Origin of the sequence: Pseudomonas sp. B21-019 (genome assembly GCF_024749225.1) — a bacterium.
In the GTDB taxonomy this organism is placed as follows: domain Bacteria; phylum Pseudomonadota; class Gammaproteobacteria; order Pseudomonadales; family Pseudomonadaceae; genus Aquipseudomonas.
In genome coordinates this window covers 5,599,436-5,656,100 of record NZ_CP087193.1, presented here as the reverse complement: position 1 = coordinate 5,656,100, position 56,665 = coordinate 5,599,436, and the positions used below count along the sequence as shown (strand labels likewise).

At 60.3% G+C, this 56,665-nt stretch carries 53 protein-coding genes and 1 pseudogene (2 of these 54 cut by a window edge); 28 read left to right on the top strand and 26 right to left on the bottom strand.

What is annotated here, in order from left to right:
• From LOY36_RS25400 to LOY36_RS25380, 5 genes are all read right to left on the bottom strand, one after another.
• Nucleotides 1–937, bottom strand: partial view of an ion channel gene (locus tag LOY36_RS25400; RefSeq protein WP_258671292.1) — the 5' portion only. Its footprint begins 98 nt before the window's first position; 937 of the gene's 1,035 nt are visible here — the first part of the coding sequence; the start codon lies at nt 935–937; its stop codon lies off the left edge, out of view.
• Between the two features lie 71 nt (nt 938–1,008).
• Nucleotides 1,009–1,572, bottom strand: coding sequence for a rhomboid family intramembrane serine protease (locus tag LOY36_RS25395; RefSeq protein ID WP_018925666.1), 564 nt, complete (start codon nt 1,570–1,572; stop codon nt 1,009–1,011).
• Between the two features lie 218 nt (nt 1,573–1,790).
• Nucleotides 1,791–2,489: a PspA/IM30 family protein gene (locus tag LOY36_RS25390; protein ID WP_019650839.1), complete on the bottom strand. Its 699-nt coding sequence runs from the start codon at nt 2,487–2,489 to the stop codon at nt 1,791–1,793.
• A gap of 24 nt (nt 2,490–2,513) precedes the next feature.
• Nucleotides 2,514–3,095: a YjfI family protein gene (locus LOY36_RS25385; protein WP_086945165.1), complete on the bottom strand. Its 582-nt coding sequence runs from the start codon at nt 3,093–3,095 to the stop codon at nt 2,514–2,516.
• 280 nt (nt 3,096–3,375) lie between these two features.
• A complete protein-coding gene (locus tag LOY36_RS25380; RefSeq protein WP_258671291.1) occupies nt 3,376–3,924 on the bottom strand; it encodes a cysteine hydrolase family protein in 549 nt (182 codons plus the stop codon).
• A 101-nt stretch (nt 3,925–4,025) separates the two neighbouring features.
• Between LOY36_RS25380 and LOY36_RS25375 the strand changes: the two genes are divergently transcribed.
• The 3 genes from LOY36_RS25375 (at nt 4,026) to LOY36_RS25365 (ending at nt 7,087) form a co-directional block, all read left to right on the top strand.
• Entirely contained in the window at nt 4,026–5,021 is a 996-nt protein-coding gene (locus LOY36_RS25375; protein WP_258671290.1) for a GlxA family transcriptional regulator, read from the top strand.
• A gap of 208 nt (nt 5,022–5,229) precedes the next feature.
• A complete protein-coding gene (locus tag LOY36_RS25370; protein ID WP_258671289.1) occupies nt 5,230–6,339 on the top strand; it encodes a DUF3182 family protein in 1,110 nt (369 codons plus the stop codon).
• Entirely contained in the window at nt 6,329–7,087 is a 759-nt protein-coding gene (locus LOY36_RS25365) for a S9 family peptidase (RefSeq protein ID WP_258671288.1), read from the top strand. The genes LOY36_RS25370 and LOY36_RS25365 overlap by 11 nt, the downstream gene beginning before the upstream one ends.
• A gap of 40 nt (nt 7,088–7,127) precedes the next feature.
• Here the strand turns inward: LOY36_RS25365 and LOY36_RS25360 are convergent, their stop codons facing one another.
• From LOY36_RS25360 to LOY36_RS25335, 6 genes and pseudogenes are all read right to left on the bottom strand, one after another.
• Complete coding sequence (locus LOY36_RS25360) at nt 7,128–8,114, bottom strand: lysylphosphatidylglycerol synthase domain-containing protein (RefSeq protein WP_258671287.1); 987 nt, start codon at nt 8,112–8,114, stop codon at nt 7,128–7,130.
• Nucleotides 8,111–9,397, bottom strand: a complete 1,287-nt coding sequence (gene clsB / locus LOY36_RS25355) for a cardiolipin synthase ClsB (protein WP_258671286.1) — start codon at nt 9,395–9,397, stop codon at nt 8,111–8,113. Before clsB ends, LOY36_RS25360 begins: the two co-directional genes overlap by 4 nt.
• Nucleotides 9,394–10,191 carry an endonuclease/exonuclease/phosphatase family protein gene (locus LOY36_RS25350; protein WP_258671285.1) on the bottom strand — a complete coding sequence of 266 codons (798 nt, stop codon included), beginning with the start codon at nt 10,189–10,191 and terminating at the stop codon, nt 9,394–9,396. The genes clsB and LOY36_RS25350 overlap by 4 nt, the downstream gene beginning before the upstream one ends.
• Before the next feature lie 8 nt (nt 10,192–10,199).
• A pseudogene (locus LOY36_RS25345) lies at nt 10,200–10,397 on the bottom strand (DUF72 domain-containing protein); the annotation flags it as partial.
• A 157-nt stretch (nt 10,398–10,554) separates the two neighbouring features.
• Nucleotides 10,555–11,766 carry an MFS transporter gene (locus tag LOY36_RS25340; RefSeq protein ID WP_258671284.1) on the bottom strand — a complete coding sequence of 404 codons (1,212 nt, stop codon included), beginning with the start codon at nt 11,764–11,766 and terminating at the stop codon, nt 10,555–10,557.
• Nucleotides 11,767–12,053: 287 nt separating this feature from the next.
• Entirely contained in the window at nt 12,054–16,394 is a 4,341-nt protein-coding gene (locus tag LOY36_RS25335) for a DEAD/DEAH box helicase (RefSeq protein WP_258671283.1), read from the bottom strand.
• Between the two features lie 225 nt (nt 16,395–16,619).
• Between LOY36_RS25335 and LOY36_RS25330 the strand changes: the two genes are divergently transcribed.
• Nucleotides 16,620–17,504 (top strand): NAD(P)-dependent oxidoreductase, encoded by an 885-nt coding sequence (locus LOY36_RS25330; protein WP_258671282.1) that lies wholly within the window; start codon nt 16,620–16,622, stop codon nt 17,502–17,504.
• On the top strand, nt 17,497–18,426 hold the full coding sequence (locus LOY36_RS25325; RefSeq protein WP_258671281.1) for an NAD-dependent epimerase/dehydratase family protein: 930 nt from the start codon (nt 17,497–17,499) through the stop codon (nt 18,424–18,426). The genes LOY36_RS25330 and LOY36_RS25325 overlap by 8 nt, the downstream gene beginning before the upstream one ends.
• Before the next feature lie 200 nt (nt 18,427–18,626).
• On the opposite strand, the gene LOY36_RS25320 is transcribed toward LOY36_RS25325, so the two are convergent.
• The 5 genes from LOY36_RS25320 to LOY36_RS25300 form a co-directional block, all read right to left on the bottom strand.
• Nucleotides 18,627–19,325 (bottom strand): OmpW family protein, encoded by a 699-nt coding sequence (locus tag LOY36_RS25320; protein ID WP_258671280.1) that lies wholly within the window; start codon nt 19,323–19,325, stop codon nt 18,627–18,629.
• A gap of 164 nt (nt 19,326–19,489) precedes the next feature.
• Complete coding sequence (locus LOY36_RS25315; protein WP_258671279.1) at nt 19,490–20,008, bottom strand: DUF3299 domain-containing protein; 519 nt, start codon at nt 20,006–20,008, stop codon at nt 19,490–19,492.
• A gap of 11 nt (nt 20,009–20,019) precedes the next feature.
• The gene (locus LOY36_RS25310; RefSeq protein WP_007933653.1) at nt 20,020–21,285 is read right to left on the bottom strand and encodes an ABC transporter permease; all 1,266 of its coding nucleotides are present in this window, start codon (nt 21,283–21,285) and stop codon (nt 20,020–20,022) included.
• A gap of 1 nt (nt 21,286) precedes the next feature.
• Nucleotides 21,287–21,997 (bottom strand): ABC transporter ATP-binding protein, encoded by a 711-nt coding sequence (locus LOY36_RS25305; RefSeq protein WP_086945959.1) that lies wholly within the window; start codon nt 21,995–21,997, stop codon nt 21,287–21,289.
• 30 nt (nt 21,998–22,027) lie between these two features.
• Complete coding sequence (locus LOY36_RS25300) at nt 22,028–22,618, bottom strand: DUF2796 domain-containing protein (protein ID WP_258671278.1); 591 nt, start codon at nt 22,616–22,618, stop codon at nt 22,028–22,030.
• Nucleotides 22,619–22,753: 135 nt separating this feature from the next.
• Between LOY36_RS25300 and LOY36_RS25295 the strand changes: the two genes are divergently transcribed.
• The gene (locus LOY36_RS25295) at nt 22,754–23,095 is read left to right on the top strand and encodes a hypothetical protein (RefSeq protein ID WP_019650855.1); all 342 of its coding nucleotides are present in this window, start codon (nt 22,754–22,756) and stop codon (nt 23,093–23,095) included.
• Between the two features lie 14 nt (nt 23,096–23,109).
• Here LOY36_RS25295 and trxA read toward each other — a convergent pair whose 3' ends face one another.
• The 3 genes from trxA to LOY36_RS25280 all read right to left on the bottom strand — a co-directional run bounded on the left by trxA (nt 23,110) and on the right by LOY36_RS25280 (nt 25,197).
• Complete coding sequence (trxA, locus tag LOY36_RS25290; RefSeq protein WP_258671277.1) at nt 23,110–23,982, bottom strand: thioredoxin; 873 nt, start codon at nt 23,980–23,982, stop codon at nt 23,110–23,112.
• Nucleotides 23,983–24,079: 97 nt separating this feature from the next.
• Nucleotides 24,080–24,736: a methyltransferase gene (locus tag LOY36_RS25285; protein ID WP_258671276.1), complete on the bottom strand. Its 657-nt coding sequence runs from the start codon at nt 24,734–24,736 to the stop codon at nt 24,080–24,082.
• Entirely contained in the window at nt 24,733–25,197 is a 465-nt protein-coding gene (locus tag LOY36_RS25280) for a hypothetical protein (RefSeq protein ID WP_258671275.1), read from the bottom strand. The genes LOY36_RS25285 and LOY36_RS25280 overlap by 4 nt, the downstream gene beginning before the upstream one ends.
• A 116-nt stretch (nt 25,198–25,313) precedes the next feature.
• Between LOY36_RS25280 and nrdR the strand changes: the two genes are divergently transcribed.
• The 12 genes from nrdR to LOY36_RS25220 all read left to right on the top strand — a co-directional run bounded on the left by nrdR (nt 25,314) and on the right by LOY36_RS25220 (nt 34,023).
• Entirely contained in the window at nt 25,314–25,778 is a 465-nt protein-coding gene (nrdR, locus tag LOY36_RS25275) for a transcriptional regulator NrdR (RefSeq protein WP_007906838.1), read from the top strand.
• The gene (gene ribD, locus LOY36_RS25270) at nt 25,775–26,908 is read left to right on the top strand and encodes a bifunctional diaminohydroxyphosphoribosylaminopyrimidine deaminase/5-amino-6-(5-phosphoribosylamino)uracil reductase RibD (RefSeq protein WP_258671274.1); all 1,134 of its coding nucleotides are present in this window, start codon (nt 25,775–25,777) and stop codon (nt 26,906–26,908) included. The genes nrdR and ribD overlap by 4 nt, the downstream gene beginning before the upstream one ends.
• A gap of 44 nt (nt 26,909–26,952) precedes the next feature.
• Nucleotides 26,953–27,630 (top strand): riboflavin synthase, encoded by a 678-nt coding sequence (locus LOY36_RS25265; protein ID WP_064620656.1) that lies wholly within the window; start codon nt 26,953–26,955, stop codon nt 27,628–27,630.
• Nucleotides 27,631–27,646: 16 nt separating this feature from the next.
• Nucleotides 27,647–28,738: a bifunctional 3,4-dihydroxy-2-butanone-4-phosphate synthase/GTP cyclohydrolase II gene (gene ribBA, locus LOY36_RS25260; RefSeq protein ID WP_019581380.1), complete on the top strand. Its 1,092-nt coding sequence runs from the start codon at nt 27,647–27,649 to the stop codon at nt 28,736–28,738.
• A 91-nt stretch (nt 28,739–28,829) separates the two neighbouring features.
• Complete coding sequence (gene ribE / locus LOY36_RS25255; RefSeq protein WP_003228649.1) at nt 28,830–29,306, top strand: 6,7-dimethyl-8-ribityllumazine synthase; 477 nt, start codon at nt 28,830–28,832, stop codon at nt 29,304–29,306.
• Complete coding sequence (nusB, locus tag LOY36_RS25250; protein WP_007933632.1) at nt 29,303–29,803, top strand: transcription antitermination factor NusB; 501 nt, start codon at nt 29,303–29,305, stop codon at nt 29,801–29,803. Before ribE ends, nusB begins: the two co-directional genes overlap by 4 nt.
• A gap of 23 nt (nt 29,804–29,826) precedes the next feature.
• Nucleotides 29,827–30,792 carry a thiamine-phosphate kinase gene (gene thiL, locus LOY36_RS25245; RefSeq protein ID WP_258671273.1) on the top strand — a complete coding sequence of 322 codons (966 nt, stop codon included), beginning with the start codon at nt 29,827–29,829 and terminating at the stop codon, nt 30,790–30,792.
• Entirely contained in the window at nt 30,789–31,292 is a 504-nt protein-coding gene (locus LOY36_RS25240) for a phosphatidylglycerophosphatase A (RefSeq protein WP_019650862.1), read from the top strand. The genes thiL and LOY36_RS25240 overlap by 4 nt, the downstream gene beginning before the upstream one ends.
• Before the next feature lie 22 nt (nt 31,293–31,314).
• Nucleotides 31,315–32,049, top strand: a complete 735-nt coding sequence (locus LOY36_RS25235) for an ABC transporter substrate-binding protein (RefSeq protein ID WP_258671272.1) — start codon at nt 31,315–31,317, stop codon at nt 32,047–32,049.
• 140 nt (nt 32,050–32,189) lie between these two features.
• Entirely contained in the window at nt 32,190–32,807 is a 618-nt protein-coding gene (ribA, locus tag LOY36_RS25230) for a GTP cyclohydrolase II (RefSeq protein WP_007933624.1), read from the top strand.
• Nucleotides 32,804–33,223, top strand: a complete 420-nt coding sequence (locus LOY36_RS25225; protein WP_019581376.1) for a hypothetical protein — start codon at nt 32,804–32,806, stop codon at nt 33,221–33,223. The genes ribA and LOY36_RS25225 overlap by 4 nt, the downstream gene beginning before the upstream one ends.
• Entirely contained in the window at nt 33,223–34,023 is an 801-nt protein-coding gene (locus tag LOY36_RS25220; protein WP_258671271.1) for a cobalamin-binding protein, read from the top strand. Before LOY36_RS25225 ends, LOY36_RS25220 begins: the two co-directional genes overlap by 1 nt.
• Nucleotides 34,024–34,211: 188 nt before the next feature.
• Here the strand turns inward: LOY36_RS25220 and dxs are convergent, their stop codons facing one another.
• The 4 genes from dxs to LOY36_RS25200 form a co-directional block, all read right to left on the bottom strand.
• Nucleotides 34,212–36,110 carry a 1-deoxy-D-xylulose-5-phosphate synthase gene (gene dxs / locus LOY36_RS25215; RefSeq protein ID WP_258671270.1) on the bottom strand — a complete coding sequence of 633 codons (1,899 nt, stop codon included), beginning with the start codon at nt 36,108–36,110 and terminating at the stop codon, nt 34,212–34,214.
• A 91-nt stretch (nt 36,111–36,201) separates the two neighbouring features.
• A complete protein-coding gene (gene ispA, locus LOY36_RS25210) occupies nt 36,202–37,089 on the bottom strand; it encodes a (2E,6E)-farnesyl diphosphate synthase (RefSeq protein ID WP_019650866.1) in 888 nt (295 codons plus the stop codon).
• Nucleotides 37,086–37,328, bottom strand: a complete 243-nt coding sequence (locus LOY36_RS25205) for an exodeoxyribonuclease VII small subunit (protein WP_007894317.1) — start codon at nt 37,326–37,328, stop codon at nt 37,086–37,088. The genes ispA and LOY36_RS25205 overlap by 4 nt, the downstream gene beginning before the upstream one ends.
• 109 nt (nt 37,329–37,437) lie before the next feature.
• Complete coding sequence (locus tag LOY36_RS25200) at nt 37,438–38,583, bottom strand: Fic family protein (RefSeq protein ID WP_258671269.1); 1,146 nt, start codon at nt 38,581–38,583, stop codon at nt 37,438–37,440.
• A gap of 277 nt (nt 38,584–38,860) precedes the next feature.
• On the opposite strand from LOY36_RS25200, the gene LOY36_RS25195 reads away from it, so the two are divergent.
• The 6 genes from LOY36_RS25195 to LOY36_RS25170 are packed head-to-tail and all read left to right on the top strand — an operon-like array spanning nt 38,861 to nt 49,039.
• Nucleotides 38,861–39,652: a YfaP family protein gene (locus LOY36_RS25195; RefSeq protein ID WP_258671268.1), complete on the top strand. Its 792-nt coding sequence runs from the start codon at nt 38,861–38,863 to the stop codon at nt 39,650–39,652.
• A gap of 37 nt (nt 39,653–39,689) precedes the next feature.
• Complete coding sequence (locus LOY36_RS25190) at nt 39,690–41,402, top strand: DUF2138 domain-containing protein (RefSeq protein WP_026345992.1); 1,713 nt, start codon at nt 39,690–39,692, stop codon at nt 41,400–41,402.
• Nucleotides 41,372–42,037, top strand: a complete 666-nt coding sequence (locus LOY36_RS25185; RefSeq protein WP_033063783.1) for a DUF1175 family protein — start codon at nt 41,372–41,374, stop codon at nt 42,035–42,037. The genes LOY36_RS25190 and LOY36_RS25185 overlap by 31 nt, the downstream gene beginning before the upstream one ends.
• A gap of 11 nt (nt 42,038–42,048) precedes the next feature.
• Entirely contained in the window at nt 42,049–46,608 is a 4,560-nt protein-coding gene (locus tag LOY36_RS25180) for an alpha-2-macroglobulin family protein (RefSeq protein WP_408981096.1), read from the top strand.
• 1 nt (nt 46,609) lies between these two features.
• On the top strand, nt 46,610–48,229 hold the full coding sequence (locus LOY36_RS25175) for a DUF2300 domain-containing protein (protein WP_258671267.1): 1,620 nt from the start codon (nt 46,610–46,612) through the stop codon (nt 48,227–48,229).
• Nucleotides 48,230–48,232: 3 nt separating this feature from the next.
• Nucleotides 48,233–49,039 carry a YfaP family protein gene (locus tag LOY36_RS25170; RefSeq protein WP_258671266.1) on the top strand — a complete coding sequence of 269 codons (807 nt, stop codon included), beginning with the start codon at nt 48,233–48,235 and terminating at the stop codon, nt 49,037–49,039.
• A gap of 109 nt (nt 49,040–49,148) precedes the next feature.
• Here the strand turns inward: LOY36_RS25170 and LOY36_RS29000 are convergent, their stop codons facing one another.
• Nucleotides 49,149–49,322 carry a restriction endonuclease gene (locus LOY36_RS29000; RefSeq protein WP_309475246.1) on the bottom strand — a complete coding sequence of 58 codons (174 nt, stop codon included), beginning with the start codon at nt 49,320–49,322 and terminating at the stop codon, nt 49,149–49,151.
• A complete protein-coding gene (locus LOY36_RS28995) occupies nt 49,279–49,491 on the bottom strand; it encodes a restriction endonuclease (protein ID WP_309475221.1) in 213 nt (70 codons plus the stop codon). The genes LOY36_RS29000 and LOY36_RS28995 overlap by 44 nt, the downstream gene beginning before the upstream one ends.
• Nucleotides 49,492–49,995: 504 nt before the next feature.
• Between LOY36_RS28995 and LOY36_RS25160 the strand changes: the two genes are divergently transcribed.
• The 3 genes from LOY36_RS25160 to LOY36_RS25150 all read left to right on the top strand — a co-directional run bounded on the left by LOY36_RS25160 (nt 49,996) and on the right by LOY36_RS25150 (nt 55,477).
• On the top strand, nt 49,996–51,435 hold the full coding sequence (locus LOY36_RS25160) for a hypothetical protein (protein ID WP_258671265.1): 1,440 nt from the start codon (nt 49,996–49,998) through the stop codon (nt 51,433–51,435).
• A complete protein-coding gene (locus LOY36_RS25155) occupies nt 51,428–54,256 on the top strand; it encodes a DEAD/DEAH box helicase (protein WP_258671264.1) in 2,829 nt (942 codons plus the stop codon). Before LOY36_RS25160 ends, LOY36_RS25155 begins: the two co-directional genes overlap by 8 nt.
• A gap of 210 nt (nt 54,257–54,466) precedes the next feature.
• Nucleotides 54,467–55,477, top strand: coding sequence for a YhcG family protein (locus LOY36_RS25150; RefSeq protein WP_258671263.1), 1,011 nt, complete (start codon nt 54,467–54,469; stop codon nt 55,475–55,477).
• Between the two features lie 25 nt (nt 55,478–55,502).
• On the opposite strand, the gene LOY36_RS25145 is transcribed toward LOY36_RS25150, so the two are convergent.
• Nucleotides 55,503–56,408 (bottom strand): LysR family transcriptional regulator, encoded by a 906-nt coding sequence (locus tag LOY36_RS25145; protein WP_258671262.1) that lies wholly within the window; start codon nt 56,406–56,408, stop codon nt 55,503–55,505.
• A gap of 127 nt (nt 56,409–56,535) precedes the next feature.
• On the opposite strand from LOY36_RS25145, the gene LOY36_RS25140 reads away from it, so the two are divergent.
• Nucleotides 56,536–56,665, top strand: the 5' portion of a protein-coding gene (locus LOY36_RS25140; RefSeq protein WP_258671261.1) for a serine hydrolase. The gene runs 1,073 nt beyond the window's last position; the window shows 130 of its 1,203 coding nt (coding positions 1–130); its start codon is at nt 56,536–56,538; its stop codon lies beyond the right edge, outside the window.

Here is a 56,665-nt window from a genome sequence, read left to right as displayed (position 1 = left end):
GCTGTCGGGCGCCTTTGGCGCGGTAGCCGATAAGGGTCGCGTTATGGCGTTCTTTCATCTGTGCGTACAGATCGCCGAACGTTGCTTCAAAGGTTTCGGGCAGTTTCATCAGGTATTGGGTGGCGCCTTGGCCCACGCACAGCAATTCATTGATGACCACTGACGAGCCCGGATCCTGAGAGGCGCGCACCAACATCTCGATGGCCATGCTTGAGGTGCATTCCAGGCTGGGTGCGTAGGCACTGGCGAGCGCGGCGATTTCACTTTCATTGAAGTGGGCGACCACATGCCCGACCGGGCTCAGTTGATTGACCGCCAGAACGGTGGCCAGGGTCAGATCATCTGAATGGGTACGCACCAGTACGCGTTCGGCGCCAGGCACGCCGGCACGCAGCAAAAGCGCGGCAGATGACAGGCTTTCACCTTTGATAAAGGCCGCCTTGCCCGGCATGGGGTTTTCTTCGAGGTCGCAATCGCAAATGACGATCAGGTTGTCATTGGACGTTTCGTCCTGCAGCAGCAACTCAATGACCCGCTCGCTGGATGCGCCTTCCCAGCCGATGAGAACGGTATGGCCGACCTTGCCGGTGAAATCGCCTTTGCCCTTCATGCCTTTTCTCCATACATCGATGACACTGCTGGTGGTTTTACCAATGGCTGCCGTCAGCAGCGCAATGCCCCCGAGCATGACCCAGGTGGCCACGAAAATCCGTCCCGCGGCTGTCTGTGGCGCAAGATCGCCGTAGCCGACGGTGAGCGTGGTGGTGAGATAGAAGTAGGTGAACGTGGCGGGAGCGATGAGGTGTTGTTCGCCCAGAAACGCCAGGCCGAGCCAGGCCGTGCTCAGGTGTACGCCCAGCGCAATGGCCAGGCCGGCCCAGCCGAAGCGATGGAAGAAGGACGCCGCGTACGCGCGCAATAAAAGGAAAATCGACATTACATCCCTGACTCCTTGGGGGCTCATTCCTGGCGACGTAATCGCTCGGGCATCTAAGTGCTCGAGTGCGGTTACCGGGCGGCATTAAACCTGCTGCGCGGCGTAGATAACAGTACCTTGGCTGCAATATACCCGGCGATTGCAGCAAAAATATGCCCTTCGAAGGAAATGCCCCGGCGCGGAAGGAAGCCAACAACCAGCCCGCCATAGAGCAGGGCCACGACACTGGCGGTTATCAGGTTGCTCCAGCTCCTCTGGAACCAGGCGCGCGACAGGAGATACGCCCACAGCCCGAACACCCAGCCGCTGGCACCGATGTGCACGCCGGCAAAACCGAACAGCCAGATCAGCGAACCGCCCAGCAAAATGATGATAGCGCTGACGGCCATGAACCGGTTGAGCCCTTCGACGATGACCAGGGTACCGAGGATCAAAAAGGCAATCAGGTTGGCACTCAGGTGCGCAAAGGATGTGTGCAAGAAAGGCGAGGTGATGATGCCGACCAGTCCGTGCAGGGTTCTCGGAACCAGGCCGAAGGCGTTAAGGCTGTAGCCGGTCGCAACATTGAGCAGTTGCAGCGCAACCATGAAGATGGCCAGGCCGGCAATTGTCTTGAAACCCTTCAGGGCATCCATCCTTGACCTCGATTCGGCAGTAAAGAAGGGCGATCAATTAATGCCTGTCAGTTAAGAGATAGAACAAGCACTGAGTAAAATTGTGGCGAGGGAGCTTGCTCCCGCTGGGCCGCGAAGCGGCCCCTCTTATCCCCAAAAAGAAGGGACTGCTGCGCAGTCCAGCGGGAGCAAGCTCCCTCGCCACAGGGTCAGTGCACTTGACTGACTGGCTGACCGGGTTACTCGGCCGATTTTTTCTTCAGGCGTTCCAGAATCGCATTGGCGCTGCCTTCGTCCGGTGTGATGCCGGCATCGCGCAGTTTGCGTTCCAGGTCGGTGCCGGTCGACGCATCGGCCAGTTCGTCCTGGGCTTGCAGTTCAGCGGCGCGTTGCTGCTGCTTGGCCTGCAGGCGGTTCAGTGTGCCGACGGCGGTTTCCAGCTTGCCGTTGGCGCCGCCACTGGCGATCGAAGCGCTGACCTGGGCTTTCTGTACGCTTTCACGAGCCTTGGCCATGTCCACTTGCTGACGCAGGCTTTTGATGCGGTTTTCGGCCTTGGTGATGTCTTTGCGCATGTTGTCGGCGTAACCGCCGAATTCGGTGGCCTGCTTTTGCTCGACATCCAGTTCATTGGTCAGGGTCGAAATGGCTTCGGCCACTTCCAGTGCCAGGTCTTCGCGGTTGGCCTGGATGGCGGCCAGGGCCTTGGATTCCAGGTCCTTGATCTTGGCGTTGTACTCGCTGACGCGGTCAGCCGACAGCTTGTGCTTGGCCATGATGGTGACCAGTTCACGCTTGGCGTTGGCCAGCGCGCTGTCAGCATCGCGAATTTCCTGGTCGAGAATGCGCAGGGCCTGTTGGTCGACGATCGATTCGCCGACTTCGTTGGCACCGCCACGCAGCGCGGTGAACAATTTGCTCCAGATGGACTGAGTCATTGGATATATCCTGTTCCCGAATAATTAATTGAAGAAGCGTTCAAAGGCTTCGCTGGCGCGCTGGACGTTGTCGACGAGGGTTTTGATCTCAGTCACGACGTTGGTCAGGCTGGAGTCGGAGCTCAGCGCGCCGAACATGTTGTAAACGACCTGCCCGTTGGGCATGGACTCGATACCGATCGAGGACAGCGGGAACATTTCCCGGCTGCGCAAAACGGCATCATTGAATGCCGGGACGTTGTTGATCGATTCGACATCGACCAGGACCGTATCGACGATTATCTGATCGCCAACCACCGCGATGTAAATCGGCAAGCCACCGAAATCGTTCATTTCCAGCTTGATGCTGGATTCGGAGCCTTGAACGAGGGAGAGGGTGATTTCGTTCGCAACCACTTCGTCGAGGGCCTGGAGGGCGCTGTAGAGGCGATCGATGTTCCAGTTATTACCTGCGCTCATGTAATTCTCCGACATGAATGAGCCAGCCAGAATCGGTTGGCGTAGCTGTTTCTCCATCTGCTTGAGCAGGCTTCGATTTTCGGGAAGCACCCAAGTCTCGTGTTTCACATAGCCGGCGGCACCCAGGCCCGCGCGCATCTGCTTCATGTAAAAGCTCGATGGTTTTTTCGCGGAGGGTTTCGAGCGCTCTCCCTTGCGGCTCGCTGAATCGGTAACAGACCCGGTAGGCGGATCTGATGGAGAGCTGCTTTTCATGGTGCTGATCCCGTTGTGAAAAACTCACGCGTGATAACACTACAGGCTATTTTTGCAGCCCTCAATAGCTCACGCGTGAGATTTTTTCGACGGTTGCGCAGGTGTATGAAAAAGAAGGGAAGCAGCATGATTCCGGTCAGTTAAGCGTAATCCTGTGGAACGAGCCTCTCATCTAACCAGCCAGAAACTCATCGGTGGACACCACGCTCGCATAAGCAAACCCCAAGGCCGACATGAACGCGGCATGCACATGGGCGGCTGGGACGGTGACGCCGTTGAACTCCAGGTCGAGGGTGGCACAGGCGTCGTGGATCACCGTGACCGTATAGCCGAAGTCTGCTGCGGCACGGGTGACGCCGTCGATGCACATGTGGCTCATGCTGCCGACCACCACCAGGTGTTCGATACCTTGCTGGTCGAGGATGGCCTTGAGTTCGGTTTCGCGGAACGCGTTGACGAAGTGCTTGAGCACCACCGGTTCATCGGCGCGGTTCAGGACTTTGGGGTGCAACTTCGCGCCGTCGGAGCCTGGGGTGAAGAACGGTGCGGCGTCGGAGGTGAATTCGTGGCGGATGTGTACCACCGCGTCACCGGCCTCGCGAAAGGCCTGGATCAGCCGTGCAGCGTTGTCTGCGGCGGCATCGGCGCCCGCCAAAGGCCACTTGCCCTGGGGGAAGTAGTCGTTCTGGATATCGACTACGATGAGTGCTTGCTTGGTCATGAGTGTTTCCTCGAAGTGCTTGTTGGGTGTGATTCAAGTATCAGGTTCTGCAGGCCGTCCGAGGATTGGCCGCACCGACAATAGAAGGGGGAAAACTGACAATGGGCGTAGAAAGGGCAGTCGTCGAATTGGGCGTGCTGATCTATCCCGGCGCGCAGATGGCGGCGGTGCATGGGTTGACGGATCTGTTCGGGGTGGCCAACCGGATTGCCGCCGAGCATCAGGCGACGCAGTTGCCGTTGCTGAGGGTCAGTCATTGGCAGGTCGAGGGCGATCAGGCGCCAGAACGGGTCTACGACAGTCAACCCGGCCCGGCCGAAGCGTTGGTCGCGGTGTTGATTCCGCCGTCGATTGGCGGCTTTTCCGAGGGCCAGGCACCGCAAGGGCTGATCCGCTGGATTCGTCAGCAACACGCCAGCGGCGCGACGTTGGGCGGGGTTTGCGTGGGGTCGATCCTGTTGGCTGAAAGCGGCCTGCTCGACGGCCGTAGCGCCACCACTCATTGGACCTCGGCCAAAGCCTTCGCCGAGCGTTACCCGGCGATCAAGCTCAAGGCTGACACGCCCATCGTCGATGACGGTGACCTGATTACCACCGCCGGGTTGATGGCTTGGTCAGAGCTGGGGTTACGGCTGGTGAACCGCCTGCTGGGGCCGAGCATTGCCACTAGCACGGCACGGTTTCTGGTGGTGGAGCACAGCGACAGCGCGAGTGAGTGCGGCAGTAATTTTTCACCGATTCTCAGCCATGGCGATGCCTCGATTCTCAAGGTCCAGCATTGGCTGCAAAGCACCGGGGCGGTCGATGTATCGCTGGCGGCAATGGCCGAACGGGCGGGGCTGGAAGAGCGCACCTTCCTGCGGCGATTCCGCGCGGCGACCGGGTTGAAACCCACCGAGTACTGCCAGCACCTGCGCGTCGGCAAGGCGCGCGAGATGCTCGAATTCACCAACGGCACCATTGATCACATTGCCTGGACCGTGGGTTATCAGGACCCGAGTGCGTTTCGCGCGACGTTCAAAAAGATTACCGGGCTGGCGCCGAGTGATTACCGGACGCGGTTTGGCGTGACGCCGCCAGCGGCTGTGGCCCGATAGCCAGAACACGCCAGATCAAAAAATGTGGAAGGTTTGAGTCGTGCAAAATGCCGGAGTCCAGAAGGGCGTCGTGCAGAATCAAACAGGCGTAATGCCATTATTGTCTGGGCAACCGGCTGATTTAGAAGTCGTTCTTCATCAGCCGCCATTGGCCTGATCCCTGCACCCCTCCAGCTACATTTATCAAACGCAGATTGAAGGGGACCCCATGACCCCAACAAGTCGCAAGAAACTGGTACTCGCCCATTCTGTGCGTGCCGATGCTCCGCTGCACGAAGTCGAAACCAATCGCGCGCTGGCCCGTTGGCTGGCGCAGATCGTCGGGCTCGAATACGGCGGCAGTTACGACCCGCAACTGCACAGCGGTCGTGGCCGCTATCTGTTGCCGACCCAGACGCTGGTGGGCGCCGCTGCCGCCCGGCAGCTGGGCGTCAAAGGGCCGGAGGATTTGTGGGGCGGTTACGTCGACCACGATTTCATCGGTACCAAAGCCATCAGTCATGGGCTGTTGAACCGCGATGCGTTCGCGCCCGAAGGCTGGGCACCGTTGTTTTGCGAACGGGTGCGCAGCGTCGTGCTCGATGGCCTCAGCGTGTTCTCCCTGGACGATGCGCGCCCGGCGGCGGAGCACCTGCTCTACAGCGGCCCGATCCGCATCAAGCCTATTCACGCCTGCGCCGGACGCGGTCAGGAAGTGATCAAGAGCCTCGACCAGTTCGACGCCATCCTCGCTCGCCCCGAGGCCAAGACACTGTTCACCGAAGGCGTGGTGCTGGAGCAGGACTTGACCGAGGTGATCACCCACAGCGTCGGCCAAAGCTTCATCGGCGACACAGTGCTGAGTTATTGCGGTGATCAATACATGACCGAAGACGCTCAGGGCGAGCAGGTTTATGGAGGGTCCAACCTGTTGGTGGTGCAGGGTTATTACGAGGACCTGCTGGCGCTGGAACTGCCGGATGAGGTGAGGCTGGCGATCCAGCAGGCACAGGTATTCGACAGTGCGGCGGATGAAGCCTACCCCGGTTTCTATGCTTCGCGGCGCAACTACGACATCGCCCAGGGGCTGGATTGCAACGGCCGACAACGCAGCGGCGTGCTCGAACAATCCTGGCGCCTGGGCGGTGCCAGCAGCGCCGAGGTCGCGGCGTTGCAGAGCTTTGTCAACGACCCCGGCCTGCGTGCGATTCGCGTGTCGTCGGTCGAAACCTATAGCGATCAAACGCTGCCGGCGAACGCTATCGAGGTGTACCGCGGGCCGGCGGAGCGCAGTGATTTTCTTCTCAAGTACGTAACGGTCAAATCCTATGACGGCTAGAAGCGAAACCATTCAGATCGACATCGACGATGAACAGATGAGCGGGACCTTCCTCAGCCCCAAATCGAAAGTCCCGGGGGTGCTTTTCGTCCACGGCTGGGGCGGTAGCCAGGAGCGCGACCTGGATCGCGCCAAAGGCATTGCCGGGTTGGGTTGTGTGTGCCTGACGTTCGACTTGCGTGGCCATACCGGCGGGACCGGCATTCCGTTGTCCAGGGTCACCCGCGAAGACAACCTGCGCGACCTGCTGGCAGCCTACGACCGCTTGCTCGCCCACCCGGCGCTCGACACCTCTGCGATCGCGGTGGTCGGCACCAGTTATGGCGGTTATCTGGCAGCGATCCTGACGACGTTGCGTCCGGTGCGCTGGTTGGCGCTGCGGGTGCCGGCATTGTATCGCGACGACTTGTGGCACACGCCCAAGCGTGAGTTGGACAAAGCCGACTTGCGCGACTATCGCGGCACGCTGGTGCGCGCCGACAGCAATCGCGCGTTGCACGCCTGCTCGCAATTCACCGGGGATGTGTTGCTGGTGGAGTCCGAGACCGATGCCTATGTACCCCACGCGACGATCATGAGTTACCGCGCCGCGTGTCAGCAGACTCACTCGCTGACTCACCGGATCATCGATGGTGCGGATCACGCCTTGAGCGACCCGGTTTCGCAACAGGCGTACACCTCGATTCTGGTGGATTGGATCACCGAGATGGTGGTGGGTGAGCGGTTGAGCATCATTCAATCGAGTTGAGAGATGCGGTGGTCTTGCGATCATTCGTGGATGCGACCGCTCACCGAGGTTTCTTCGAGATCCGCAACGACTTGGCCTTGGCTTCCACCACCAGATACATCAACACCGTTATCAACAGCGGCAGAATGAAATAGATTGCCCGATAAGCGATCAACCCCGCCACCAGGCTGCCCCGCGATACTTCGTGCTGCAGCAGCGCCACGAACACCGCCTCCAACACACCGAGCCCGGCCGGGATATGGGTGATGACCCCGGCAACGGCGCTGATCAGCAACACACCAAGCACCAGCGGATAATCCAGTTTGCTCGGCAGCAACGTGAAGATCACCGCCGCCATCAGCGCCCAGTTCAGTGCGCCGAGGGCCAGTTGCAGGATTGCCATGCGTAGCGACGGCAGAATGATTTCCACGCCGCGAACCGACCATTTCCGGCGCCTGGAATACCGGCAGGCTGCCAGATATCCGGTGCTCAACAGCAGCAACAAAATCCCCACGTCTTGCAGTGCATTGCTGCTCACTTTCCAGCCCGGCGGCATTCGCATCAGGCCGCTGCTGAACACCGCGCCGGCAATTACCATGTAGCCGAACCAGTTGGTCGCCAGGCTCAGCCCGAGGATTTTTGCGATGTTGCCTTTGCTCACGCCGAGCCGCGAATACAGCCGATAACGCATGGCGACGCCGCCGACCCAGGCGCTCAGGTTGAGGTTGAAGGCATAGCTGATGATCCCCACCGGGAGGATCTGCCGCCAGGTCAGGTTCTGCCGGATGTAGGTGCGCCCGATAAGGTCGAAACAGGCATAGACCAGAAAGCTTGCCAGGGTCACACCTGACGCAATGATCAACGTGCGTACTTTGAAATCAGCCAGGGTATCGAACACTTCGTTCCATTCGATGCGCTGGGCGAGCATCGTGAACAATACGATCAGCGCCAGGAAAAACAGCATCGTCAGCGGCCTTTTCCAGCGGTGCCAGTGGTGTTTGCCCGGCGTCTCGGAGTGCGGCGCAGGCTGCGCTTCGGAATGGCTCATGCCTTGGCGCTCCCGGGTGGGTGGATGAAGGGCTTCAGGCGCGGTTTATGCGCCGGCAACCAACCGGCCCATGCGGGGAAATGCCGCAGGAAGTGAAACACCAGAAAGCCGATGGTCATGTCCCAGATCCGCCCGCGAGGGGCTGTGTCCACCGACATGACCTTGCAATGGTTGCTGCTCAACTCGTCGAGACGCTCGTACAGATCGCGGTTGAAGGCACGGTCGCGGATCAGCACGTTGGCTTCCAGGTTCAGGGACAGGCTCAGCGGGTCGAGGTTGCTTGAGCCGACAGTGCTCCAGTCCTCGTCGACCAGGGCGACTTTGCCATGCAGGGGGCGGTCGCAATATTCGTAGATCACCACCCCGGCCCGCAGCAGGTAGTCGTAGGTCATGCGCGCGGCGAGTCTGGCCACCCGCAGGTCCGGTTGTCCCTGAAGAATCAGGCGCACCTCGACCCCCCGGCGTGCCGCATTGCGGATCTCGTGCAGCAGTCGATAGCCTGGAAAGAAGTAGGCATTAGCGATCACCACGCGACGCCGGGCACTGCGCAGCACCTGTAAATACACCTCTTCGATATCTTTTGGGTGTTCTGCGTTGTCGCGATACACCAGTCGCACCTGACCGTCATGATCGTCGACCGCCAGTTCAGCATGCCGCTGCCGGCGGCGTTGCCACCAGTATTTGGCCCGGGCCGGTCGACCGCCTTGCAGCAAGGCGAAATGATGAATATCGGCCACCGCCGGGCCTTGCACTTCAACCGAATAATCCTGCTTGGCCTCGGGGCCGAAGTCGGCCAGATGGTCGGCGGAAAAATTGATCCCGCCGAGGAACGCAATCGTGCCGTCGACCACCACAATCTTGCGGTGCAGACGGCGGAACCAGTTGGTGCGGATGCCCAGAAGGCGCGGGGCAGGGTCGAATATTTGCAGGCGCACACCGGCATTGCTCAGGGCGGCGAGGAACGCCGTACTCAGTTCGCCACAACCAAAGCCGTCGAGACTGACCGTGATACGCACGCCACGTTGCGCCGCTTCAATCAGGATCTGTTGAAGCTCATTGCCGACCTTGTCTTCGAACACAATGAAGGTTTCCAGCAGGATTTCCCTCTGGGCCTGGCGCAGCACTTCAAACACCCGTGGAAAGTACGCCTCACCGTTTTCCAGCAACTCGACCCGATTGTTTCCGTGCCAGCCGTATTCAACATCAGTCACCGCAGGCTCGCGCACGGGGGGAGGTGGGGAGACGTGTTCGACCGTGGTTTTTTCCATCGACGGGCTGCTCATAACTCGATCTCCACCGACAGGGGCGCATGGTCGGAAAGGTGTGACCAGGGGCGTGCCGCCAGTACTTGCGGATGGCTGGCCTTGAGATGGCGCACGTAGATGCGGTCCAGGCGTAACGCCGGCAAACGCGCGGGGAAACTGCGCGCCGGTTTGCCATGCCGCTCGGCAAAGACCTCACGCAAACCGCAAGGCTTGAGCAACGCATCGGCGCGCAGGCGCCAGTCGTTGAAGTCGCCGGCGACGACCACCGGGGCATCTTGCGGTAACTCTTCCAGGCGTCGGATCAGCAGCTTGAGCTGTGCCGTCCGGTGGCTTTCGCGCAGACCCAGATGGACGCAAACGGCATGCACTTCCCGGCCATCGCCGGGCATCCGCAACACGCAATGCAGGATTCCACGGTTTTCATGGCCGCTGATGGACACGTCGAGGTTGTCGTGGCGAATGATCTGGAACTTCGACAACAGTGCATTGCCGTGATCGCCCGCCGGGTAGACCGCGTTGCGCCCGTAGGCGAATTGCGGCCACAGGCTATCGGCAAGGAATTCGTACTGGGGCATCGCCGGCCAATTGTTGTAGCGCTGGGGATGCTGTTCGTGGGTGCCGTGGACCTCCTGCAAAAACACCACATCGGCGGACACACTGCGCACCGCATCGCGCAACTCGGGCAGGATGAAGCGCCGATTGAGTGCGGTGAACCCCTTGTGGGTGTTGACCGTCAGCACGGTGAAGCGGCTCACGGCATTGATGATGGGTTGCTGTTCATCCGTCCCACCGACCGGTTCGGGAGTGCTCATGGCAGCGCTCCTTCGGCAACCGGTTCGCACCACAGGGCATAACGTTCGGGCCGTTGCAGGGTGTAGAGCGATCCATCGATTTCGATGCTGTTGACTGCCCGTGACGCGAATTGCAATTCGCGTTTGTGGGTCAGCCCCTTCGGGTAGAAGCCTCCCCGCCAGGGCGTGTAGCGCCAGCCTGAAATGCCGATATGAATCGCCGCCATGTCGCCTCCCATCCTCGGACAGCCCTGTCTTTTGATGACTGCCAGGCATGCGAGAAAGTTTCGACGGGGCTACGGACGGTAAAAGCAAAAGATCGCAGCCTTCGGCAGCTTCCCACAGGCGCGCAGGAGTTGCCGAAAGCGACGATCATTTGATCTATCAGTGCCCGGCGACGATCCGGGCCGAACCTTCAGCCGGCTCGGCATACACCGGGCCCAATCGATCGAGACGACCACTCCAGGCGGTCAGTGCCAATGCCACCAGCACCACCAGGCCACCGATCCACGCGGTATGGATCAGGCCCATATGCGCCACGATCAAGCCACCACCCCACGCACCACCGGCAATGCCGAGGTTGAACGCCGCAATGTTCAGGCCCGACGCCACGTCCACCGCATGCGGGGTGTGATGTTCGGCCTGACGCACCACATACACCTGCAGCCCCGGCACGTTACCGAACGCCACCGCACCCCAGACCAGCACAGTGGCCAGGGCCAGCCATGGATTGGCGGCGGTGAAGGTCAGTGCGAACAGTACGGCGGCGAGCAGGGCGAAGATGATTTTCAGGGCGCCGATCGGGCCGCGCTTGTCCGCCAGCTTGCCGCCCCAGATGTTGCCGACGGCCACCGAGATGCCGTACACCAGCAGCACCAGGCTGACGGTGCTGGCGCTGAAGCCCGCAATGTCCTGAAGAATCGGTGCCAGAAAGGTGAAGGCGATGAACGAGCCGCCGTAGCCGACCGCCGTCATGGCATACACCAACAACAGGCGCGGTTGTTTCAGTACCTGCAACTGCTGCAACAGCGAAGCCGGTTTGCTGTGGGCGATGTTTTTCGGCACGTAGAGCAGGCTGCCGATGAAGGCGATCACACCCAGTGCAGACACCGCGAGGAAAGTTTCACGCCAGCCGAAATGCTGACCGATAAACGTCCCCAGCGGCACGCCAGTGACCAGCGCCACGGTCAGGCCGGTGAACATGATGGCGATCGCGCTGGCGGCTTTTTCCTTCGGCACCAGGCTGGTGGCGATGATCGAGCCAATTGAGAAAAACACCCCGTGGGCCAGGCCGGTGACGATCCGCGCAATGATCAGCGACTCGTAGCTTGGCGCTTTCCAGGCCAACAAGTTGCCGAGGGTGAACAGCACCATCAGCGACAACAGCAGCAATTTACGCGGGACTTTGCCGGTGAGGGCGGTGAGCACCGGCGCGCCGATGGCCACCCCGAGCGCATACAGACTGACCAGCAGACCGGCGGACGGCAGGCTGACGCCGAGGTCGGCGCCGATGGTGGGTAACAGGCCAACGATGACGAACTCCGTCGTCCCGATGGCGAAAGCGCTGAGGGTCAGCGCCAGCAAGGCAATGGGCATGGCTGCAACTCCGGGGGATTGATTTGATGGAGCGCAGTGTCGGGGTTTGGGGGGGGCAGAAAAATACAGGGATGGGCATTTGATATTTGCGTGCAGGTCAAATATCTCACGGCTGGTATTAAACCTTGTGGCGAGGGAGCTTGTCGGATCGCCGCACCGTCCCGCTCGGCTGCGGAGCAGTCGTGAAACCACACCGCGTGGTGCATTCGGGAGAAATGGGTTTGCAGGTTTTGGGGGCGCTTCGCACCCCAGCGGGAGCAAGCTCCCTCGCCACAGGAGATTGAATCCTACAAGGGGGAGTGGCGGATCAGTGTGTTGCGTACTTCTGTAGTCGATTGCTGATCCAGCTCCAGCCAGAACTGCTGCTTGCCGGCGATCTCGGCGGCAGCCGGCAAGCCGTCGCGATACACCAGTCGATTGCTCGCCAGCGCCGGCACTTTCACGCCCGGCAACAGGGTGCCGGCGAGGTTCAGCGGATCCACCCCGCACACTGCAATCAGACTCCCGTCATGCGGGCGCCGCCTGACTTCGCGCAGCAACGGGATCGCCTCGGGCAGGGCAAACTGTTCGCCGGCCAAACCACTGACAAACCGCCCGCCACGAATCTCGCCCCGGGCCTCCAGCCGATGGAACGTGCGCAACAATTCCCGCCAACTCGGCAACCAGTCCGCCTCGCGCTCCAGCAAGCGCCAGAACACAACGCCGTACCGGCGCAGCAAGGTCATGGCGATGTGTTCCAGGGTTTCTGTGGGTGTGGACGTCGGGCGTTGTTTATCCACAACCGGCTTATCCACAACCGGCGCGGCAGTACCACGGCGCAGCAACGCCCAGCGCCCGGCGTCGTCCATCCCGCCGACAAACGCGCCGCGCCCGCGTCGACTGCTGCGATTCTGGCGTTTGCTGGCCGGGGTGATCAGCGCCCGCAACCCGGCGAAACTGTCGGCGTTGACCAGTCCGGCGCCGACCAGTTCCTGCAAGGCGATTTCCAGTTCCGAGCGCAGCAGATGGGCCTCGTGCATCAGCTCATCGAAAAACAGCGCGCCGTGCTGGCTGAGCGCTGCATGGACCTTTTGTGTTTTGGGCGACAGTTCGCTGACCGGCGTCTGCTCGGTCAAGCTGCTCCACAATCCGACCTGATTACGCGGCAGCAGCAGAATCGGCGTGCTGCGCAATGCTGTGCCGGTGCTCTTGTTGCGCGCGGTCAGGCGGGTCCAGACCAGTTTGCCGCTGCGGCATAACTCATCCAGCCAGCTCGCCGAATAGTCTTTGAGCCGCGCCGGCAGAATGTCGCTGTCCCATGCCGAAGCGGCGGCGGGGTAGCCTTCGAACTGGCTGATGATCGCCGGCAACACTGCGCTGCCCTGGCCTCGGCTCGCGGTGGAAAGATGCTGCCAGTCGAACAGAAAACGCATGAAATCCTGCAACGCCACCGGCTCGATTTCCCGGCGCAGCCGTTTGACCGTGTAGCGATGAATCCGCGCCAGCAGATGCCGTTCGCACCATTCCTCTTCGCAAGCGTCCGGGCTGAACTGCCCGCGCAGCACGTAACCTTCACGTTCCAGTTGGGCCAGGGCCTGAGTGACTTGAAGTGCCGGTAAACCAAGCGGTTCGGCAATCGCCTTCAGCGGCAACGGACCAAACGCACTGAGCCGCGCGCGGACCACTTCCAGCACCGCTTCGTCCGGCTCCCAGATTTCATTGAAACCGGGCAAGGCCTCCAACGACGGAAACAACGTGGCCTGTGGATAAATCGCCCGCAGGCAGGTCAGTCGCTCCAGTGGCAGCCACAGCGATTGCTTGGCGTTGATCTGCAAACGGCTGGCGCGGCCACTCTCGGCCAGGGTGTTCAGCCATTCGAGCCAATTCGGGTTGGCCCGGGCCTCGGCGTCGGTGATGCACGCCAGGCTCATCAAGGCCTCATGCATTTCATCGAGGCCGGTTGGCGTTGGCCAGGCTTCGTCGCGCACCGCGGCAATCGCCTCGGCGTCCAGCGCACCGAGGTCGTTGGTGGACTGCGGATCGCTCCAGCGGCGGTTGAGCACCGCCTGAGTACGGCGTTCTTCCAGCGGCGCGTCGTCGAGGAAGGTGTAGGGGCGGGCACTGAGGATTTCTGCCGCCAGTGGCGAAGGCGCCGGCAGGTCGCGGCTGATCAGGCGGATATCGCCCTGTTCCATGCGCCGCAACAATGCCAGCCAGCCTTCGCTGTCCATGGCCTCGTGCAGGCAATCGTCGAGGGTTTGTTCCACCAGCGGATGGTCGGGAATCTCGCGCTCGCCGGCGAGGTTTTCCACGCAGGCGATCTGATCGGGAAACACGCTGGCGATCAGGTCCTCGCTTTTCATCCGCTGGATCTGCGGCGGTACTTTGCGCCCGCCGCTGTAGCGCGGCAGCGCGAGGGCGACCCCGGCATTCCAGCGCCAGCGTACGCCGAACAGCGGGGCTTCGAGCACCGCTTGAGTCAGGATATGTTCGGCGCTGTTGCTGTGCAGGTAGCGCCAGACGTCGTCCAGCTCGAAGCTGTGGCTGGTGGACAGCGACAACACGATGGCGTCCTCGCTGGCGGCGGCCTGCAATTCGAAGTTGAAGGTGCGGCAGAAACGCTTGCGCAGGGCCAGGCCCCAGGCGCGGTTGATGCGGCTGCCGAACGGTGAGTGGATGATCAGTTGCGTACCGCCTGACTCGTCGAAAAAACGCTCCATCACCAGTGTGTCCTGGGACGGCAAGGCGCCGAGGGTCAGGCGGGCCCGGGCCAGGTAGTCGACCAGTTGCTCGGCGCTGGCGAGGTTCAGGCCGAGGGTGTCGGTCAGCCAGTCGAGGGCCGGTTGCAGATCGCCGGGTGTGGCGGCGAGCAGTTCATCGAGTTGCGCTTGCAGGCGGGCCACGGCGAACGACAGTTCATTGCTGCGACCGGGTGCTTCACCGAGCCAGAACGGAATGGTCGGCGGCTGGCCCTGAGCATCTTCGACCCGGACCTTGCCGGTTTCGACCCGCAGGATTCGATACGACGTATTGCCCAGCTGAAAGATATCCCCGGAGATGCTTTCCACCGCGAAGTCTTCGTTGACGCTGCCGATGTTCAGCCCCTGAGGCTCCAGCAACACGCTGTAGTCGGCGTTGTCGGGAATCGTCCCGCCGCTGGTCACGGCGGTCAGCTTGGCGCCCCGACGGCCGCGCAGGGTGCGGCTTACGGCGTCCCGGTGCAGGTACGCGCTACGCATGCCCTGGCGACCGTTGTAGCCCTCGGCGAGCATGTGCAGCAGCGCCTGATAATGTTTTTCGTCGAGCTTGGCGTAAGGCGAGGCTTTACGCAGCGTCTCCAGCAACGCCTGCTCGTGCCATTCCTGGCAACTGACCTCGGCGATGATCTGCTGGGCCAGCACGTCCAGCGGCGCTTCGGGGATCAACAAGGTGTCGAGTTCGCCACGGCGCACGCAATCGAGCAAAGCGGCACATTCGATCAGGTCGTCGCGGGTGGTGGCGAACAATCGGCCCTTGGGCGTGCCGCCGACCTGGTGCCCGGAGCGGCCGACCCGTTGCAGAAAACCGGCAATCGAGCGTGGCGAAGCGATCTGGCACACCAGGTCGACGTCGCCGATATCAATCCCCAGTTCCAGCGAGGCGGTGGCGATCAGCACTTGCAGCTCGCCGCGCTTGAGCCGTTGCTCGGCGTCCAGGCGAAACTCCTTGGCCAGGCTGCCATGGTGGGCGGCCACCGCGTCTTTGCCGAGGCGTTCGCTCAAGTGTCGGCTCAGGCGTTCGGCCAGGCGCCGGGTGTTGACGAAAATCAGCGTGGTCCGGTGTTCGCGGGCGAGGGCGGCGAGGCGGTCATAGACCAGCTCCCACACGTCGTTGGCCATCACCGCTGACAACGGCACGGGCGGCACTTCGATATCGAGATCCCGTGGGCGGGCATGGCCGATGTCGATGATTTCGCAGTCGCGATCACCGCCAACCAAAAAACGCGATACCGCCTCGATGGGTTTTTGCGTGGCGGACAGGCCGATTCGCACCAGCGGTTGCGGGCAAAGCGCTTGCAGGCGCTCCAGGCTCAGGGCCAGGTGACTGCCGCGTTTGCTGGCGGCGATGGCGTGGATTTCGTCGACGATCACCGTTTGCGTGGTGCCGAGCATTTTCCGGCCGGAGTCGGAGCCGAGCAGCACGTATAAGGATTCCGGAGTGGTCACCAGAATGTGCGGCGCGGTTTTGCGCATGGCCGAGCGGTCTTTTTGCGGCGTATCGCCGGTGCGCACGGCAGTGCTGATCGGCACGTCGGGCAGGCCCATCAGGCGTAACTGCTCGGTGATGCCGGCCAGCGGGTTTTGCAGGTTGATCCGGATGTCGTTGGACAGGGCCTTGAGCGGCGAAACGTAGACCACCAGGGTTTCGTCCGGCAGGCCATCCGGGTTTTCCAGGCCGCGATGGACCAGATCGTCGAGCACGGCCAGAAACGCGGTGAGGGTTTTGCCGGAGCCGGTGGGCGCGGCAATCAGCGTTGAACGGCGCTGGCGGATCAACGGCCACGCCCGGGCCTGGGCGGCGGTAGCCGTCGCGAAGGTGTTGCTGAACCAGGCGCTGACGGCGGGGTGGAAACCGTTCAGCGCGCTGTCTGCGGGGATGGGCAGGTTCATGAACCAATTTATGCGGGTGGGGACGGGAAGTTGCAAGTACCGCTCAGGCTCTGTGTTGATCCTGAGGCCAGTAGCCGCACCACAAATCCTCGGGAACTACACTTTACGGGTGACGGTTGCGCACTAAACCCGCAAAATGCAACGATTCCGGCAATTATTGAGGACATCGCCTGCGGGCGCTGTCGATAAAGCCATCGTTCCAATCAGACTGGGCCTGCTGACTCTATGCGAATGCGCCTTATGTTACTGGGCGGCGGAAATGCCCTTGGGCAGGCGCTGATTCGCCTCGGTGCGGAGGAAGACATCGGTTTCCTCGCCCCCCGCCCACCACAAGACGGCTGGGACGCCGCGAGCCTGACGCAACTGCTCGACGATACCCGTCCGGATGCGTTGATCAATCTCGCCTACTATTTCGACTGGTTCCAGGCCGAGACCGTCAGCGAACAGCGTCTGGCCGGGCAGGAGCGCGCCATCGAGCGTCTGGCCGAATTGTGCCAGCATCACAACATCGTGCTGGTGCAACCGTCGAGTTATCGCGTGTTCGATGGCTCCCGGGCGACCGCCTACAGCGAAAAAGACGAACCGGTACCGTTGGGTCTACGCGGTCAAGCTTTGTGGCGCATCGAGCAAAGCGTGCGCGCCACCTGTCCGCAGCACGTGTTGCTGCGTTTCGGCTGGCTGCTCGATGACAGCCCCGACGGCACCCTCGGGCGATTCCTCACCCGGGCCGAGAAAGCGGAAGAACTGCTGATGGCGGATGATCGTCGCGGTAATCCGACGCCGGTGGACGATGCTGCCCGGGTGATCATTTCGGTGCTCAAGCAACTCGATTGCGCGGCGCCGCTGTGGGGCACTTACCACTACGCCGGGCATGAGGCGACCACGCCGCTGGCACTGGGGCAGGCGATTCTCACTGAAGCACGCGCCCTGCACCCGCTGGCCATCGAAGCGCCGACTGCCCAGGCTCACGCCGCGCGGCCCGACGCTGCCGAAGAACCGCAACACGCGGTGCTGGCCTGCAAGAAAATTCTGCACACTTTCGGGATCAAACCCCGCGCCTGGCGCGCGGCACTCCCGGGCTTACTGGATAGGTTTTATCGCCATGGCTGACGGCCCTGTTTTAATCACCGGCGGCGCCGGTTTCATCGGTTCGCACCTGACCGATGCCTTGCTCGCCAAAGGGCATTCGGTGCGAATTCTCGATGACTTGTCCACCGGCAAACGCAGCAACCTGCCGATGGACAATCCCCTTGTCGAACTGATCGAAGGCGATGTCGCTGATGCCGCCCTGGTGGCACAGGCGATGCTCGGTTGCAGCGCGGTGGCGCATCTGGCCGCGGTGGCTTCGGTGCAGGCTTCGGTGGATAACCCGGTGAAAACTCACCAGAGCAACTTCATCGGCTCGCTGAACGTCTGCGAAGCCATGCGTCAGGCCGGTGTCAAACGCGTGTTGTACGCGTCCAGCGCAGCGGTCTATGGCAACAACGGTGAAGGCGAGTCGATCGATGAAGACACGCCCAAGGCACCGTTGACGCCGTATGCGGCGGACAAGTTGGCGAGCGAGCATTACTTCGATTTCTATCGCCGCCAGCATGGTCTGGAACCGGTGATTTTCCGCTTCTTCAACATCTTCGGCCCGCGCCAGGATCCGTCCTCGCCGTACTCCGGGGTGATCAGCATTTTCAGCGAGCGCGCGCAGAAAGGCCTGCCGATCACCGTGTTCGGTGATGGCGAGCAGACTCGGGATTTTGTCTACGTCGAGGACCTGGTGGACGTGCTGGTGCAAGCCATCGAGAAACCGCAGGTTGAGGTCGGCGCGGTGAATGTCGGCTGGAATCAGGCGACGACTCTCAAGCAGATGCTTGAAGCCCTTGAAGCCGTGGTCGGCAAGCTGCCGCCCGTTAGCTACGGCCCGGCGCGTTCCGGTGACATCCGCCATTCACGAGCGAATAACCGGCGTTTGCTGGAGCGGTTCACCTACCCGGAGCAGACGCCGATGAGCGTTGGCCTGGCGCGGTTGTTGGGGCACTGAGGTTTTACACAGTCGTGAAAAAGGCGCCTTGAAGGCGCCTTTTTTGTGTGTCGAATATGACCGATGCAGTTCTTTGTGGTGAGGGGGCTTGCCCCCGTTGGGTTGCGAAGCAGCCCCACTGCATTTCGCCTGACGTCCTCATCGGTTGGATGGCGCCTGCTGCGCAGGCGAACGGGGGCAAGCCCCCTCGCCACAGTTCTTTAGAACTTGTAACCCAGACCGACCATGTAGATGAACGGATCGACGTCCACGTTCACCCGTGCGCGGGTGCCCGGGGCCACGGCGTTGTTCTCGACGGTGGCACGGGTGTCGATGTCGATGTAGCGCACCTGGGCGTTGATCATCACGTTGTCGGTCAGCATGTAGTCGGCACCGACTTCCCAGGCCAGGCCCCAGGAGTTTTTCGCGTTGAAGTTGCTGAAGCCATTGGCGCTGGCTTCGCTGCTGACGTGCTCGTCGTAGATCCAGGTGTAGTTGATCCCGCCGCCGACATACGGCTGGAATGCGGACTTGGCATCCATCGGATAGTAGACCAGGCTCAGGGTCGGCGGCAGGTGTTTCAGGGTGCCGAGTTTGCCGTTGGCGGCGCCGAGCGCGGTGCCTTTGAGCTTCACGTCATGCTCGAACGGCGAGGCCGCGAGCAGTTCGATCCCCAGGTGGTTGGTGATCATGTAGGCGAAGTTCAGGCCCAGTTGCGTGTCGCTGCTCATGGTGGCCTTGCCACCCAAGTCGGCGCCCTTCAGCGGGCCTTGATCGACTTTGACGCTGGAGCTGTCGGCTGTCGGATTGACGGTGATCGCACCGGCCCGAACGATGATATTGCCAGCCTCATGGGCATGGGTGAGCGGGGCTGCGAGCGCGAGGGCAAGCAGCGAAGCGCTGAGCAGGGACTTGTGCATGGGGGCTCCAAAGGACGTTAAAAATGTTTGATGTCCAATGGTAGGGATCCAACTGATACGGTCTTTTGACTCAGCTCAATTAAACAGTGATGGGCTGATTTTGAGGGCCTCATCGCGGGCAAACCCGCGATGGCAGTCTTGTAGGCGACAGATAACCACCGGATTCACTCCGGCAGTTCATACACATAAATCTTCTGCGCCTCCATCTGATACCCGGCATCCGCCAATTCGCTGGTGGACGCCTTGACCTGCAACGCACCTTCGACCCAGTACGGCTGGTACAGCTCATCGAGCTTCACGCCGACTTCGCTCCTGACGTGCACGATCTGGTTTGACGGCGGCGGCGGTACGTGGATGCAGGCGCCGAAATACGGCACCAGCAGAAACTCCGTGGTGCGGCCTTCTTCACTGACTTCCAGTGGCACGATGTACCCCGGTAAACGAATGTTCTGGCCATCGAGACTCTTCACTACCGGCGCGTTCGGCATGTCTTGTTTGGCTGCCGGCGCCGACTCCGCGGACAACGCGTCGCTCATCTTCGACAGGTCGTGCAGCGGCGTCATGTTCGGCACTTCCGGCGGGGCATCCGGCGGGATCATTTCCGACCAGGTCAGGTCTTTCGGTTCGGCGGCCCACAGCGGCAGGGCAACCAGCATCAACAACGCAAGCAGGGCGCGGGGCATGTTCAAGGTCCTCACAGGCGGATCGACAGGCCATCGGCCAAGGATTGGCGATAAGCGCGCCAGGCCGGCACGCTGCCCATCAGCAGCGCGGCGATCAGGATGCCACCGAGCAGCGTCCATTCATATTCGCTTGGCCAGGCCAGCGGCAGGTACAAACCGTAATTCGACTGCACGTAACCCTGCGCCACGGCGATGCCGACATACAGCAGCGCCACGCCGGCAATCACTCCCGACAGCGCCAGGGCAAACGCTTCCAGCACCAGTAAAGTCGCGATATGCCATGGCCGCGCGCCCACCGAACGCAGAATCGCCATCTCGCGGCGGCGCTCGTTGAGGCTGGTGAGAATCGCCGTGAGCATGCCGATCAACCCGGTCAGCACCACGAACAGCGAGACGACGAACAAGGCTTTTTCCGCCGTGCTCATCAAGCTCCACAGCTCCTGCAACGCCACACCCGGCAGGATCGCGAGCATCGGTTCGCCACGGAATTCGTTGATTTCACGTTGCAGCGCGAAGGTCGAAATCTTGTTGTTAAGGCCGAGCATGAACGCGGTGATCGCTTGCGGCGTCAGGTCCATGTTGCGCGCCTGATCGGCACTGACCCGACCGTTACCCCGCGCCGGTACACCGTTGTGCCAGTCGATGTGGATCGCTTCCATGCCGCCGAGGCTGATGTGCAGCGTGCGGTCCACCGGGGTGCCGGTGCGTTTGAGGATGCCGACCACGGTGAACGGCTTGTCGTCGTGCTTGACCAGGCTGATCGCCGCCACGCCATGGGCCAGCACCAGTTTGTCGCCGAGTTTGTAGTGCAGCGCGTCGGCCACTTCGGCGCCGAGCACCACTTCGAACGGATCGCTGGCGAAGGCACGGCCGTCGGCCAGTTCCAGATGCTGTTGATGGCCGTACTGGTAATGCTCGAAGTACGCCTCAGTGGTGCCCATCACCCGATAACCACGATGGGAATCGCCGAGGGACATCGGGATCGCCCACTTCACTTTCGGGTTGTTGGCGAACTGCTCGAAGCTGTCCCAGCGGATGTTGTTGGTGGCGTTGCCGATGCGGAATACCGAATACAGCAGCAGGTTCACAGAGCCGGAACGCGCGCCGACGATCAGGTCGGTGCCGCTGATGGTGCTGGCGAAACTGGCCTTGGCCTCGGTGCGCACCCGCTCCACCGCCAGTAGCAGGCAGACCGACAGGGCGATGGCGAACGCGGTGAGGATCGCGGTGAAGCGACGGTTAGCGAGGCTGGCCATGGCTAGACGAAACAAATACATCTCAAACCTCGGACGGGGTGGCGGCGCGATTGAGATCGGCCAGCGACAGGTGGCGATCGAACAGCGGCGCGAGGCTCTGATCGTGGCTGACGAACAACAGGCTCGAGCCGGCTTCGCGGCATTCGGCGAACAGCAGGCGAATGAAGTTTTCGCGAGCGTCGTAATCCAGTGCCGAGGTCGGTTCGTCGGCGATCACCAGTTCCGGCTGACCGATCAGCGCACGCGCGGCAGCGACCCGTTGCTGCTGGCCGATGGACAGCGAATCGGCACGACGGGCCAGAATGTTTTCGTCCTTCAGGCCCAGATGGGCGAGCAGGGTGGCGGCGGCCTGATCGACGCTGCCGTGGCGCTGTTTCGCCCGCTCGGCGCGCAGTTTCGAGAAGTGACAGGGCAGTTCGACGTTCTCCCGCACCGACAGAAACGGCAGCAAGTTGAATTGCTGGAAGATGTAGCCGGTGTGATCGACCCGGAAGTGGTCGCGAGCCCCGGCAGACAGTTCGGTCAATTCCTGGCCGAGCAACCGGATGCTGCCGCGATCAGGCTTTTGCACACCGCCGAGCAAGCCGAGCAGGGTGGTCTTGCCGCTGCCGCTGGGGCCTTTGAGGAACAGGGTTTCACCAGGCTCCAGGCGAAACGCCGGGATGTCCAGCAGCGGCGGGTGACCGGGCCAGCTGAAGCCCAGGTCGGACAGTTCGATGAGTGCTTGGGTCATGGCGCCGATTTCATGGGGATTGGTGTCGGATCAGAATTTCAGGGCGGCGGCCTTGGCCGTCACTTCAACCCCTTGCTGTCCGCTCGGGCTGATCAGTTGTACCTGAATCTTCTGGGTAGCCGGGAATGTGCTGAAGACAGTCGCCAGATCCAGGGTTTTCAGCGCGCCTGGGGCCGAGCAACTGAATTGGTAATGGGCGTGGATTTCGCTGTGATCATGGTGATGTTCGTGACCGTCCTTGGCCTCCTCGTGATCATCTTCGTCGGCATCCGGCTTGTCACCGAACAGCGGGCTTTCCAGTTCTTGAGTCGCGACCACGCAACCGGCGGCTTTCGGCAGGTTGAACAGTGTCAGTGGTTTTTCCAGTTGGGCGCGGACGGCGGCGACTTTAGCCTTGTCGGCGTCGGTGGTGGCGACGTGTTCGAAACCCACCAGGTTCATTGCCGGGCTTTCCAGTTCCAGCTCCAGGGTCTGGCCGTCCAGCGCCGCATTCAAACGACCGACGCCGTGTTCGTGGGCGCCGAGGCTGCCGTGCTCATGGTCGTGATCATGCTCGACAGCCGCGTGGGCGACAGCCAGCGGCAACAAGGCAAACGGCAAAGCGAGCAGCAGACGGCGCATGGCGGGTCTCCGAAAAGTAAAATGAAGAATTTGTTATGTAATCTTATAACGAAAGTGCCGAGAGTTTGACCGTCTGCTTGGCGTTGTGCAAGACCCATGGGAGCATGCGGGTCAGGTATGTGATGGAGCAGACTTATGTTGCGTATACGCGGAAGCATCGGCGACTGGCCGGTGGATTTGACCCTGGAGCTGGATGAGGGCGACTGGGCGCAGCTCGGTGCGCAGTTGCAGGCAGCCAAACCCGAGGCGAGTGTGACCCCCTCCAAACCGGTGAATCAGGACGAGGCGCTGTGGCAGATCGCCAAAGAATTGCTGCGCAAGGCCGGGCAATTGAGCGGGCCGGATTTGCTGGAGCAACTGGAAGGGCTGACCGGCAGCGCAGCGGCGGGCAAGCGCTTGTTGGTGCGCTTGCGCCACTGCGCGGACGTCAAAGTGGTGAGCGGCGGGGATACGCCGCTCTACAGCTGGATCGAGTAAGCCGCAAAAAAATCTTAATAGAGCGCGGCAAACAGCTTGCGACGGTACGTGGTCACCAACGGGTGATCGTTGCCCAGCAGTTCGAACACTTGCAGCAAGGTCTTGTGTGGCAAGCCTTCGCTGTAGCTGCGGTTGCGGATGAACAGTTTCAGCAACGCATCCAGCGCCGCATCGTATTGCTGACGGGCCAGTTGCTGGATCGCCAGTTGATAGACCGCCTCATCGTCCTGCGGGTTTTTCGCCAGGCGTGCTTTCAGGTCTGCCGCATCCGGCAAATCCCTGGCCTGACCGAGAAACTGGATCTGCGCCTTGGCGCCGGCCAGTGCGGCCTTGTGCTCATCGGTCTTGACCGCGTCGAGCACGGCTTGCGCTTCACTCAGCTCGCCGCGCTCGGTAAGGCAGCGGGCGTAGAGGATCAGTGCCTTGGCATTGGTGTTGTCTTCAGTCAGCAAGACCTTGAGTGTGGCTTCGGCGTCGGCGAAACGGCCGTCATCGAACAGCGCCTGAGCCTGTTCGAACGGATCGGCGGCGGCTGGAGGCGGCATTTGTACATGAGGTTCGAGCATCGTGCGCACAGCGGATTCCGGTTGCGCACCGGCAAAACCGTCCACCGGCTGACCGTCCTTGAACAGCACCACGGTCGGCAGGCTGCGAATGCCGAAACGCGCAACAATGTCCTGCTCGATGTCGCAGTTGACCTTGGCCAGCAGCAACTCACCCTGATAGCTCTCGGCGATGGTTTGCAGCATCGGCATCAAGGCCTTGCACGGCGCACACCATTCGGCCCAGAAATCCACCAGTACCGGTTTGTGGAAAGAGTTCTCGATCACCGACTGGTCGAAATCGGCAGTCGTGGCGTCGAAGATGTACGGCGTTTCCTGACTCATGGGGGATCTCGTAAAAGCGTGGATGAGGCCACTATAAGGCTTGGTGGGGGGCGGCTGAAAGCGGGGGTGATCCAACTCTTGCCCGTGAAGCTTTTTGCTAACCGCGCCGCGCGTGGTAAAGGCTCACATGCCGAAACTCTTCGGGCTCGGCCAGGTCCGGCAAGGTCATCGCCTCCAGCATCTCGATGCGCCGATACAGCGGATGGCGAAAATCCCGCACCCGTGAATCCGCCACCAACGCTTCCCGGCCACGGCTGAGAAACTCGTTGAGTAGCGGCAGATTTTCCCGGTCGTACAACACGTCGGCCACCAGAATCAGATCAAATCGATCCGCTTCGGCGAAAAAATCCGTCGAGTAGCGCAGCTGCACATCATTGAGTTCGGCATTCGCCCGACACGCGGCAATCGCCAGCGGGTCCAGGTCACAGGCCACCACTTCCAGCGCCCCGGCCTTCACTGCCGCAATCGCGGCCACCCCGGAACCGGCGCCGAAATCCAGCACCCGTTTGCCTTCGACCCAGTGCGGGTGTTCGGCGAGATAGCGGGCCACGGCCAACCCACTGGCCCAACAGAAACTCCAGTACGGCGGCTCGTGGAGAATCCGCCGGGTTTCTTCGGGGCTGAAGGCGCGGTCCATGTTGTCGCCGTCGATCAGCCAGAGTTTCAGCTCGGTGCCCGGTAACTCGCAGGCTACAAGCTGCGCGTCACCGAGCAGTTCACCCAACGCCTGTTGCAGGTCGAGCGGTGCAATCATGGCGCTTTGACGAATTGCAGTTGACCCAGGGCCTGGGTTGTCGGCTGTGTGACGATTTGCGCCGGCAGATGCAGTATCAACTGCCCGGACTGGCTGGCACGGCCGCGCAGTTCAACGCGAGCGCCAACCGGGAAGGATTCAGGGTTGAAACGCAGGCGAAACGGCAACACCTGATTGGTGCCGATCAGGTTGGCACTGGCGAGCAATTGTTGCGGACGACCCTTGTCGTCGATCACCAGCAGCGCCAGTTCGACTTCGGCGTCGGCCGGCACGCCCAGCAGGGTGCCGCTGATTTCACGTTGGTAAGCCGGCAGCGGGCCGAGCTCGGCAGACGCCTTGGCTTTCTTCTGTGCCTGTTGCGGCGCCGGGCCGGGCGTCGGTGGCTGGGGCTTGGGTGCATCGCTGCCACAGGCCACCAGCAGGCTGAAAAGACTGAGCAAAACGAGCGGTCGTAACGACATTGGCGGCTCCGGCAAGGTGAAAACATTATAGCCCGTCTGTATACCGCAAACCCTATGGCTTGTCTTGCCACGGGGATGCGCTACCATGGCCCTCCCATTTTTTGTTGCCTGCCACCATGCACTGTCCCTTCTGCGGTGCCAACGACACCAAGGTCATCGACTCGCGTCTGGTCGCCGAGGGCGAACAGGTGCGCCGCCGGCGTGAATGCCTGGCCTGCGGCGAACGCTTCACGACGTTCGAAACCGCTGAACTGGTGTTGCCGCGCCTGATCAAAACCGACGGCAGTCGCCAGCCGTTCGACGAAGAAAAACTTCGTGCCGGCATGCAGCGAGCGCTGGAGAAGCGCCCGGTGAGTGTCGAGCGCCTGGAATCGTCGCTGGTGCACATCAAACACAAGCTGCGCGCCACTGGCGAGCGCGAGGTCAAATCCCTCGTGGTCGGCGAACTGGTGATGGCCGAGCTGAAAAAGCTTGATGAAGTCGCCTATATCCGCTTCGCTTCGGTGTACCGACGCTTCCAGGACCTCAACGAGTTCCGCGAAGAGATCGATCGCCTCGCCCGTGAACCGGTGAAAGAATGACCACCTCCCCGGAACAAGCCATCCTCGACGCCCATTACATGGCCCGTGCCCTGGAACTGGCGCGCAAAGGTCATTACACGACGCACCCCAACCCGCGGGTTGGTTGCGTGGTGGTGCGTGATGGGCAGATTGTCGGCGAAGGCTGGCATGTGCGCGCCGGCGAGCCCCATGCCGAAGTCCACGCCTTGCGTGCCGCCGGTGACAAGGCGCGAGGCGCCACGGCTTACGTGACCCTGGAACCGTGCAGCCACCACGGCCGTACACCGCCCTGCGCCGATGCGCTGGTGAATGCCGGTGTGGCGCGCGTCGTTGCGGCGATGCAGGACCCGAACCCGGAAGTCGCCGGTCGCGGTCTGCAACGTCTGGCCCAGGCGGGTATCGCCACCGAAAGCGGCGTGCTGGAAGGCGAGGCGCGCAAGCTTAATGAAGGTTTCCTCAAGCGCATGGAACACGGCTTGCCGTTCGTGCGGGTCAAGTTGGCCATGAGCCTCGACGGGCGCACGGCGATGGAAAGCGGCGAGAGCCAGTGGATCACCGGCCCGGCGGCACGTTCGGCGGTACAACGGCTGCGCGCTCAGGCCAGCGTGGTGCTGACCGGCGCCGACACGGTGCTGGCGGACAATGCCCGCTTGACCGTGCGAGCCGATGAATTGGGCCTCGATCCCGAACAAACGGCCTTGGTCATGAGCCGTCCGCCACTGCGCGTGCTGATCGACGGTCGCCTGCGGGTGCCGCTGGACGCGCCGTTCTTCAAGGCCGGCCCGGCATTGGTCGCGACGTGCATGGCGATCGAAGAGCAATACGCCAACGGTCCGGAATGCCTGATCGTGGCGGGCGACGATGGCCAGGTCGACTTGCGCAAGTTGCTGGTTGAACTGGCTGCCCGTGACGTCAACGAGGTGCTGGTCGAGGCTGGCCCACGTCTGGCCGGGGCGTTTGCTCAGCAAGGGTTGGTGGACGAGTTCCAGATATTCATTGCCGGCAAGTTCCTCGGCTCCACGGCGCGACCGTTGCTGGACTGGCCGCTGGCGCAGATGAAAGATGCGCCCGAGCTCAAAATTACCGAAATCCGCGCGGTTGGCGATGACTGGCGAGTCATTGCCATACCTGTCCCAACGGTCAGCGTATAATTCCCGGCTGCAGCCCAGAAGGCCCTGTTCTCGAGGAGGACTCCATGTTTACCGGCATCATCGAATCCATCGGCAGTATTCGTGCATTGACCCCAAAAGGCGGAGATGTGCGAGTTTACGTAGAAACCGGCAAGCTCGACCTGAGCGACGTCAAACTGGGTGACAGCATTGCCGTCAACGGCGTGTGCCTGACGGCGGTTGAACTGCCGGGCAATGGCTTTGCGGCGGACGTCAGTCGCGAAACCCTCGACTGCACCGCCATGAATGACCTCAAAAGCGGTAGCCCAGTAAATCTGGAAAAAGCCCTGACCCCGACCACCCGCCTCGGGGGGCACTTGGTCAGCGGTCACGTCGACGGTGTCGGCGAAGTGGTCTCGCGCACCGACAATGCCCGCGCCGTGGAATTTCGCATCCGTGCGCCGAAAGAACTGGCCAAGTACATCGCCCATAAAGGTTCGATCACCGTCGACGGCACCAGCCTGACGGTGAACGCGGTCGATGGCGCCGAATTCCTGCTGACGATCATTCCGCACACCCTGAGCGAAACCATCATGGCTTCTTACAAGCCAGGTCGCCGGGTGAACCTGGAGGTCGATCTGCTGGCCCGTTATCTGGAGCGCCTGCTGCTGGGCGACAAGGCTGCTGAGCCTGGCTCTTCACAAAAGTCTGGCGGCACGATTACTGAAAGCTTTCTGGCCCAAAACGGCTATCTCAAATCCTGACTCAAGGGGGTGCCTTGTGGCGCTCAATAGCATCGAAGAACTGGTTGAAGACATCCGCCAAGGCAAGATGGTCATCCTCATGGATGACGAAGACCGCGAGAACGAAGGCGACCTGATCATGGCCGCCGAGTGCTGCAAGGCTGAACACATCAACTTCATGGCCAAGCACGCCCGTGGCCTGATCTGCATGCCGATGAGCCGCGAGCGCTGCGAACTGCTCAAGCTGCCATTGATGGCGCCACGCAACGGTTCCGGCTTCGGCACCAAGTTCACCGTGTCCATCGAAGCCGCCGAAGGCGTGACCACCGGTATCTCCGCGGCCGACCGTGCGCGCACCGTGCAAGCCGCTGCCGCCAAAGACGCCAAGGCTGAAGACATCGTCAGCCCCGGCCACATCTTCCCACTGATGGCCCAGGCTGGCGGCACCCTGGCCCGCGCCGGTCACACCGAAGCGGCTTGCGACCTGGCGCGCATGGCCGGTTTCGAGCCGAGCGGTGTGATCTGCGAAGTGATGAATGACGACGGCACCATGTCCCGTCGCGCCGAACTCGAAGCGTTTGCCGCCGAGCACAACATCAAGATCGGCACCATTGCCGACCTGATTCACTACCGGATGATCCACGAACGTACCGTTCAGCGGATTGCCGAGCAGCCGCTGGACAGCGAACTGGGCCAGTTCAACCTGGTGACCTATCGTGATTCGGTGGAAGGCGACGTGCACATGGCACTGACCCTGGGCAACGTGTGCGCCGAAGAACCGACCCTGGTTCGGGTGCACAACATGGACCCGCTGCGTGACCTGCTGATGGTCAAGCAACCGGGCCGCTGGAGCCTGCGCGCCGCCATGGCCGCGGTTGCCGAGGCTGGCAGTGGTGTGGTGCTGTTGCTCGGTCACCCGCTCGATGGCGACGTGTTGCTGGCGCACATCCGCGAAACCGCCGACCACCTGGCGGTGAAAAAGCCGACCACCTACAGCACTGTGGGTGCCGGTTCGCAGATCCTTCGGGACCTGGGCGTGCGTAAAATGCGCCTGATGTCTGCGCCGATGAAATTTAATGCGATATCCGGTTTCGATCTGGAAGTTGTAGAATACGTGCCCTCCGAATAATGACCGGTTGTTTCCAGTCCTTGATTCGCGGCTAACACATCACTGAGGGACGCGTAGAAAGCGCGTCCCGGCTCTTTAAGAGATCTAACGAATGACCCTGAAGACCATCGAAGGTACCTTCATCGCCCCTAAAGGCCGCTACGCTCTGGTAGTGGGCCGTTTCAACAGCTTCGTGGTTGAAAGCCTGGTCAGCGGTGCAGTTGATGCCCTGGTTCGCCATGGCGTGAGCGAAAGCGACATCACCATCATCCGTGCGCCTGGCGCCTTCGAAATCCCGCTGGTTGCGCAGAAAGTCGCTCAGAAGGGCGAGTTTGCGGCAATCATCGCCCTGGGCGCGGTCATTCGTGGCGGTACTCCGCACTTCGAATACGTGGCTGGCGAATGCACCAAGGGCCTGGCCCAGGTGTCCATGGAGTTCGGCGTACCGGTCGCTTTCGGCGTACTGACCGTTGATTCCATCGAACAAGCCATCGAACGTTCCGGCACCAAGGCCGGTAACAAAGGTGCTGAAGCTGCCCTGTCCGCTCTGGAAATGGTCAGCCTGCTGGCGCAGTTGGAGGCCAAGTGATTAGCGACGATAGCGATCGTTTCAACCCGCGCGATCCAAAGCCTGCGGATGCCGGCAAGCCATCGAAAAGCGCCAAGCGTCGCGAAGCCCGTCAGCTCGCGACTCAGGCGCTGTACCAATGGCACATGGCCAAGCAGTCGCTGAACGAGATCGAAGCGCAGTTCCGGGTCGATAACGATTTCACCGATGTCGATGGCGCGTACTTCCGCGAAATCCTGCACGGGGTTCCGCAGTTCAAGACCGAAATCGACACCGCGCTCAAGCCTTGCCTGGACTTGACCATCGAAGAGCTGGACCCGGTTGAACTGGCGGTTCTGCGCCTGTCCACCTGGGAGCTGCTCAAGCGCGTCGACGTGCCGTACCGCGTTGTGATCAACGAAGGTATCGAACTGGCCAAGGTCTTCGGTTCCACCGACGGTCACAAGTTCGTCAACGGTGTGCTCGACAAGCTGGCCCCGCGTCTGCGTGAAGCTGAAGTGAAGGCGTTCAAGCGCTGATCGGCGCTTGAACTGCCATTGCCATGGGCGAGTTTGAGCTGATCCGCAATTTCTTCGCCGCCGCGCCTTGTGCGCAGGGCGGCGAAGGCGTTGCCCTCGGGATCGGCGACGACTGCGCCTTGCTGGCTGTTCCTTCCGGGGAGCAGTTGGCGATTTCTACCGATACGCTGGTGGCCGGTGTGCATTTCGCCGACCCCTGCGACCCGTTTCTGCTCGGCCAGCGCTCGCTGGCCGTGGCCGTCAGTGACCTGGCCGCCATGGGCGCCACCCCCGTTGCCTTTACCCTTGCCTTGACCTTGCCGACCGGGACTTCCGATTGGCTGGAAGCGTTCGCCCGTGGTTTGAACCTCATGGCGCAGAATTGCCGTGTAGCACTGGTGGGCGGCGATACCACTCGCGGGCCGTTGAGCCTGACCATGACCGTGTTCGGCCGGGTGCCGACCGGTCTGGCGTTGACCCGCAGTGGCGCACAGCCGGGCGATTTACTCTGTGTGGGCGGTGATTTGGGTAACGGCGCGGGCGCATTGCCGCTGGTGCTCGGCCAGCGGACAGCGGACGCGGCCATCGCCGATCCATTGCTGGCCCACTACTGGTCGCCGCAACCGCAACTGGCGTTGGGCCAGGCCTTGCGTGGCAAGGCCACCGCCGCGCTGGACATCTCCGACGGCCTGCTCGCCGACTGCGGGCATATTGCCCTGGCGTCGAAAGTCGGGATTGAGGTAGAGCGCAGCAGGCTACCGTTGTCGAAGGCACTGCTGGCTTTCCTCGGTCAATCCGGCGCTGAGCAGGCTGCCCTGAGTGGCGGTGACGATTACGTGCTGGCCTTCACCTTGCCGCCTGCCGAGTTGCCATCGTTACTGGCGGACGGCTGGCCGATCCATGTGCTCGGGCAGGTGGTTGCAGGGCAGGGCGTGATTCTGCTGGACGCCGACGGACACGACATCACCCCGCCAATCCGGGGTTACCAACATTTTCGGGAGACACCGTGACAGATCATCCCAAACAGGTTCCGTCGGAGTTCGTACCGCCGTCGGTCTGGCGTAATCCATGGCATTTCCTGGCGTTCGGCTTCGGCTCGGGCACCCTGCCAAAAGCGCCGGGCACCTGGGGTTCGTTGGTGGCGCTGCCCTTTATTCCGTTGTGGCAGATGCTGCCCGACTGGGGCTACTGGCTGATGCTCGGCATCACCATGCTGTTCGGCTTCTGGCTGTGCGGCAAGGTCGCCGACGATTTGCGCGTGCACGACCATGAAGGCATCGTCTGGGACGAAATGGTCGGGATGTGGATCACCCTGTGGCTGGTGCCGCAAGGTTGGTATTGGTTGCTGGCGGGGTTCCTGATGTTCCGCTTCTTCGACATCCTCAAGCCGTGGCCGATTCGCTGGATCGACCGGCATGTGCACGGTGGCGTCGGCATCATGCTCGACGACGTGCTGGCCGGGGTGTTTGCGTGGTTGGCGATGCAAGGGCTGGTGTGGTTCTTCGCCTGAAGAATACAGCCGAGGATAAAAGATGGCTCGCTGGTTGATGGTGATGGTTTTCGCGACGTTTTGCTCCTTCGCCCAGGCGGGGGATGCGCCGACGACGCCGTCCGTGATTCACCTGGCCAGCGAAGCGTGGGAAGACTTTACCGCCGCCGATGGCCGTGGTTTGGGCTGGGACGTGTTGCGCGAAGTGTTCGAGCCTGCGGGCGTCAAACTGGATATTCGAATCGAACCTTATACACGCGCCACGGGCCTGGCACAGCGTGGCGAAGTGGACGCGTGTGTCGGTGCCTATCGGGATGAAGTCAGTGACGTGCTCTATCCGCGCTGGAGTTTCGATACCGATCCGATCTATGCATTGGGCCTGGCCACCAATCCGGCGCCGACCGCGGAAAATCTGGGCAATTACCGTTTGGCCTGGGTACGCGGCTACAAGTACCAGGCTTACCTGCCCAATGTGCAGCGCTATAACGAAGTCGCGCGGCGTACCGGGATTCTGCCGATGCTGATCCACAACCACGTCGACTACTACATTGACGCGCTGGACGAGGTTAACTCTATCGTCAGCCGAGCCAAGGATCCGTCGCAGTTTCGCCGCACGCATATCGCAGATCTGCCGCTTTACCTGTGCTTCGCCGATACTCCTCGGGCACGGCAATTGATGGCATTGTTCGATCAGCGCATGGACCTGCTGGTAAAAAGCGGCCAGTTGAAACCGATTTTCGAACGCTGGAAGCAACCCTATCCGTTCGGCTCGAAATGAAAGCGTTCTATGTGGGAGCGGGGCAGATATCGAACTTTTTGATCGTTATGGCCGATAATTCAGCCTAAGCGTCTGTAGGAACGTGCTGTTACAATGCCGCCTCTGCGAATCTTCAGTACTTATAGATCAGGAGCACACCGGTGCCTGTCGTTTTTGTCGCCGCTTCCAAGCTGCCAACGCCTTTTGCGCAATTCACCATGCACGGCTTTCTCGATGAAGAGAACGGGCGCGAGCACGTGGTGCTGAGCCTGGGTGAGATCGCCGACGGTGCGCCGGTACTCGGCCGGTTGCACTCCGAATGCCTGACCGGCGATGCCTTGTTCAGCCAGCGTTGCGACTGCGGTTCGCAACTCGAGGCGGCGTTGCAGGCGATTGCCCGTGAAGGCCGTGGCGTGTTGCTCTACTTGCGTCAGGAAGGTCGCGGCATTGGCCTGCTGAACAAGATCCGCGCCTATGAATTGCAGGACGGCGGTGCTGACACTGTTGAAGCCAACGAACGCCTGGGCTTCGCCGCCGACCAGCGCGACTACGCCATGTGCCTGCCGATGCTGGAGCACCTGGGCGTGAAGTCCCTGCGTCTGATGACCAACAACCCACGCAAGGTCAAAGCCTTGACCGACATGGGCATCGTGGTTGCCGAGCGCGTGCCGTTGCACACCGGGCACAACCCGCACAACAAACTCTACCTGGCCACCAAGGCCAGCAAGCTCGACCACATGATGGGCAACGAGCATCAGGGCGAGGTTGACCGGGCGTGACCCGCGGTCAGGTACGGCGACGACTGGCCGTCAACTGGTGGCAATATCTGGCGTTGGCCTTGCTGCCGCTGTTCGTGGTCAATGGCTTATTCGGCCAAAGCGAGGCGATTCTGCCGGTGCTGGCCATGCCGTTTTTCATTGCCGGTGTGGCGTCGATGTTTGTCAGCCTGAAGTTCTTTGGCGGTTACAAACATGCGCTGATCGCGACCCAAAAAGCCCTCGATACCCCTGAAGAACCCGCCGCCTGGATCGCCCTGGCCGCGAAACGCCGTGCTGCGTTTCTGGTCGCTGGCCTGCCCGCCTGGATCGGCGCACTGGCAGTCTTCGTTGGTCTGGAAGCCGTGCCGCTGATGCTGCTGGCGTTGTCGACGGCGGTGCTGTTCTACCTCTACCGTATCCCGCGTCAACTCGGCTGATGCGCTGCGTCTGGCTGGCAGTCCTGTTGCTGGCCATCGGTGGTCCGGCAGCTGCGGCCGAGCGGGTTGTCAGCCTGGCACCGTCGCTTTCTGAAATCGTTATTGAACTGGGTTCGGCAGACCTGCTGGTCGGCGTGCTGGATGCCGGTGAGCGTCCTGCCGAGCTCAAAGACATTCCTTCGGTGGGCCGCTACGGTCAGTTGGACATCGAACGGTTGCTCAGCCTCAAGCCCGATTTACTGCTGCTCTGGCCGGGCAGTGTAGGGCCGGCTCAGCGTGAACAGCTCAAGCGGCTGAACATTCCCACCTATGTCGCCGAGCCGCATGACCTCGAGCAACTCACTGCGCAGGTTGAGGCGATAGCCACGCAACTCGGGCGAGCGGAGCGGGGCGTTGCATTGGCCAAAAAACTGCGTTCGCGACTCGACTCCCTGCGCCAGCGCTATCGAAGGGACGAGCCGCTGCGGGTGTTTTATCAAGTCTGGGATCGGCCGCTGTACACCGTGGGCGGAAGGCAGATCATCAGTGATGCGCTACAGGTTTGCGGGGCGCGCAATGTGTTTGCCGACCTGCCACAGCCTGCGCCGCAGGTCAGTGTGGAGGCGGTGTTGCAGCGCAATCCCGAGGTGATTCTGGCCAGCGATCAGGCGCAGCTCGAGGCGTGGAAGGCCTGGCCCCAGGTGACGGCGGTGGCGCAGGGGCAATTGCTGCTGGTAGCGGATAAGGGCCTGGAACGGCCGAGTGGGCAGATGATCGAAGCGACGGCCAAGCTCTGTCAGTTGATCGCACCGGACCGTTAAGACCGAGGCGCGAAAGGGTCTGCTCAAACACTACAGACGTCAGATCAAAACGACGAGTTCAGATACGACGTAACCCCTGTAGGAGCTGCCGAAGGCTGCGATCTTTTGATTTTGTTTTTCAGATATGGAGCCGCCGAAGATCAGGATCAAAAGATCGCAGCCTTCGGCAGCTCCTACCGGGGGCAGGATTAGAGATTCAGCAATTGCAGGCGCTGACGCACCGCCTCTTCGATCCCGGCTTCATCCAGCCCGCATTCGGCGAGCATTTGCGCAGGCTTGGCGTGTTCGACATAGATGTCTGGCAAGCCCAGGTGCAGCACCGACTTGAGGATGTTCTCGCGGGCGAGGAACTCGCTGACCGCGCCACCGGCGCCGCCCATGATCGCGTTCTCTTCGACGGTCACCAGCAATTGGTGACTGCCGGCGATTTCGCGAACCAGTGCTTCGTCGAGCGGTTTGACGAAACGCATGTCGACGACCGTCGCATCCAGCTTCTCGGCGACTTTCAGTGCCTCGGCCAGTTGCACGCCGAACACCAGCAGGGCGACTGTGCTGCCCTGACGACGAACCACGCCCTTGCCGATTTCAATCGGTTCGAGGTCTTTCGCGATCGGTGCATTCGGGCCGGTGCCACGCGGGTAACGCACTGCCGCCGGGCCGTTGTACAGGTGGCCGGTGCTGAGCATTTTGCGCAGTTCGTTTTCGTCGCTCGGGGTCATCACCAGCATGCCGGGGATGCAACGCAGGAACGACAGGTCGAAGCTGCCTGCGTGCGTCGGGCCGTCTTCGCCCACCAGACCGGCGCGGTCGATGGCGAACAGCACGTCGAGGTTTTGCACCGCGACGTCATGAATCAGCTGGTCGTAACCGCGTTGCAGGAAGGTCGAATAGATCGCCACTACCGGTTTGGCGCCTTCACAGGCCATGCCGGCTGCCAGGGTCACGGCGTGTTGCTCGGCAATCGCCACGTCGAAATAGCGCGTCGGGAAGCGTTCACTGAAGGCCACCAGGTCGGACCCTTCCTTCATCGCCGGGGTGATCCCGACCAGGCGCGGATCGGCCGCCGCCATGTCGCACAGCCACTCACCGAACACACCGGAATATTTCGGCCCGCTGGCTTTTTTCGGCGCGGCGGCCGGAGCGTCCAGCGGTTCAAGTTTGGTAATGGCGTGGTAACCGATCGGGTCGACTTCCGCCGGGGCGAAGCCTTTGCCTTTCTTGGTGACCACGTGCAGGAATTGCGGGCCTTTCAGATCGCGCATGTTGCGCAGGGTGGCGATCAGGGTCGGCAGGTCGTGGCCATCGATCGGGCCGATGTAGTTCCAGCCCAGCTCTTCGAACAGCGTGCCGGGGACCAGCATGCCTTTGGCGTATTCTTCGGTGCGACGGGCGATTTCCCAGGCGCCGGGCAGGCGCGACAGAACCTTTTTGCTGCCTTCGCGCATGCTCGCGTAAGTGCGGCTGGAAAGGATTTTCGCCAGATAGTTCGACAGCCCGCCGACGTTGCGCGAGATCGACATGTCGTTGTCGTTGAGGATCACCAGCATGTTGGCGTCCACTTCCGGCGCGTGGTTCAGCGCCTCGAAGGCCATGCCAGCGGTCAGTGCGCCGTCGCCGATCACAGCGATCGCCTTGCGATCGCTGTGTTGCAGGCGGGCGGCAATGGCCATGCCCAGCGCAGCGCTGATCGAGGTGCTGGAGTGGCCGACACCAAAGGTGTCGTACTCGCTCTCGGAGCGACGCGGGAAGGCAGCGATGCCGTCCTTCTGTCGCAGGGTGCTCATGCGCCCGCGACGGCCGGTGAGGATTTTGTGCGGATAAGCCTGATGACCCACGTCCCACACCAGCCGGTCGTCCGGGGTGTCGAAAACGTAGTGCAACGCGATGGTCAGCTCGATCACGCCCAGGCCGGCACCGAAATGCCCACCGGTCTGGCCGACCGTGTAGAGCAATTCCAGGCGCAACTCATCAGCCAGGGTTTCCAGCTCGGCTTCGCCTAACCGGCGCAGGCCGTCCGGCGTGTTGGCACGGTCGAGCAGGGGCGTGGTCGGGCGCTTACGGGGAATCTCATGAAACGTCGTGGGCATCAGGCGAATCGTTATAGGTATAAAAGATGCGGCAGTTTACCTGATGCATCGCCCCCTGCCCACGCGTTGGTCTTTTTTGGCGGATACGCCGTCAGTTGCGGCGGTCAACGATATACCGGGCCAGATCACGCAAGGGCTCGGCTGCAGCGTCAAACGGTCGCAGTGCGTGCAGGGCCTGGTCGCGCAGTTCCAGAGCGTAGGCCTTGGCCGCGTCGAGACCGAGCAGCGCCGGGTAGGTCGGCTTGTCCCGGGCGATGTCGGCGCCCTGGCGTTTACCGAGGGTGGCGGTGTCACTTTCGACGTCGAGAATGTCGTCCTGGACCTGAAATGCCAGGCCGATGGCCTGTGCATAACTTTGCAGCGACTTCAGTTCGTCCTTCTCGGCACGGCCACTGGCCAGGGCACCGAGTTTGACGCTGACCTCGATCAACGCGCCGGTCTTGTGCCGATGCATGTATTCAAGGGCATTTTGATCGAGCTTCAGACCCACCGAGCCAAGATCGATGGCTTGCCCGCCGACCATGCCCGCCGGGCCTGCCGCCAGCGCCAGGGCGCTGACCATCTGCAGCCGGGTTTCGGCATCCGACGCACTCAGGCGCGGGTCGAGCAGGGCGCTGAAGGCCAGGCTCTGTAAACCGTCGCCGGCGAGAATCGCGCAGGCTTCGTCGAATTTCTTGTGGGTGGTCGGCTGGCCGCGACGCAGGTCGTCATCGTCCATGGCCGGCAAATCGTCGTGCACCAGCGAATAGGCATGGATCAGCTCAACCGCGCAGGCTGCGCCGTTGGCTTGCTCGGCCTTGCCGCCCAGCGCTTCACACGCGGCGTAGGCCAGCAGCGGACGTACACGCTTGCCGCCATTCATCACGCTGTAGCGCATGGCTTCATAGAGGCGGGCGAGCTCAGGGCTCGGCGGGTTGAACAGGGTTTCCAGTGCTGCATTGACGCGGGCCTGGCTGGCTGCCGAATACGCTGCAATCATTCTGGCTGATCCGCGTCGAAGGGTTCCTCGGCCAACTCGCCATCACGCTCGAGCAGCACTTGAACCTTCTGCTCGGCCTGGGCCAGCGCCGCCTGGCAATCACGGGTCAGCCCGATGCCCTGCTCGAAAGCGGTCAGCGAGTCTTCCAGCGACAATTCGCCGTTCTCCAGACGCTCCACCAGCGTTTGCAGGTCAGCGAGGGATTGTTCGAAATCCAGTGCAGCTTTTTTGCGGGCCATGGCGGCTATTTCCGGTTGACGTTAAACCGGCGCGACACTAGCAGACATGGGGGGTATGGGCAAATGAGCGGGCCTGAAAACCCCTGTCGCGGCGTCGGAAAAACCGAACTCAGAATGCCTCACCCTCAGGGTGAAGGATCTGGTACCGAGTGCTGCGCCCGCCACCGGGCAGGCGTTTCAGGCAGCCCTTCTCCAGCAGTTCGGTCAGATGACGGGTTGCGGTGGCTTTGGAAACCTTTGCCACTGCCTGGTATTGAGCTGCGCTGATCCCCTCCTCGAAACCACGCTCTCCGCCATCGAGTAAACGATTCAACACTTTGATCTGCTCAACTGACAGCTCAGACTCCCGATGTGCCTGCCAGAAGCGCGCTTTGGCCAGCACCGACTCGATCCGGTTCATGGCTTGTTGCAAACTACGCAGGAGCGTTTGTAGAAACCATTCCAGCCAATGCGTGATATCCAGCGTGGCTTTCTGACTGTTTTCGAGTACTCGATAGTAGCCGGAGCGATCCTCCAGGATGCTCGCCGACATGGCATAGAAGCGGATGGCCTGAGCCTCACCCTGGGCTAGCGCCAGGTCGGTGATGGTTCGTGTAAGGCGGCCATTGCCGTCGTCGAAGGGGTGCAAAGTGACGAACCAGAAGTGCGCGATACCGGCCCGCAACAATGGATCGAGGCCAGCCTGATTTCGGCTGGCTTCAAACCATCTGAGGAATGTGTCCAGTTGCTGCTCCAGGCCTTGGCGAGGCGGCGCTTCGAAGTGAACGGTTGGCCTGTCGAGTCGCCCCGAAACCACTTGCATGGGCTCATCGCCGCGTAACGTGCCAACGTGGATTGGCCGGGCGGCGAAGTCTGTATCCTGATCAGGAAACACCCATTTATGCCAATCCAGTAGTCGCTCAAGCGTCAGTGCTTCAGCAAAATGCTGCGTAGCGTCGAGCATTAGTTGCGCCAGCCCCTCACTGCGTTGGCTCACTTTATCGCCGTCGACCAGATTTAAACCTAACCGTCGTGCCAGTGAAGAGCGCACGGAACCAACATTAAGCTGTTCACCCTCGATAGCTGAAGACGTCACGATATTCTGCAATAACGCATCCAGTTCGTTCTGCGCGCATAGTGAGCTACCCACGGAACTGGCCATGCCCATCAACCGACCTTGTGCTTGCACACACTCGCGTAATAACGGTGTCAGGCGCTCGGCTTGCCAGTTGAAATTTGGCCAATCAGGCCGTTGCCAGATCCAGAGAGGTGCCATGAACTCGGGTGCTCCAAGGTGAATGAGCCGAATAATAGTCTTATTCGGCTCACTTTATGAGCCGAATAAGATCGGTATTCGGCTCACGCCCAACAAACACCGTGATTCCCACCGCAAATATAGATGTATCCGATTGTTAAAAAACTGCCGAATGGCTAATCTTCGCGCCTTCAACGACCCTATATTCAGGGTCTCTCTGACGAAACGCAGTTTTTTCGATCTGTAACGCGCCGAGGATCGGGCGCCAGGTTTCGTTATGCATGGCAGGAGGCGTCACATGCGTTGGGTTCTTTCACTGCTGATTACGCTGGTTTGCGCTCAAGTTGCGTGGGCCGAGCCCACGGCCGAGCTATCGGAACCGGTGGGCGGCTGGCGCTATCACGGCTTGCTGGACCGCAGTGAAAACCCTCGCGTCGCCTATCCCACACCGCCCATCGACCGGGGTGTGCAGCGCAATCGCACAATGATCGAAGGCCAGCTCAAGGCCCTCGGTACGCTCCGTCCGCCCCACAGCCTGGCGGTCAACGGCAATCCCCTGAATCTGTACACCGACGATCAAGGGCGTTTTGCCCGCCCGTATGCGTTCGGCGCCGGTTCCAACAGCGTCGAAGTGCGCAGTTCCGAGGGCAAGTCGCTCAAGCGCGTTCAATTCTATGAAGCCAACAACCTGCGCACCCCGGCGCGGATTCGCGTGGTGCTGGGCTGGGACGATCCCAAGGCCGAACTCGACCTGCACATCATTACCCCCGACGGCCAGCACGCGTTCTGGGCCAGTCCGGCGATGAGCAACGGTGGTGGGCTGGACCCGGACGGTGTCGATGGCCCCGGCCCGGAAATGTTCACCATGACCGCGCCGATGCACGGCACCTATCTGGTTTATGTGAACTATTGGGGCAACTACGGCAGCGGCGGCTATAACTTCGATGAGAACAGCAACCAGAACGAGGTGATCACCTCGCAAATCAATCTGGTGCTCAATGAAAACACCGTCGACGAAAAACGCGAGACGTTCATCGTGCCCTTGCGGGCAATCGGCGACCTGCTGCTGGTCAAGACTTTCAACTATTAAACATCCCGCACCACGGATGAAATCGGGTTTTGTGAACATGAGCGATAACACTGTGACTCCGGCCGCCGACGTACCAGCAGCCAAAACTCCACGTCGTTGGCCGGCGCTGCTGATCGGGCTGTGCCTGGCGGCAGGCGTAGCGGGCGGGTTAGGCTGGTTCCTGCACAAACCCAAGGCTCCGCCTGCGCAGTTGGCCAGCGACAAACTGGGCATGAGCCGCCCGGACGGTCTGCTCGAAACCCATTCCCTGAGCCAGTTGCCCAAGGATTTGCTGGCCGTGCCGTTCCTCAAGGAAACCCTGACCGAAGATTTCGTCTTCTATTACGAAGCCCATGCCGATCGCCTCGGTTTGATCGGCAGCCTGCGGCGGATCATTTACGAGCATGACCTGAAGTTGCAGGACAGCCTGATCGAGCAGCTCTTCGACCAACCGGCGGATGTGGCGCTGTGGCGTGGGGCGGATGGGCGTCTCAAGGATTTCCTGTTGGTGATGGATCGCGGCGGACTGGCCAAGGTGCTGGAGCCGCTGGCGAAAGTGGCGCTGGATGATTCGCAGCTGAGCAAGCTCGGCGAAGTGAAAGTCGGTGCCGACGCCGTCACCCTCTATCAGCTCAACTACAACGCCAGCAAGGCGTTGGTGTTCGCTTCCCATGGCGACAAATTGGTGGTGCTGTCCAATCCGGCCAAACTCTACGATCCGGAAAACGGTGCTTTGGAGGAAACTGGCGGCGTTTCGACCAAGGCGATCGCCGCCTTGCTCAACGGCGACAAACTGTTCCCCGAAGCCTTCGGCCTGCCGCCGCGTGCGCCCGAGGTAAAACAACGCCTCTCGGTCAACTCCAGCGTGTTGGCCATGGGTTATCAGCGCTTCATCCCGAACTTTGCCGGCCTGCGTTTCGACATGGACGACAAGGGCTGGCACAGCTTCCTCGCCATGGACGAACTGGACAAGCAGCCGGACTTCGATTTCAAACCGATCTGGCAAGCCATGCCGATGGGCGCCAGCGCTTGCGTGGCCTTGCCGCTGGCCGCCGAACAACAGAAACCGCTGCTGGTGAAACTCGGCGCCGAAGAGTCCGTGGCCCAGGCCCTGACCGAACACATGGCCGGTGCTGCTGGTCTGTGCTGGTACGCCGATTCCCGGCTGTACACGCCGCTGCTGGTGGCCAGCCTGAATGACGATGACAGCGCCAAACTTGATGGTGACTTGGGCAACCTGTTCGGCTCGATGGTCGGTGCCTACGAAGGCAATGTTGCCGAGCACGCATTCCCGGTGGTCGAGAAACAGGACGGTAAAACCCATCAGTGGCAGCGCCAGGTCAGCTCCAACTTCGGCCCCTATAAGGCCAAGGATGCCGAGCAGCCAGACGCAATCACCGGCAAAGCCTTCATGCGCGTCAGCCTGGCCCGTCACGGCTCGACGCTGCTGTTCTCCCTTGACGACAAACTCGTCGACAAAGCGCTGGGCACCCTCGACAAACGCTTCCCGCCGCTGGCTGACGTGCTGCCGAAAGACCTGCTGATGCCGATCTATTTCGGCCCCGATTCCATGGCGCAACTGATGCAACAGGAAACCCTCGACAGCCTGCCGCAGGACATGGAGCCGGTGTTCTACAACGCCGCGCAAACCTACCTGATTCCGAAACTGCGCACCCTCGGCGGCTACGGCAAATACGCCCTGACCTTGCCCAAAGGCAGCGAGCCCGACGGCCACTGGCAATGGCTGCCGCTGGAGTGGAAAGCCCTGTGACTGCACTCATCCGAGGCCTCGGCTTGCTGGCGTTGCTGCTGGGGACTCGCACATTCGCCAGCGAAGCCGCCGCGCTCGACCCGCAGCAATCCCAGGTATTCCGCGCCTGGTTCGTGCGCATCGCCCAGGAACAATTGACCCAAGGCCCGAGCCCGCGCTGGTATCAGCAGGACTGCGCCGGGCTGGTGCGCTTTGCCGCCAACGAAGCGCTGAAAGTCCATGACGACAAATGGCTGCGCAGCAATGGCCTGTCCAACCGCTACCTGCCGCCGGAGTTGCAACTGAGTGACGCCCAGCGCGGCCTCGCCCAGCAATGGCAGCAGGGGGGCGGTAAGGTCGGGCCTTACGTCAACGCGATCAAACTGATTCAGTTCAACAGTCATCTGGTCGGCCGCGATCTGGCCCTGGCCCGGCCTGGCGACCTGATGTTTTTCGATCAGGGCGATGACCAGCACCTGATGATCTGGATGGGCCGCTTCATTGCCTATCACACCGGCACCACCACCCCCACCGACAACGGCATGCGCTCCGCAAGCCTGCAGCAACTCATGACATGGAAGGACACCCGATGGATACCCGACGCAGCCAACCCCAACTTCATCGGCGTCTATCGACTGAACTTTCTCTCCCAATGATCGGTGCCCGCATGCTGCGCATTTGCTCAAAACTGCCTCTTTTGCTTGCGTTGGTTCTGCCGCTGTCGGCAGTCAACGCCGAAGACACCGTCGAGCCGAGCGGCTATACGCCGGTGGCCGGTGAAAGCTTTTTCCTGTTGGCCGACAGTAGTTTCGCCAGCGATGAACAGGCGGTGGTACGCCTCGAAGCGCCGGGTCGTGACTATCGCCGGTTCCGCATGGAGCCTTACGGCGGTGCGGACATTCGGGTGTATCGCATCGACAAGCCGCTGGATTTCCTCAAGCGCCAGAAGAACCTGCACCGTGTGGTCAGCGACGGCCAGTTCAAGGGCGAAGGCCTGTCGAACACCCTCGCGTATCTGTGGGACAACTGGTACCGCAAATCCCGTCGGGTGATGCAGCGGGCGTTTTCCTACGAGTCGCGTAAACAAGTCACCGAGGAAGTGCCGGAACTGAAGATGGGCACCGCCATCGCCGCGCCAACGCCCTACGACGCACAGCCGCAATTCGCGTTGATTCCGGGTCTGCCGGTGGTCAGCCAATTCCGTTATCCGCTATGGCAAGCCAAACCGATCCAGCCGCCTGAAGGCGTGAAACTGGTTGGTTCTTCCAGTGAGTTCGTCAGCGTCTCGCCGGGCAACGTTTATATCCCGTTGGGCAACCTGAAACCGGGCCTGTACCTGGTGGAAGCGCTGATCGGCAAGTACCGCGCGACCACCATGGTGTTCGTCTCCAACACCGTGGCCGTGAGCAAGATTGCCGGTGATGAATTGCTGGTGTGGGCCGCGCGCAAACACGAAGGCAGTTCGGTGCCGAAGGTTAATGTGTTGTGGACCGATGGCCTGGGTGTGATGAGCAGTGGCGCTACCGATGCCGATGGTTTGCTGCGCTTGAAACACGTCAGCCCGGAGCGTTCGTTCGTGATCGGCGAGGACGAAGAGGGCGGGGTATTCGTCTCCGAGAACTTCTACTACGACAGCGAAATCTACGACACCAAACTCTATGCGTTCACCGATCGGCCGCTGTATCGACCGGGCGATTGGGTGTCGCTGAAAATCGTCGGCCGCGAGTTCAAGAATGCCCGGGATTCCGTGGCACCGACCGCTGCCGACGTCAACGTCACCGTACTCGACGCTACCGGCACAGCGCTGCAATCGTTGGCGCTGAAGCTCGATTCCAAGGCCGGCACCCAGGGCCGTTTCCAGTTGCCGGACAATGCGGTGGCGGGTGGTTATGAGCTGCGTTTCAGCTACAAGGATCAGGCCTACAGCAGCGCCTTCCGCGTGGCTGAGTACATCAAGCCGCACTTCGAGATCTCCCTGAACCTGGCCAAGCAAGATTACCGCACCGGCGAACCGGTCAAGGGCAGTCTGGTGTTGTTGTACCCGGACGGTAAACCAGTGGCCGACGCCAAGGTGAGCCTGAGCCTGCGCGCCCAGCAGTTGTCGATGGTCGATAACGAACTGCAATACCTGGGGCAATTCCCGGTGGAGCTGACCAGCGCCGAACTGACCACCGACGCCAAGGGCAACGCGACGCTTGACCTGCCCGCCGCCGAGAAACCGAGCCGCTATATGCTCACCGTGTTCGCCAGCGATGGCGCGGCGTATCGGGTCAAGACCACCAAGGAAATCCTCATCGACCGTGGTGCCGCCAGTTTCCGCCTGAGCGCGCCGCAACGGTTCAGCGCGGTGGGCGGCAAGGTTGCCTTCAGCTATGCCAACGAAGGTGGCAGCGAGCAAAGCAAAGCAGTCAACCCGAGCAGCTACAGCTGGGTGCGACTCGAAGATCAGACCACTGGCGAAGGAAAACTCGCCGCCAAGGACAAAGGCTTCAGCCTGGCCTTCGACCGTCCGGGCACTTACAACCTGACGCTGAAAGATGATCATGGCCGCGTGCTTGGCGCGACCGGTCATTCGGTCACGGGTGATGGCGTCAAAGCCGTGCCCGGCACCGTGGAAATCGTCCTCGACAAACCCGAATACAAGGCCGGCGACGAAGCCCTCGCGTTGATCACTTTCCCCGAGCCGGTCAGCGATGCGTTGTTGTCGCTCGAGCGCGACAAGGTCGAGGCCACGGCGTTGCTGTCCAAGGGCGCCGACTGGCTGAAGATGGAAAAACTCAGCGACACCCAATACCGCGCGCGCATCGCGGTGAAGGACAACTTCGCGCCGAACCTGACGTTCTCCGTGCTCTATACCAAGGGCGGCCAATACAGCTTCCAGAACGCCGGTATCAAGGTGGTCGCGCCACAGATCGATGTGGCGATCACTACCGACAAAGAGGCGTATCAGCCCGGCGATACCGTGTCCGTGGACCTCACCACCCTGTTCGCCGGCAAGCCGATTCCGGCGCACCTGACGGTCAGCGTGGTCGACGAAATGATCTACGCGCTGCAGCCGGAAGTGGCGCCGACCATCGACCAGTTTTTCTATCACCCGCGCCGCAACAACGTGCGCACCAGCGCCAGTTTGTCGTTCATCAGCTACGACGTGGCACTGCCGGGCAGCCCGGGCGCGCCGGGTAAAGCCAACCGCAGCGAGCGTGGGGTGAAAGTGTTGGAGCGGCCGCGTCGTGAAGACGTCGACACCGCCGCGTGGCAGCCGGAATTGATCACCGATGCCAACGGCAAGACCCGCTTCACCTTCAAGATGCCGGACTCCTTGACCCGCTGGCGCATCACCGCCCGCGCCATCGCCGATGACGGTCAGGTCGGGCAGAAGAAGCAATTCGTGCGCTCGGAAAAACCGCTGTACCTGAAGTGGAGTGGCCCGACCAAATTCCGTAACGGCGACAAACCGGATCTTGGCGTATTCGCTTTCAGTCAGGCCGAGAAACCGGTCAAGGCCGAGCTGGTGATTCATTACGCGGGTGCCGAGCAACGTGTGCCGGTCACACTGAACAACGGCGTCAACTACGTCCCATTGCCAGCATTCACATTGGCCAATGGCGATTGGACCGCCGAGCTGGTGCAGGATGGCAAAACCGCTGACGCCTTGGCCGTACGCCTGACCGCGACTGGCGAAGGCTGGCAGGTGACCCAGAGCCAAAGCCTGGACGCGCTCAGCGGCGACACGCCGTTGACTTTGCCGGCGGACGCCACGGATATTCGCCTGCGTCTGGATGACAGCCCGCAAGCGGTGTTCCGTTCGGCCCTCGACGATCTTCTGAGCTATCCATATGGCGGCGTCGAACAAACCGCCAGCCGTCTGCTGCCGCTGAGCATCGCCTATCCAACGCTGTCGTCGAATCCGCAGATTCGTGATCGCTTGCGTTTGATCATGCAGAACAGCCGCCTGCGGCTGGTGCAAATGGCCGGGCCGTCGGCCTGCTTCACTTGGTGGGGCTTTGACGGCGAGCCGGATGCGTTCCTCACCGCTTACGCCTATTACGCCGACTGGCACGCCAGCAAAGTGCTGGAACTGAGCCTGCCGCCGGAGCACTGGCAGCGGGTGCTGGAGGTGTACGCGAAACAGGCGCAGAACACGCCGTTGTTGCAGCGGGCGTTGATTCTGTCGTTTGCCAAACAGATGCAATTGCCGGTGAACACGCTGCTCAGCGGTTTGATCGACGACCTGGTGAAAGCCGGCGAAGGCAATGCCGCGAGCGTGATGGACGATGGCGCAGAGAGCCTGGTCATGAACGATCCGGATTCGGCCTTGGGGCTGGCCAGTGCTCGGGTGTTGACCGCGTCTTTGGCGCGTCAGGCCAAGGTCAATCTGCCGCCGGCGTTCAGCCGTCAGGTGGACGCTGCGCAACAACAAGTGGCCGCCAGCGCTCAACCGTTTGTCGAAGCCTTGAACCTGTCGCTGCAAGCTTTCGATCAGGCGCATGCACAAGCGTTGTTGCAACGCCTGTTGCCGCAGCAATCGACCCTGGAACGCGCGTTGGCGCTGACCTGGTTGCAACGCAGCATCGAGCAGGCCTCTCCGACCATCGCACTGGCACCGGGTGAAGGCTGGAAGAAACGTTACAGTGATACCGGTGAGATGTATTGGACGTGGCAGGGCTCTTCTCCAGTGCCGGCGGCATTGTCGCTGAGCGGAACGCAAGAGCGCCCGCTACGCGCCATGTTGAGCTTCCAGACCAAGCAACCGGCAATCGATCCGATGGCGGTGACCATCACCCGTCGCCTGTCGCGTCTGGTGCCGGGTGACGAGGCGTTCGAATTCAAACTCGAAGCGGTCGGCACCAAGCCGTTGTCCAGCGACAGCCTGTACCTGGACGAAGTGATTATCACCAGCAAAGCCGCGAAACCGCTGCGCTACGGCATGCTCGAAGTGCCGCTGCCACCGGGTGCGGACGTCGAGCGCACCACGTGGGGCATCAAGCTGATGGGCAAGGCCGGCACCGAGCCGACCGCGCTGGAGAAAGCCCGTTTCGAGCCGGGGCAAATGGCCTATGCGGTGCCAGTGGATGCGCTGAGCGGTGAGTTGCGCCTGCGTCATCTGGTGCGCTTCTCGCAAAAAGGCCAGTTCAACCTGCCGCCGGTGCGTTTCACGCAGGTCTACGCGCCACAGCATCAGGCTCAGGAACAGAAACCGGCACTCGGTCAGGTCACGGTCAACTGACATGACCCGGTGTCTGGTCTGGTGGTTGCTGTGTTTGATTCCTGCGCTGGCGACAGCGCAGGACGAGCCGTTGCGCCTGGGCTTCAAGGGCGAATTGCTTGCGTTGAGCCAGACTCAGGTGATCTCGCGTGAGCCATTGCCTGATGACTTGCAGACGCCGTTGGGCAGCTTGTGGAAGCTGTTTGTCTACGGCTGGCTGGTGGACACCGGCGCGCGTGAGCCGGCTTATGAGTGTCGCGGGCAATCGAAGGAAGAAGTTTATTGCTGCACGGCGGGCGGCAAGGTCGGGCGCGATCAGGCGTTGGTGAAGTCTTGCGGCTTGTACTTTGAGCCTGCGCGCCTGGGCATTGCCGGCGCACAGTGGCGCGAGTATTGGCAGGCCAGACAAGCGCCGAAATGGTTGCTGGATTTGCGGTCGTTGCAACCGCAGACCCGGGTTTCGGTGGCGGAGTTGTTGAAGGTGTTGGCCGTGATGCCGGCGCAGGATCAGGCGCGAAGGGTGTTGCTCGATGTGGTGCTCAATGCCGCGGATGGCAATGTTTTGGGTGAACTCGGCGGTCGGTTGCGGGTGAAAACCTGGAGCTGGCTGGGGGATCAGGATCCTTCGTCGCGCCAAGGCGGATTCGCGGGCTGGACGTTAGACGGCACGCCGATCTGGGCCGGTGGGCGTGGCACCAGCCAAATGGTGTTGCGCCATTATGGTCAGTCGCTGGCGACGGTGCTGCCCTCGTCGTGGCCAGCCGAGGCAGGGAAGTGCGTTGAGGTCGGTCTGTTCGCGCGTTATCCACTGAAACGCGTGCTGTCGGGGGATCGCGTTGTAGCGCCCGGCCCTTTGCAAGGCGACTACCGCGTCGAGTTCGCCAACGGCAATCAACTCGATATCCACAGCGAGGGCGAGTTGTTCTTGCTCAAAGACAAACTCGTCGCGCGCCTCGATCGTGAAGAGTACGTCGCCCGCGTTCTGCAGCGCGAAGCCAGGCCCGAGCCCGTCGAAGCGGCCAAAGCCCTGGCCATCGCGATCCGCACCTACCTGCTGCAAAACGCCACTCGCAACGGCGACTGCTTGAGCATCGACGACAGCAGCAGTCGACAACGCGTTGCACCACGTCCGGCCGTCACTGAGTCGCGCAACATCGCCGCGTGGACCAGTGATCTGGTTCTCGCCGGCACCGCCGTCACCTATCACTCCGACCAACCGGGGCCGGACAAACTCTCCTGGCAGCAAGCCGTCGAACAAGCCAATGCCGGCCAACGCTACGACGCCATACTGCTGCACGCCTACCCGCGCGCCAGCCTCAGTCGCTGGGACAACCCGGTCGCCTCCTGCGAAGCGCTACCCGCCGCGCAAGACTGGCTGCAAAACCAGCGCCGCGGCTGGCGCCAACGACTCGAAAGCGAAGTCGGCTACAACGAAGTCAGCACCTTTGCGGTCTGCCGCCTGGCCTTTGGTCGTCCGTTTGTCGACCGCGAACGTCAGCGCATCTACGTGCGCGGCGTGCTGTCGTTGCAAGACCGCCTCGACCTGACCCACGAATACCTGCACCTGGCCTTCGAAGCACACCCTAACGGCCAGGATGAAACCTACATCGAAGGGCTCGCCCGTCACCTCTTGCTGGAATAGGCCATGAAACTCCGTTATCCACAGATCTTGCTGTTGCTTTGCGCTTTTTGCGTACTGCCAGCGACATTTGCCGCCGTCGAACTTGATACGCCCATTGGCGGCTGGCGTACCGGCGCCCCTGAAGGCGAAGGCGAAAGCTTTCATCAGACGGTCAATTACCCGGCTTCGTCGGTTAACACCCCGGTGGGCCAGGCCAACACGGCGCGCATTACCGGCCAGATCCAATCCACCCCCAAGAGCAATGAACCCGGCAAGCTGATCGTCAACGGCGTCAGCATGCCACTGAAGATCGATCCGGCCGGTCGCTTCGACCGCCCATTCTCATTCCCCAAAGGCAGCAACAGCGTTGAAGTCCGCAGCCCCGATGGCCAACAACGCCACCGCACGCAGTTCCTCAATGCCAACGGCGGCGCCACCCCAGCCAAATTGCGCGTGCTGCTGGCCTGGGACAGCGACGGCACGGATCTGGACTTGCACCTCGTCACCCCCGATGGCGCACACATCTGGTACGGCGACCGTGTCGCGCCCAATGGTGCGGCGCTGGATGTGGACGTGACCACCGGCTACGGCCCGGAAATCTTCGCCATGCCCGCGCCGATCAAGGGGCAATACCTGGTGTATGTGAACTACTACGGTGGCGGGTATCGCAGTGATGACGAAGGGCAGGAGGATGCGGTTCAGCCGCTGACCACCGCGCAAGTGACGGTGATTACGGAGGAGGGGACGCCTGATGAAAAAATGGAAACGTTCCTGGTGCCGATGCGGGCGGTGGGGGAGTTGACGTTGGTTAAGGGGTTTAGTTATCCGTGAGGGGAAATAGTCGCAGCAGTGCTGAGACTATTTAAATTGGGCAGCAAACTGCTGCCCAATTGTCTGAGGAGGTGGGCAGAATTGGTCAGGCTGCTGACCAATTTCGCAATCATTCTTCGTCGAAATAATTCCGATCCAGTGCTGGAATCTTAAGCAAGCGCGACGTTACTCCCACTTCATGATCCATCATCAGATTCACCAAGCGGGTTCCATCCACTAGCACGATACCTTCTATTGATTTAGCAAAGTCGATGGCGTGCGCAGTGAAACCGGACGTCGTGATAAAGATTCCCCGTTTGGCTTTTTGTCCGGCGAGTGCACCTTAGAAGACTTGTAGCTCCGGTCGACACGATGGTGTTCTGCCAACGCTTAGCCTGAACGTACACCTTCTCTAGACCTAATTTGTCGAGAGAAATGATGCCGTCGATCCCTGCATACCCGGAGCCATCCACAGAAGATCATCTCAATTGGTGCCGTGCCCAGGCTATAGCAATAACTTCGAATCGATTTGAAGTGACCTACACAGGTTTGCGGTCAGTTGGCGGCGGTGGCTTTGTGCAATTCCCATCTCGCCTGTTTGAGACAGTCGTCAGGGCTAGCGGTGGCTGAGCTGATGTCGGCTTTCTATAGGCCGATTATCCAACGGCGCATTTGTGAAACCAATTGCCAAATGCCCCGCACATCTTCAGATAGCGGTGCTGCATTTTGTTGCATGAGCTTTATGCACTGGATGCAGACGGGGGCTGAGTGAGTTTAAGTCTTTCGTCTGATAAGCCGAGCAGTGCTGTCTTGAATGCGCTAGATTTAAATTCTGGCACTTTGCCACTCAGTTCGGCCGTGTGGAACGTGATGTCGGCATCAGTAGGACAGGACAAGCGGACGAAGAACCGCTGAAGGAGGAGGACCGTATGGATTACAACCTGCCTAGATGGAGCAAACGTGGAAGGGGAGATTGAATGCCCTCTACAACCCATCGCTCCTCCACTGAGGTACCTGAAGCCAGCACTGATTCTATCAGTGAGCAGGAGCTGCAATCCTTGGCTGCTGACTCCGAAGCTCTAAATGGCTTGGAGATCGAAAATCTATGGCAGTACGACGAGCTTCGATTCGAAGAACCAGTGATCGTAAAGCTTGCACCCAACGATGCGTTGCCTGCATTGCCAGTTAGAAGGACGCTGTCCCTTCCCAAACCGCGCGGCGTCGATGTCAAAAAGACTGAAAGCAAGTCTTTAAAAATCACAGTGCGGTCTTCAATCTCGCCAAAAGTCAGGGCCGATGAATTCCCCGTTGTTCAACATCCACCAATTCAGCAGGAATTACTCCGGCCGGTCGAACTTTGCGTACCCATAGCGTCAGTCGAGGAAATCGAAGAGAACGTGCTTGATGACTTTTTCGAAGATGCGGAATTGGACAGTATCTACTCTCACGAGAGTCTCGAATGGTTCGATGACTCGGGTATTGATAGTCCGGTACAGGTTGATGTCGAAGGAATTGATGACGAGTACGCGGCCTATGCCTTTGACCCTGAAGAGTTTTATGAGCTTCGGGATGACGACGAAGTTCTTCCTCTCTCCAGTGAAAAAATTAGCTGGGAAGATCGCGCTTTCCAGAAAGCCACGGACCTGATCTATAAAAGTGGTTGGCCGTTATCGGCACACGCAATGGTGCACCAAATTTTCATCATCAATGGTTGGAGTGCGACTCGGCTTGCTTTGGAGCGGGAAATCAGTAAAGGCATGACACCCGACGAGCTGATTTTGGCGGCGCATATAAAAGCACTATGGGCCGAAAATGATCACTACTGGATAGCCTTTGATAAAAACGGCAGCAGTAATTTGTCGCAGTACATCCTGTCTTGGCCTTCGGCAATTTTGATTGTGCGCACTTTTGAAGCATTGCCCCAAGTGGAGGAACTGGAGCAGTTCATCGATTCGCAATTCGAGTACTGGTACGAAAGCGCTCACTTGCGTCAAGTGTTTCGCTCGTTCAATCGATTCCTGTGGTATCGAATGTCTAATCTGCGCGGTTGTCTACCCGCCAATATGCCCTTCAGCTTTGGTAATCCAAGAGATCTCCCGGTAGAGGAGTACAGCGACCTCGGATTGGACGATACGCTGGATGTCGAACGTGAGGGCGATTTAAGGGCATATGGTCTAATACGCAACAGACATCCATTGGAGCCTTATTGCTACTTCAGCGACTTACCCGCAAAAGCCGAAGACGATCAGATAGTAGTTACGGTGGACGCTGATAAGGCGATACGGCCCCAGGCGGAGGAAACCGTAGGTCTCACACCTTCTGACCCCGCATTCGAACCTCGCAAAGACCCGACTGACTTACAGGAACATCTCCAACTCTTTTCTATTGAACCACTGAAGGAAGATCCTAATGGCTGAGCACACACTGATACCTGTCATCGGTTGTTGGGTCAGCCAGCAATTGCCTAGCGGAAATGGCGATAGGAAGGGCATAGTCAAGAGGATTTTGCCAGCGGATACTGGCGCAGAGCTTGAAGTGAACTGGCTAATTCCAGAACGTTTCACCAGTTGTGTCGCTGCGAGTAAAGTTAAATCTGGTTTCACAAATGGCATGGATGTGGAGGATGTCACACCAGGTGCTGGTGTTTCCTCTCTCGGCATTGGTGGCGTGATGCAACAGCGTGTGCTCGCCAGCAGTGAGCAAGTACTTGTGGACTTTGCAGAAAGTGGAGAGCGGCATTGGTTGCCCTATCAGAATTTGCGCCAAGTCCGTCGGGCAAAGTTACGATTTCTTAATGCCCAGAAAGCTGAACCTGTGGATGCGGAACGTCTACGCCTTCGGCTTTTAGCCCACGCCATAGAAACTTGGAACGAAAATACTGGGGCGCTCTCTCATCTCGACATTGACCCTCTACCCCACCAGATTCATCTGGTGCATCACATACTCGCCTCCGGTAACTACAACTGGCTGATTGCTGATGACGTGGGCTTAGGTAAAACCATCGAAACAGGTATGTTGCTGCATGCTTTAAACCAGCGAGGTACTGCGAAAAGAGTGCTTCTAATCACCCCCGCTGGGCTGACGCGACAATGGCAAGAAGAATTATGTCGGTTCGATTTGGATGATTTTCAGATTTATGGCGAAGACTTCAATATTCATGAAATACGCCATTGGAAAATGCATGATCGCGTGATTGGCTCACTCGACCGCTTTAAACAGGAAGGTCACCTCGAAAGCCTGATGCAGGCCGACGAATGGGATTTGATTATCTTCGATGAAGGACACCGCCTCAGCCGAAGACAATACGGTCTAAAACTAACCAGTTCGGACCGTTATGATCTGGCCGCTGCACTTCGTAGCAAGACAAAGCATCTATTGTTGCTTAGTGCAACGCCGCACCAAGGTTTGCACGACAAGTTCATCGCACTATTGGAGTTGCTGCGACCCGAACGTCATCAAGAATTGATGACGCTCAGCCTTAAACCGGAAATCCTTCACGACATGATCTATCGGAATCACAAGGCCGATGTGACTGACGCCGAAGGCAACTTTATTTTTCAGGGAAAAATCACGCGCGCCATGAGGGTGCCTGCAAGCGCACATTCGTCGGCATTTGATGAGACTCTTCAGAATTACCTGCGACGTGGCTATGCGGCTAGTGCGGCTCAGGGCCGAAAAGGCAACCCGATCGGCTTCGTGATGACCGTTTACAGAAAGCTCGCGGCCTCAAGTTCGGCAGCTATCCACAACGCGTTACGCAATCGCCTTGCACGTCTGGTGAACGAGCGCAATGAAGTATTCACAGCACAAGAACCAACAGATGAGAGGTTTTTCGGCGAGTGGGAAGAGCAATTGAGCACGGACGTCAAGGAGTTCTTTAATGGAGAGATCCATTTGCTGGAAACTTTGATCGAAGAAGCTGCGGATCTCAAGGACAATGATTTGAAGTTGCAGCTATTTGTTGACGACGTGATTGGCAAGGTTCAACAGAATCATCCCGGCGAAAAGGTGTTGATATTTACGGAGTACCGTACTACTCAGCAGTATCTGCGTGAAGCCCTAAACAGCCGTTTCGGTGATACGGCAGTGGAACTTATTAACGGCTCCATGAAACACTCGGAGCGTCGCGAAGCGATTGCACGGTTTGAGGATAGGGGGCTGTTTTTGATCTCCACTGAAGCTGGCGGTGAAGGTATCAACCTGCAGCGACATTGCCATATTATGGTCAATTATGATTTGCCTTGGAATCCCATGAGACTTGTTCAGCGCATCGGTCGACTGTATCGCTATGGGCAAAGACTAAAGGTCTTAGTGTTTAACATCCATCAAACAGACACCTTGGATCAGCAGATTATCGATCTTATGTACGAGCGCATCGACAGCGTGGTCGATGACATGGCGCAGGTACAGAAGTATGAATTTAATGAAGGGCTCAAGGACGAAATCCTTGGCGAGGTTGCGGAACTTATTGACGTTGAAGACATTTTGCTGGCTGCCACTCAGGAGGGTATTGACCGAACTCGTGAGCGGATAGATGAAGCATTGCGGCAGGCCCAGTCTGCAGCGGAAAAACAACGGGAGCTGTTTGCTCATGCCGCTAGCGGCAACCCAGCAGAGTTGCGTCATGAGTTAGTCGTTACTCAAGATCATCTGCAAAGTTTTGTGCTAGGGATGTTTAATCAGGTGGGGATTGAGGTCATTGAGCAGATTCTCAAAGACCAGCTGATACGTATTCGTATACCGGAAGCAGCGAGGTCAAAAATTGGGATGTCGCTTAAGTCCTCCCTGCGATTGGATGTAACTGTCAATCGCGAGTTGGCGGCGAGCCGCTCAGGTGTTCAGCTGCTTGATCTAAACTCGCCATTGATGAAGTACTTATTGCGGGAAGCCCTGAGTTACGACTTTGGTGGCCACATTGCGGCCTTTGAATACCCAAGCCTCGGTATCGGCGCGGTGTTTGGTGCGATGCTTCGTTGGCAGAGTCAGCAAGGCAAGCGCATGCGCCAGGAGTTTGTGATGAGTCATGTTGGAAACGGCCAAACCTTGCTGAATCCGGAAGCTGTGAGCCGCTGGCTGCTTGAGCCCGCTATAGGCTTGGAATTTCAAAGTACGCCAGAGCAAAGCAAGGTGCTATTTGCGTGCGTTGAGAGCTCAATCAATCAGCGGCTTGAGTCGGTTTCCAGTCGCTATCTCATGCCAGAAAGCCTTCAATGGATAGCTGCAAGCTGGGTCGTTTAGTGAGCCAGCGGAAGCAAGTAACCGAGTCAACAACGAGCGAACAAGATATTGACGCTGTGGGTTTTTGTACTACAGAACGCTCCTGTGTAACTTATTTTTCCGTCTGTTTTCCATGACACCGTTTCATGCCGAAACACTTCGTAATTTTTATTGTTTCGAGTTGAGGAGTACTAAAAAGGGGCGTCACCTACTAAGCAGGAGCGCCTTCACGTGAATGACCTCAGCGCTACTGCGCCGTCCGTTGGTGCAAATTTTAACGAAATCACGCAACTGATCATCACTGCCCGGCAGCGAGCGATGCAGGCAGTCAATACCGAGTTGATTGAACTGCATTGGCAGGTCGGGGCTTATATCAGCCGGAAGATCGAAGCTGCGGAGTGGGGGGATGGAGTGGTCGCTCAACTGGCTACACACCTCGCTCGTACTCAGCCGGGATTGCGTGGTTTTACCCGACCGAACCTTTTCCGTATGCGCCAGTTTTACGAGGCATATAGGCACGATACAAAAGTCTCAGCACTGCTGAGACAATTACCCTGGACCCAAAATCTGATCATCCTCAACCAGAGCAAACGCCCGGAAGAGCGTGAGTTTTACCTGCGCATGGCGATTCAGGAGAAGTGGTCGAGCCGGGAGCTCGAGCGCCAGTTCAAAGCTGCGCTGTTTGAGCGTAGCGTCATCAATCCCGTAAAAATCTCACCACTGGTGAGACAAATGCATCCTGAGGCCATGAGTGTGTTCAAGGACACTTACATGGTCGAGTTTCTCGACTTGGCGCACGGCCATGTCGAGGCTGATTTACATGGCGGGTTGTTGCGCAGGCTCAAGGATTTTCTGATCGAGCTGGGCCGAGACTTTTGTTTCGTCGGTTCGCAGTATCCATTGCAGGTTGGCGGTCGTGATTTTGCATTAGACCTGCTGTTCTTCCATCGTGGGCTCAATTGCCTGGTGGCGATTGAGCTCAAGGTCGGACGCTTCGAGCCAGAATACCTTGGAAAACTGGACTTCTACCTTGAGGCTTTGGATCGCAATGTTCGCAAACCCCATGAAAACCCGGCGTTTGGGGTCTTGCTGTGCGCCAGTAAAGATGACGAAGTCGTCGAGTACGCCCTGAACCGTTCACTATCACCCGCATTGATCGCGGAGTATCAGACTCAGCTGCCGGACAAAAAACTGTTGCAGGCCAAGTTGCATGAGTTTTATGCGTTGAATGCTGACGAGTAAGCCAACGATTACGCAAACTGCCGGACTAGCGCCGCGCCGGCAGCCTCACTCCCGCCCCGCCACCACAAATAAAATCAATAAACGCCCGAAGTTTCGGTGTGAGGTACCGGCTCGACGGCCACACCACCTGTATGTTCAACGTGCGCTGCACCTGATCGGGCAATATCGACACCAGTTCACCGGCGTCCAGCGCCTCGCGCACCGCGAATTCGGGGACGCAGGCGATGCCCAGTCCTTGTCTGGCCATGTGGATCAGCATTTCCAGATTGTTGCAGACCATCGTTGCCGGCACTTTCAACTCGGTGCCTTCGGCAAGCCCCGACAATGGCCATTTTTCCAGTTTGCCCGTGGAGGGCAGCTTGTAGTGCAGGCAATGATGGTCTTGCAGTTGCTCGACACGCTGCGGATAGCCGTTGCTCGCAAAGTAGCTCGGGGCGCCGACGAGATAGAAGCCAAAGCTGTCGAGTTTCCTGGCCATCAGCCGGGAGTCGTGCAGTTGACCGGTGCGCACCACGGCGTCGAAGCCTTCCTCGACCACATCCACCAGCCGATCGGTGAAGTCCAGCTCCAGCTGTATCTCCGGATAACGCTGCATGAACCGCGACAGTTGCATGAACAGTACGTTGCCGAGCAGCGGCAGGCTGATGCGTAGTTTGCCGCGTGGTGTCTCGCTGGAGCTGGAGAGTTCCTGCTCCGCCGCTTCCAGCTCGTTGAGCACTCTGCGGCAGCGCTCCAGAAACAACGAGCCTTCGCTGGTCAGGTTGATGCTGCGGGTATTGCGGTGGAACAGGCGCACGCCGAGTTTCTCTTCCATGCGCGCAATGCTCTTGCCCACAGCTGAGGAGGAGATGCCGAGCAAGCGGCCGGCCCCTACAAAACTGCGGCTTTCGGCGACCTGCACGAACACCGTGATGCCATTGAGCTTATCCAACCCTCACTCCTTTGATTGCGGACAAAAAGGTCCGTGGACCTCGGAAGTGTAACCTCTGTTTCCCCGTAACGGCCGGCTCTACCATCGCCACATTCAGGTCATTCTTCCAGCCATTTCGGGGTCAGACATGTCAGTCAACGAACCGCTTCGCCCATTACAATCGCTTCGCTCGTTCGAACCCGTCGAGCTAGGTTCACGGGTCGACGCCGTGCTCGATCAGACGCTGCACGACCAACGCCTGGTCGGTGCCGTGGTGC

Excerpts from the sequence above, each read along its gene's own strand:
- LOY36_RS25190 (WP_026345992.1), top strand. The coding sequence starts at position 39,690 with ATGAGCGATAACACTGTGACTCCGGCCGCCGACGTACCAGCAGCCAAA.
- LOY36_RS25350 (WP_258671285.1), bottom strand. The coding sequence starts at position 10,191 with ATGAGCACTCCCGAACCGGTCGGTGGGACGGATGAACAGCAACCCATC.
- LOY36_RS25300 (WP_258671278.1), bottom strand. The coding sequence starts at position 22,618 with ATGCGCCGTCTGCTGCTCGCTTTGCCGTTTGCCTTGTTGCCGCTGGCT.
- LOY36_RS25390 (WP_019650839.1), bottom strand. The coding sequence starts at position 2,489 with ATGACTCAGTCCATCTGGAGCAAATTGTTCACCGCGCTGCGTGGCGGT.
- LOY36_RS25265 (WP_064620656.1), top strand. The coding sequence starts at position 26,953 with ATGTTTACCGGCATCATCGAATCCATCGGCAGTATTCGTGCATTGACC.
- LOY36_RS25235 (WP_258671272.1), top strand. The coding sequence starts at position 31,315 with ATGGCTCGCTGGTTGATGGTGATGGTTTTCGCGACGTTTTGCTCCTTC.
- LOY36_RS25295 (WP_019650855.1), top strand. The coding sequence starts at position 22,754 with ATGTTGCGTATACGCGGAAGCATCGGCGACTGGCCGGTGGATTTGACC.
- LOY36_RS25195 (WP_258671268.1), top strand. The coding sequence starts at position 38,861 with ATGCGTTGGGTTCTTTCACTGCTGATTACGCTGGTTTGCGCTCAAGTT.
- clsB (WP_258671286.1), bottom strand. The coding sequence starts at position 9,397 with ATGAGCAGCCCGTCGATGGAAAAAACCACGGTCGAACACGTCTCCCCA.
- LOY36_RS25335 (WP_258671283.1), bottom strand. The coding sequence starts at position 16,394 with ATGAACCTGCCCATCCCCGCAGACAGCGCGCTGAACGGTTTCCACCCC.
- LOY36_RS25205 (WP_007894317.1), bottom strand. The coding sequence starts at position 37,328 with ATGGCCCGCAAAAAAGCTGCACTGGATTTCGAACAATCCCTCGCTGAC.
- LOY36_RS25200 (WP_258671269.1), bottom strand. The coding sequence starts at position 38,583 with ATGGCACCTCTCTGGATCTGGCAACGGCCTGATTGGCCAAATTTCAAC.
- trxA (WP_258671277.1), bottom strand. The coding sequence starts at position 23,982 with ATGAGTCAGGAAACGCCGTACATCTTCGACGCCACGACTGCCGATTTC.
- LOY36_RS25160 (WP_258671265.1), top strand. The coding sequence starts at position 49,996 with ATGCCCTCTACAACCCATCGCTCCTCCACTGAGGTACCTGAAGCCAGC.
- LOY36_RS25155 (WP_258671264.1), top strand. The coding sequence starts at position 51,428 with ATGGCTGAGCACACACTGATACCTGTCATCGGTTGTTGGGTCAGCCAG.
- LOY36_RS25330 (WP_258671282.1), top strand. The coding sequence starts at position 16,620 with ATGCGAATGCGCCTTATGTTACTGGGCGGCGGAAATGCCCTTGGGCAG.
- LOY36_RS25305 (WP_086945959.1), bottom strand. The coding sequence starts at position 21,997 with ATGACCCAAGCACTCATCGAACTGTCCGACCTGGGCTTCAGCTGGCCC.
- LOY36_RS25310 (WP_007933653.1), bottom strand. The coding sequence starts at position 21,285 with ATGTATTTGTTTCGTCTAGCCATGGCCAGCCTCGCTAACCGTCGCTTC.
- LOY36_RS25315 (WP_258671279.1), bottom strand. The coding sequence starts at position 20,008 with ATGCCCCGCGCCCTGCTTGCGTTGTTGATGCTGGTTGCCCTGCCGCTG.
- LOY36_RS25380 (WP_258671291.1), bottom strand. The coding sequence starts at position 3,924 with ATGACCAAGCAAGCACTCATCGTAGTCGATATCCAGAACGACTACTTC.
- LOY36_RS25320 (WP_258671280.1), bottom strand. The coding sequence starts at position 19,325 with ATGCACAAGTCCCTGCTCAGCGCTTCGCTGCTTGCCCTCGCGCTCGCA.
- LOY36_RS25395 (WP_018925666.1), bottom strand. The coding sequence starts at position 1,572 with ATGGATGCCCTGAAGGGTTTCAAGACAATTGCCGGCCTGGCCATCTTC.
- ribD (WP_258671274.1), top strand. The coding sequence starts at position 25,775 with ATGACCACCTCCCCGGAACAAGCCATCCTCGACGCCCATTACATGGCC.
- LOY36_RS25360 (WP_258671287.1), bottom strand. The coding sequence starts at position 8,114 with ATGAGCCATTCCGAAGCGCAGCCTGCGCCGCACTCCGAGACGCCGGGC.
- LOY36_RS25375 (WP_258671290.1), top strand. The coding sequence starts at position 4,026 with ATGGGCGTAGAAAGGGCAGTCGTCGAATTGGGCGTGCTGATCTATCCC.
- LOY36_RS25325 (WP_258671281.1), top strand. The coding sequence starts at position 17,497 with ATGGCTGACGGCCCTGTTTTAATCACCGGCGGCGCCGGTTTCATCGGT.
- LOY36_RS25280 (WP_258671275.1), bottom strand. The coding sequence starts at position 25,197 with ATGTCGTTACGACCGCTCGTTTTGCTCAGTCTTTTCAGCCTGCTGGTG.
- LOY36_RS25185 (WP_033063783.1), top strand. The coding sequence starts at position 41,372 with ATGGCTGCCGCTGGAGTGGAAAGCCCTGTGACTGCACTCATCCGAGGC.
- nrdR (WP_007906838.1), top strand. The coding sequence starts at position 25,314 with ATGCACTGTCCCTTCTGCGGTGCCAACGACACCAAGGTCATCGACTCG.
- ispA (WP_019650866.1), bottom strand. The coding sequence starts at position 37,089 with ATGATTGCAGCGTATTCGGCAGCCAGCCAGGCCCGCGTCAATGCAGCA.
- LOY36_RS25340 (WP_258671284.1), bottom strand. The coding sequence starts at position 11,766 with ATGCCCATTGCCTTGCTGGCGCTGACCCTCAGCGCTTTCGCCATCGGG.
- LOY36_RS25220 (WP_258671271.1), top strand. The coding sequence starts at position 33,223 with ATGCGCTGCGTCTGGCTGGCAGTCCTGTTGCTGGCCATCGGTGGTCCG.
- LOY36_RS25175 (WP_258671267.1), top strand. The coding sequence starts at position 46,610 with ATGACCCGGTGTCTGGTCTGGTGGTTGCTGTGTTTGATTCCTGCGCTG.
- LOY36_RS25170 (WP_258671266.1), top strand. The coding sequence starts at position 48,233 with ATGAAACTCCGTTATCCACAGATCTTGCTGTTGCTTTGCGCTTTTTGC.
- LOY36_RS25285 (WP_258671276.1), bottom strand. The coding sequence starts at position 24,736 with ATGATTGCACCGCTCGACCTGCAACAGGCGTTGGGTGAACTGCTCGGT.
- LOY36_RS25365 (WP_258671288.1), top strand. The coding sequence starts at position 6,329 with ATGACGGCTAGAAGCGAAACCATTCAGATCGACATCGACGATGAACAG.
- LOY36_RS25385 (WP_086945165.1), bottom strand. The coding sequence starts at position 3,095 with ATGAAGCAGATGCGCGCGGGCCTGGGTGCCGCCGGCTATGTGAAACAC.
- thiL (WP_258671273.1), top strand. The coding sequence starts at position 29,827 with ATGGGCGAGTTTGAGCTGATCCGCAATTTCTTCGCCGCCGCGCCTTGT.
- LOY36_RS25180 (WP_408981096.1), top strand. The coding sequence starts at position 42,049 with ATGCTGCGCATTTGCTCAAAACTGCCTCTTTTGCTTGCGTTGGTTCTG.
- LOY36_RS25370 (WP_258671289.1), top strand. The coding sequence starts at position 5,230 with ATGACCCCAACAAGTCGCAAGAAACTGGTACTCGCCCATTCTGTGCGT.
- ribE (WP_003228649.1), top strand. The coding sequence starts at position 28,830 with ATGACCCTGAAGACCATCGAAGGTACCTTCATCGCCCCTAAAGGCCGC.
- dxs (WP_258671270.1), bottom strand. The coding sequence starts at position 36,110 with ATGCCCACGACGTTTCATGAGATTCCCCGTAAGCGCCCGACCACGCCC.